The following is a 55,889-nucleotide window of genomic DNA, read 5'->3' on the forward strand; positions in this document are numbered from 1 at the left end:
CCTTTCGACACGTTGCCCGGGATGTCCCCCGACCATCGTTGGCGCACCGACTTGTTGTAATTGAGGTAAAGCCTGCCCTGATGCACCGTCCAGGCATCCTTGTCGCCATGCGCGGTGTAGCCCTGCGACACTGCCCAGGAGCAATAGCCGCCAAATTGCGGCGCGTATTTCTGCGGGTTCGCCTCGAACGCCGCCTGGTTCGCGGCAGACGAAAAGCGCCACTTCGCGCCGTTCCACTCGGTCACGAACTCATCCGATCCGGCCACCCCGTTCGCACCCGGTTCCAGCCCGAAATAGGCCACCACGTCTGCGCCGTCTGCAGCATAGGCCCGGTTCTGGTACCAGCGCGGCTCGTCGGCCATCCCCGGCCGTGCCAGCAGTGCCGCAGCGCCGCTTGCGATCAATACCCGTCGCGTCCAAAGCATTTCCATCCTCCTCGCATGCATCCGCAAGCAAGCTAGGCGGTACCCCCCGCACACGACAAATCAATCTCAGGTGAAACGGTTGTTACGCGGAAAGCCCCTCGGCGCCATGCGCCCCGCGCCCGCGCGGCGCGCCGTCCATTCCTCAAGCGCGGTCTCGGTCCGTGTCCGCCCCGCCGGATCCAGCCAGCTCAGCCCCTCGGTCAGCGTAAAGGTCGTCGCATCGGACAACCCGCCATCCTTGTATTTCTGCAACCGCACGCCCTTGCCGCGGCCCATCTCGGGCAACTCGTCCAGCGGGAAGATCAGCACCTTGCGGTTCTCGCCCACGCAGGCCACGTGATCGCCCGTGACCGCCCGGCACACCTGTGCCCGCACGCCATCACGCACGTTGAGCACCTGCTTGCCCGAACGCGTCTGCGCCACGACCTCGTCCTCGGGCACGATGAACCCGTCACCCGCCGAGGACGCCACCAGCAGTTTCCGCCCCGGTTTGTGGATGAAGATCGCCACGATGTCGGACTCGTTCGGCAGGTCCACCATCAGGCGCAATGGCTCGCCCATCCCGCGCCCCCCGGGCAGGTTGGCGGCACTCAGCGTGTAGAACCGCCCGTTCGTGCCAAAGACCAACAGTCGGTCGGTGGTCTCCGCATGAAAGATGAACCGCCCTTCGTCCCCGTCCTTGAATTTCAGCTCGCGGTCCAGATCGATATGCCCCGACATGGCCCGGATCCACCCCATCTTGGAACAGACCACCGTAATCGGCTCGCGGTCGATCATCGCCTCCAACGGCACGTCCTCAACCTCGCCCGCCTCGGCAAAGGTGGTCCGGCGCGCGCCGCCCTCATAATCCTTGCCGAATTTCTTCTTCACGTCCTTCAGCTGGTCCGAGATCGCGTCCCACTGCAGGCTTTCGCTGTCCAATAGGTCCTCCAGCCCGGCGCGCTCTTCCATCAGCGCGTCACGTTCCTTGACCAGCTCGATCTCTTCCAGCCGCCGCAAACTGCGCAGCCGCATGTTCAGGATCGCCTCGGCCTGCACTTCGGTCAGCCCGTCCTCGCCACCCTCGGCCGGCGGCACGTAATCCGCCTCGTCCCGGGCGCGGGTGAACTCCCGCCCCCAATCCTCGCGCATCAGCGCCGCCTTGGGGTCGTCGTCATAGCGAATGATGTCGATCACCCGGTCGAGGTTCAGGAAGGCCACGATCAGCCCTTCCAGCACCTCCAGCCGGTGATCGATCTTCTCCATCCGGTGCTCGCTGCGCCGGATCAGCACCTCGCGCCGGAAATCAAGGAAGGCGCGCAGTACTTCCTTCAGGCTGCAGACCTTGGGCGTCACCCCGTCCACCAGCACGTTCATGTTCAGGCTGAACCGCACCTCCAGGTCCGAGTTGCGATACAGCGACTGCATCAGCACCTCGGGCTCCACGTTCTTGGACCGCGGCTCCAGAATGACGCGGATGTCGTCGGCGCTCTCATCCCGCACGTCGGCCAGGATCGGCACCTTCTTGGTCTGGATGACCTCCGCCAGCTTCTCGATCAGCTTGGACTTCTGCACTTGATAGGGGATTTCCGTGACCACGATCTGCCACTGCCCGCGGCCAAGGTCCTCTACCTCGTAGCGGCACCGCAGCCGGAACCCGCCCTTGCCCGTGCGATAAGCCTGCGCGATCGCCTCGGGCGGCTCCACGATGATACCCCCCGTGGGAAAATCCGGCCCCGGCACGTAGTTCAACAGCGTGTCGTCCCGCGCGTCCGGCGTCTTGATCAGATGCAGGCAGGCATCCACCAGTTCCGCGATATTGTGCGGCGGAATGTTCGTGGCCATCCCCACCGCGATCCCGCTCGACCCGTTGGCCAGCAGGTTCGGAAACTGCGCCGGCAGCACCACAGGCTCGGTCAACGTGCCGTCGTAATTGTCCCGGTAATCGACCGCGTTCTCGTTCAGCCCTTCCAGCAGGGCCTCCGCCACGATGGTCAGCCGCGCCTCGGTGTAGCGGCTGGCGGCCGGGTTGTCCCCGTCGATATTGCCGAAGTTGCCCTGCCCGTCGACCAGCGGGTAGCGGACGTTGAAATCCTGCGCCAGACGCGCCATCGCGTCATAGATCGCGGCATCGCCATGGGGGTGATAGTTGCCCATCACGTCGCCGCTGATTTTCGCGGATTTCCGAAAGCCCCCGCTGGCGCTCAGCCGCAGCTCGCGCATGGCGAACAGGATCCGCCGGTGAACCGGCTTCAACCCGTCGCGTGCGTCCGGCAACGCCCGGTGCATGATCGTCGACAGCGCATAGGTCAGGTAGCGCTCGCCGATCGCCCGGCGCAGCGGCTCCGCCACGGCATCGCCCCCGCTCTCGGGGCCTATGTTGGGGTCATCGACCAAATCATTCATAGATGCTGTGATACCCCCCGCATTTGCACAGGTAAAGCACAGGTTGGGAAGATTCCGCACCTTTTCCCATGCCCGTGGGAACCGAATCGTGTAACTTGTGTTCTATAACAAGAAATTGACTTTGCTGCCCCGGGGGATTCGCGCAATGTGGCGCTTCATTTTGGTAACTTTTGCATTTCTTGGCTTCGCCTTCTGGGAGATGAGCGGCGGTGCCGATTACGCTCCGCGTGACAATTCCATCCAGGCCCAGGCGAACGCCGCGGAGCCCGAGACAACCGTCGCCGACGCGCAACCTGCCGAACCGGCCGAACCTGTCGAGCCGGAGGTCATCGACCTGCCCGAGCAAGACAAGCCCGAGCGTTTTCAGATCACCCTTGCCTCGCTCAGCGACATGTCCGAAGCCGGGTCGGCGCAGGAAACCGCCCGAACCGAGCGGGTGGAAGACAAGGCCCGTTTCCTGACGGAAAGCAGCGACGAGGACAACGCCGTGCTTGCCGCTCTTGACGAAGGCGGCGCTGCGGCGGACGAGGTCAAGAAACACTGGCCCGGCGCCATTGAACTGTTTGAGCATCAAGCCTCGCAAGCCGAGCTGCGCAAGCAGGCCGAAGCCGCGGCGCGCACGGCGCGCTCTGGCATGACCAGCGGCGACATCCGCTACGTGACCGCCACTTCCGCCAACATGCGCGGCGGTCCCGGCACGGATTTCGCCCGCGTCGGCAATCTTGCCGAAGGTGTCGAAGTGGCCGTGCTCGGCACGGCGGCCAACGGCTGGCTTGAACTCGAGGTTCTCGACACCGGCGAAACCGGCTGGATGGCCGACTGGCTCGTCAGCGCGCCGGCTCGGTGATTTCCACTCAAAGCGATTGCATATAGCGCCGGACCGCGCCAAGGTCCGGCCATGACGCGGAAATCCCTTCTTATTACCGGCTGTTCGTCGGGCATCGGCTACGACGCGGCGCACGGCATGCGGGCCCGGGGCTGGCGCGTTTTCGCCTCCTGCCGACAGGAAGAGGACTGCGCGCGGATGCGGGCCGAAGGCTTCGACAGCCCCCTCATAGACTACCAACAGCCCGACACGATCACCTCCGGGCTGACCGAGGTGCTCGAGGCCACCGGCGGCACGCTCGATGCGCTGTTCAACAACGGGGCCTTCGGCTGCCCCGGGATGGTCGAGGACCTGCCCACCGACGCCCTGCGCGATATATTCGAGGCCAACTTCTTCGGGTGGCACGACCTCACGCGGCAAGTGATCCCGGTGATGCGGGCCCAAGGGCATGGCCGCATCGTGCAGAACTCCTCGGTGCTGGGCTTCGCCACCCTGCGCATGCGCGGCGCCTACAATGCAACCAAGCACGCGCTCGAAGGACTGACCAGCACCATGCGGATCGAGATGCGCGACACGCCCATCCATATCGTCCTGATCGAACCCGGGCCCGTCACCTCCAAGATCCGCGTCAACTCGATCCCGCATTTCGAACGCTGGATCGACTGGGAAAACGCGCCCGCCCGGTCGCTCTACGAAAAACGCCTCATACCGCGCCTCTACACAAGCAGCGGCCCAGACACGTTCGAATTGCCCGCCCCCGCCGTCACGAAAAAGCTGATCCACGCGCTGGAGTCACCACGCCCCAGGCCACGCTACTTCGTCACCACGCCGACCTACCTTCTGGACATTCTGCGACGCATCCTGCCCACCAGCGCCCTCGACTGGATACAGGCAAAACTGTAGCAAGACGGCCCGGAACGGTGGCAAGCGCCCCCGCGTCACCATACCCCATTCGCCTTTTGACACAGACGGGCTACCTCCGCCCCTGACCGGAAAAACCAAGAGTCCCACATGCTCAACGACCCCCTTTTCATCCTTGTCGCACTCGCCTGCGGCGTCGTCGCCGTCGTCCTCATCCTGGGCATCTCGAACTTCGGCAAGGAAGGCATCGACAACGCCAAGCGCTCGAACAAGTTCATGCGCTGGCGCATCATCGCACAGTTCGTCGCGGTGGTCCTCATCCTGCTTTTCGTCTATATCCGCCGCCAAATGGGAGGTGAATAAACATGGTCGTTCTCAACAAGATCTACACCAAGACCGGCGATCACGGTGAAACCGCGCTCGGCAACGGCTCTCGCGTGGCCAAGCACTCCATGCGCGTCACCGCCTACGGCACCGTGGACGAGGTGAACGCCACCGTCGGCCTTGCCCGGTTGCACGCCGAGGGCGAAACCGACGCCGCCCTGTCGCGCATCCAGAACGACCTGTTTGATCTCGGCGCAGATCTCTGCCGCCCGGACATGGAAAACGACGACAAGGCCGAATTCACGCCCCTTCGCATGGTCGACAGCCAGGTCGCCCGCCTGGAGACCGAGATCGACACGATGAACAAGGTGCTCGAACCCCTGCGCAGCTTCATCCTGCCCGGCGGCTCGGCGCTCTCGGCGCATCTGCATCTCTGCCGCACCGTCTCGCGCCGCGCCGAGCGGCTTTCGGTGGAACTCGCAACGATGGAACACGTCAATCCCGCGGCGGTCAAATACCTCAACCGCCTCAGCGACTGGTTCTTCGTCGCCGCCCGCATGGCCAACGATTCGGGCCGCGACGACGTGCTCTGGACCCCCGGCGCCAACCGCTGAAATAACTGGCGCACACCGGGCAGTAGTGACATCCTGACGCGCAAATGCCGGGCGATCCAACGCCCGGCCCGAGCAGCAAGGAGAGGTCCATGTCCCTGCCCACCATCGCCATGTTCTGGGACGGCCCGCCGCTGGGCTTCATCGAACGGCTTTGCGTTACGTCCTTTGTCGATGCCGGGCACCCGGTTGTGATGTTCTCCTACCACGGCGTCGAGGATTGCCCGAAAGGCGTCGAACTGGCACCGGCCTCTGATATCCTGCCCGACCCCGACACGATCGTGCGACACGAACGCACCGGCAGCCCGGCCATTCACGCCGACAAGTTCCGCTATCACCTTTTGGCAAAGAACGACGGCATCATCTGGTCCGACACCGACGCCTACTGCCTCAAGCCCTTCATTCCCAAGGACGGCTTCTTCTTCGGGCGCGAGAACGAAAAGGTCGTCGCCAACGGCGTGATGGCCTTGCCCGCTTCCTCCCCCTCACTGCAAAGCCTGATCGAGTTTTGCGAAGACGAATACGCCATTCCGCCCTGGATGATGCCGCGCCACAAGGAAGAAATGCGCGCCCGTGCCGAGGCTGGCGACCCGATGCATGTTTCCGAAATGCCGTGGGGCGCGTGGGGCCCCAAGGCGCTGTCGCATTTCCTGCACAAGAACGACGAGTTCAAGCATGCGCTGGACCCGCACGTGCTCTATCCCGTGCTGTTCGAAGACCGGCGCATCTATTTCCGCGCGGCGTGGAAGGTCTGGAAAAAGGTGAAGGACGACACCGTTTCCATCCATTTCTACGGCCGCCGCGTGCGCGAACGGCTCCAGAACCGCTTCAACGGCACCCCGCCCGAGGAATCGGTGCTGCACGAACTGGCCCAGAAACACGGCATTACGCCCTGACGCCCCCGCTTTGCGCGCAGATTCCCCATACCGCACCGGAAACGCGACGTCGCAAGTCGGAAACGTGACGATTTTACCCTGTTTCCCCGGCTAACAGTTCTGTATCTAACGCCCCAGAGCAAGGGGCGGGGTCGTATCACAGCGGCTCTGCGCAATTTTTTAGGGAGACCATGCCGATGAAGGTGCTCGTGCCTGTCAAACGCGTGATCGACTACAACGTGAAGGTCCGCGTCAAGGCGGACGGATCGGGCGTCGATCTTGCCAATGTCAAAATGTCGATGAACCCCTTTGACGAGATCGCCGTCGAAGAGGCCATCCGCCTGAAAGAGGCCGGCAAAGCCGACGAGGTCGTCGCCGTCTCCATCGGCGTCAAGCAAGCGCAGGAAACCCTGCGCACCGCGCTGGCCATGGGCGCCGACCGCGCCATCCTGGTCGAGGCCGCCGATGACGTGCACACCGACATCGAGCCGCTCGCCGTCGCCAAGATCCTTGCCGCCGTCGTCAAGGAAGAAGAGCCCGGCCTCGTGATTGCCGGCAAACAGGCGATCGACAACGACATGAATGCCACCGGCCAGATGCTTTCTGCCCTCCTGGGCTGGAGCCAGGGCACCTTCGCCTCGTCGCTGGATGTCGCGGACGACCACGCCGTCATCACCCGCGAGGTCGATGGCGGTCTGCAGACGATCAAGGTCAAGATGCCCACGATCGTCACCGTCGACCTGCGCCTGAACGAGCCGCGCTATGCGTCGCTGCCCAACATCATGAAGGCCAAGAAAAAGCCGCTCGACGAGAAAACCGCCGCCGATTACGGCGTCGACGTCGCGCCGCGCCTCGAAATCGTCAAGACCGAAGAGCCCGAGGCCCGCAAGGCCGGCGAAATGGTCGGATCGGTCGATGAACTTGTCGCCAAACTCAAAGAAGCGGGGGCCGTGTAATGTCTGTACTTCTACTTGCCGAAGTGAACGACGGCGAACTGGCGCTCGACGCCACCGCCAAGGCCGTCACCGCCGCCTCCAAGCTGGGCGACGTGACCGTGCTCTGTGCCGGGGGCTCCGCCGCCGCCGCGGGTGACGCCGCCGCCAAGATCGACGGTGTTTCCAAGGTCCTCGTGGCCGAGGACGCCTCGCTGGGCCACCGCCTGGCGGAATCCACCGCCGCGCTGATCGTGTCGCTCGCGGGCGATTACGAACATATCGTGGCGCCTGCCACCACCGACGCCAAGAACGTGATGCCCCGCGTGGCCGCACTGCTGGACGTCATGGTGATCTCCGACGCCTCGGGCGTGGTCGACGCCAACACGTTCGAGCGTCCGATCTACGCCGGCAACGCGGTCCAGACGGTGAAATCCTCGGATGCCAAGAAGGTCGTCACCTTCCGCACCTCCACCTTCGACGCCGCCGGCGACGGCGGCTCGGCCTCGGTCGAGACCATCTCCGCCGCCGACAACCCCGGCCTGTCGGAATGGGTCGAGGACAAGGTTGCCGAATCCGACCGCCCCGAGCTGACCTCGGCGGGCGTCGTCGTCTCCGGCGGCCGTGGCATCGGATCGGAAGAGAACTTCGCCCTGATCGAGAACCTCGCCGACAAGCTGGGCGCCGCCGTTGGCGCGTCCCGTGCGGCCGTGGACTCGGGCTATGCCCCCAACGACTGGCAGGTCGGGCAGACCGGCAAGGTCGTGGCGCCGGATCTCTACATCGCCGTCGGCATTTCGGGCGCGATCCAGCACCTTGCCGGCATGAAGGACTCCAAGGTCATCGTCGCCATCAACAAGGACGAAGAAGCGCCGATCTTTCAGGTCGCCGATTACGGCCTCGTGGCCGATCTCTTCACCGCCGTGCCGGAACTGACCGAGAAACTCGGCTGAACCGTACCGCATATGACACCGAATTGACCCGCCCTCGTGGCGGGTCTTTTCGTTTTGGGCACGTGTAGGGTGGGTGAAAACCCACGCGCGACCGGCCCGTTCAAACTTTCACGGATCCAAGACCCCCGCCAACACGGGGATCAACGCCTCCGCCACCGCGTCATGCGCCGCCTGACCCGGCAGGGTCCGAGGCACGTCCTCTTTGCGCCCCGCCGCGTAGGGTGGGTGACACCCCGCGCCCTGACCGCCCCACGCCATGTCGCTGGCCTCCACAACCGCCACCACGTGGCTCTGCAAACCCGCCAGCATCTCGCGCCCCACCAGCACCGGCTCGCACCGTGTCTCGACCGTGTCATCATCCTGCTCCGGGGCGCGCTCGGAAAACCACAACAGGACCACCGGCGTCCGGATTTCCGCGATCGGCCGCCGCATTCCCGCGTCCCAGGCCTGCGCCAGTCCTTGCCGCAGCACCCCGAACCGTTCCGGCGACACCGTCCGCAGATGCATCAGCATATGCCGCGTAAAGCTGAACTCGGTGAAATCCACCTCTGCGAACAAGCCCTGCAAAGACGGCTCGGCCCGCAGAAAGCGATCGTTGCGTCGCGAATGCACCTTGTAGAACGGGTTCGACAGGTTCGCCGCACACGGCACCTGCAACACCACCGCCGACGCCCCCCACGCGATCCGTGCCAGCCCCGGGTCGCCCAGCATCACGTCGATCCCAGCGTTGGGCTGGCCGAGGTTGACACATGCCACGCCCGTCGCCGCCTCGACGGCTTGCGCGAAAGGCCGGCTGACGAACTTGCCATAGGTCTCCGTTCCGCCGATGAACGCCACGTACTCACTCTTCAGGCTCCGCTTCGGCCCCCGAAACGCCAGCTTCGACGCCCCGTAACGGCACGCCTCCGGCGCCGCATTCCAGCGGCCCTCGCCATGAAAGGACATTACGCCTACCTCATTCAGCTCACCTAATTGCCAGCTTTGGGCCGCAGGCCTTGCGATTCCGTTAAAGGCGCAAATCGACTACAATTTTAACGGCCGCTTTCCCTTGCAGCGCCCGCGGCACGGGGCATATGGTGTCGCAAAAGCGAAAGGGACCTGCATGGACATCCGCAAGGTGGGCGTCGTCGGCGCCGGACAGATGGGCAACGGAATCGCGCATGTGATGGCCGTCGCGGGCTATGATGTCCTGCTCAACGACATCAATCAGGAGGCGCTGGACAAGGGCGTCGGCGTGATCAAGTCCAACATGGACCGCATGGTCAGCCGCGACAAGATGACGGCCGAGGACCGCGACGCCGCGCTGTCGCGCATCACCACCACGCTCGACCTGCCGGAGCTTGGCGCCACCGACCTCGTCGTCGAATCCGCCACCGAGCGCGAGACCGTCAAACAGGCCATCTTCGAGGATCTCGTCCCGCATCTCGGCCCCGACACGATCCTGACGTCGAACACCTCGTCGATCTCGATCACACGGCTTGCCAGCCGCACCGACCGCCCCGAGAAATTCATGGGCTTTCACTTCATGAACCCGGTGCCGGTCATGCAACTGGTCGAATTGATCCGCGGCATCGCCACCGACAAACCCACCTACGACGCCTGCCTCGCCGTGGTCGAAAATCTCGGCAAGACCGCCGCCAGTTCCGAGGATTTCCCCGCCTTCATCGTCAACCGCATCCTCATGCCGATGATCAACGAGGCGGTCTACACGCTCTACGAGGGCGTCGGCTCGGTCATTTCCATCGACACCTCGATGAAACTCGGAACGAACCATCCGATGGGCCCGCTGGAACTGGCCGATTTCATCGGCCTGGACACCTGCCTTGCCATCATGAACGTGCTGCATGACGGGCTCGCGGACACCAAGTACCGCCCCTGCCCGCTGCTGACGAAATATGTCGAGGCCGGCTGGCTCGGCCGCAAGACCGGTCGCGGCTTCTACGATTATCGCGGCGAGGAACCGGTCCCGACCCGCTGACGAGGCTGAAAACCCAAGCGACTTCGGCACGCCGTCGTAGGGTGGGTGATAACCCACGCGCTGCTCCGTCGCGTAGGGTGGGTGAAACCCACCTTCCTGAACGTCACCCCTCGCCCAGGCTCAGGGTATGCTCGCGCAACCACGCCATGAACCCGCGCGGGTCCTTGTCCAAAAGCTCCATCTGCTCTTGCGTGATCGGCGGCCCCACCACCGGCTTTTGCGGGTGATTGCAGCCCCGCACCACCTCGTGCAGCAAAAGACTCTGGCGCAGGGTCGGCGAAATGCAATTGGCCATCTGGTAGGCGCGCGAATTGGCGCCCGGGAAATAGATCGGCACAACCGTCGCGCCCGACCGTCGTATCATCTGCGCGGTGAAGACGTTCCATTCACGCTCCCTCACGGGCCCGAACAGGCTGTCGGACGACGCCACCACACCCGACGGGAACACGCTGATCGCGCCGCCCTCCTTCAGATGTGCCATCGCCTTGGCCCGCATCTCCACCGACTTGCGCTGCGCGTCCGGCTCGTGCGGGAATGGCACCGAGATCATGTAGGACGCCGCCACCTCGTCGATCCCGGTCAACAGCGCCCGCGTCAGGATCTTGTAATCGGTGCGCCGCCGCCCGATCAGGTCGGCCAGGATCATTCCGTCCACCAGCCCGTGCGGGTGGTTCGCAACGATCACCACCGGGCCGGTCTCGGGGATATTGTCGATCTGCTCCTGCGGGGTCAGCAGCGGGATGCCCATCGTATCGAGCGCCGCGCGCCAGAAGGGCTGTCCCGTGGGGGCGCCCTTTTTCTCGAACTCCCGGATCATCTTGATGATCGTCAGCTTGCCGGTGAACCATTCGACCGCCCGTATGGTGAAGGCCGTGCCGGGACTGTCAAAAGAGTTGGCATAGGTCAGGCTGCGCCGGTCATATTTCGTGAAATTGACCGACCCGGGCGATCCGTCGCCGCTTTGATCCTGCGCCTTTTCCGCCACGTGGTCTGTTCCCGTCCCGCCGCGCATAGCGCGCCTACATGTCCTCGCCGAACCGGTCGGCCACCAACGCGCTCACGGCATCCGCCAGCGCCTCGGCGTCGGGCCCCCAGGCTCGCACGTCAATAGTCGTTCCACGCGACGCTGCCAACATCAAAAGACCCATGATGCTGTCCGCGCCCGTGGTCTGGCCATCATGGCTGACCTCGGCCTGCGCGTCGAATCCCTCGACCACCTCCACCAGCTTGGCCGCCGCACGCGCGTGCAGGCCCTTCTCGTTGACGATCTCGATCTCGCGCGTGACGGTGTCTGTCATTTCGGTCTTGGTCTTTCTTTGTCCGGCCCACTTTACGGGGAGTGACTGTCGATATACTTGCGCCCTGCATCCAGGGCGGCGCGGGCGGCCTCGGGCACCGACAGATCGCGGCTCTTGGCCAGCTTCAGCAGCATCGGCAGGTTCGCCCCGTACAGGATGCGGCGGTTCTCGGGCTGGCACGCCTTGAGCGACAGGTTCGCCGGCGACGCGCCGAAGATGTCCACCACGATCAGAACGCCGTCGCCGGTATCCACCTCGTCGGCGGCGCGGCAGATCTCATCCTGCTTTTCGGACCGGTCGAAATCACCCTCGATCGGGATGGCCTGAATACCCGAATGCCCACCGACGACATGCTCTATCGCCTTCAGATAGCCCTGGGCCAGCCCGCCATGCGCCACGATCACGATCCCGATCACGCCCCGATGTCTCCTTTCTGCTTCGCCTCGGTCTTTTCGCCGGGGCCGGACGGCGCAAGCAAGCCGCGCCGTTCCAGTTCGCGATGCCTTATAGACACCTGCCAGCCTGCCTCTGCAAGGGACTCGGACAAGGTTTCTGCCATCGTGACGCTGCGGTGCTGCCCGCCGGTACAGCCAAAGCCGATCGCCAGATAGGCCTTGCCCTCTGCCTTGTAGGCCGGCAGCAACTGCCGCACCAGGTCACCGACCCGCGCGGCGAAGCCTTCGAACATCGGGTCATCGCCCACATAGGCCCGCACCAGCGCGTCCTGCCCGGTCAATCCGCGCAGGCCGGCCTCCCAATAGGGGTTTCGCAGGAACCGGCAATCCAGCACCATGTCCAGGCCACGCGGCAGCCCGCGCTTGTAGGAAAACGACTGAACCGAGACCGACATCTGCCCGCCATCGCCCGGCGCGAACCAGCGCGACAATTCCGCGCGTAAATCGTGCGGCGACAATTCCGACGTGTCGATCAGGATATCCGCCCGCGCCCGGATCGGGCCCAGCAGGTCGAACTCCCGCGCGATCCCAGCATCCGGCGTCTCCGCCGGGGCCAACGGGTGCCGCCTGCGCGTCTCGGAAAATCGGCGCGTCAGCACCTCGGCGCTGCTGTCGAGATAAAGCACCTGCAAATGCACCGTCGCATCCGCGCTCAGCGTGTCGATCACCTCGATCAGCGCATTGGTCGAGAAATCCCGGTTGCGCGTGTCCACGCCCAGCACCAGCGGCTTGTCCGGCCCATTGCCCTCGATCAGTCGCGGCAAGAGGGACAGCGGCAGGTTGTCGATGGCCTCGAACCCCATGTCCTCCAAAGCACGGATCGCCGTGGTGCGCCCGGCACCCGACGGGCCGGTCACCAGAACCAGTCTGTTGCTTATCGGGCCTGCCGGCATCGCGGGCCACTCCTCATTCCAGCCTCATTCCAGGCGTTCGCCTCTTAGATATACTGCCACGGCGGCAGGAAAATGGGCGCTCTCGGATTTGTTAATAACAGGCAAGGGTATGCCCATGAGCCGCGTCTCTCGGGCCTCGGGAAGACGCTCGGTTTCAACCTCGTCCATGTCGACCACGAGCGCAACCGCGCAACGCCCCGCCGCAGCACTGCGCAGGATGCCCACGCCGCGCGCTTCGATCTTGCCGCGGATCGTGTCCGGCGCATCGGCCCAGAGCGTTTCGTCGTCGGCCCACACCACCGTGCGGTCGTCCGACACCAGTTCCGCACCCATTGCAAGAAGTTGCAGCGCCAGCCCCGACTTGCCACTCCCCGACGCGCCGCGGATCAGCACGGCACGGCCGTCGATGGCAACAGTGGTCGCGTGAAGGATCTGCGCGCCCGTCATTCCGGCGGTCCGGGAGCTGTCAAAGAAGGCGCCGCGCCCATCGCGTCAGACCGGCAGACCCACGACAAAGCGCGCGCCCAACGGGTCCGAGGTAATGTCGGCATCCGTGGGCCGAATGTTCTCGGCCCAGATCACGCCCTCATGCGCCTCGACGATCTGTTTCGAGATCGACAGGCCAAGGCCCGAGTTGTTGCCGAAATCATTGGCGTCGCGTTGTGAATAGAAGCGATTGAAGATCTTGGTCAGCGCCTGTTCGGGAATGCCCGGCCCAGTATCCTCGACCACGACAACGATACGGTTATCGCGTTTACGGGCCCACAGGCGAATGGCGTCGCCTTCCTCGCAGAACGAGATGGCATTGGTAATCAGGTTAACGAAAACCTGCGCCAGCCGTGCTTCCAGCCCCATGATGACAATCGGGTCTTTCGGGAAATCGGTGATGAACTCGACCCCCTTCTGCTGCGCCTGTTCGCCCAGGTAATGCGCCAGGTTGTCCAGCATCTGGATCAGGTCAAAGCTCTCCTGCTCCTCGCGCACCAGCTCGCTGTCCAGCCGCGATGCGTTCGAGATATCGCTGACCAGCCGGTCAAGGCGGCGCACGTCATGCTCGATCACGTTCAGCAGTTTCTCGCGCTGATCCTCGCGCTTGGCCACGCGCATCGTGCCCACTGCGCTGCGCAAGGACGCCAGCGGGTTCTTGATCTCGTGCGCCACGTCCGCAGCGAACTGCTCGTTGCCGTCGATCCGGTGATAAAGCGCGGTCACCATGCCCCGCAACGCGCCCGAAAGCCGCCCGATCTCGTCGGGCCGCGCAGTCAAATCGGGAATGCGGATGCGCCCGCCGCCATTGTTGCCGCCATGGCGGTTGCGCGCACCGCCCACTTCGGCGGCGGCGGCCAGTTCCGCCAGCGGGTTGGCGATGGTCGAGGCCAGGATCAGCGAAAGGCCCACAGACACCAGTATCGCCACCAGGAACATCTGCAAGACGCGCTCGCGCTCCATCCGGCTCAGCTTGTCGATCTCGCCCGAGGCACTGGACAACGCCACAACACCCACGGGCCTGTCGCCCTGCAGGATCGGCGTCGCCACCGCGAATATGGTCGAGCCGTCATTATCGCCGCGGCCGACCTGCGTGCCCTCTTCCAGCGCGTCCTCGACAAGGCCCTGTGCCAGTGTCTCGACGCTGATTTCCGTATCGTTGACCAGGATCGCCGAGAACGGGGCCGACACCCAGTTCCACACGTGGTTCAGCGCATCCGTGATCACCGTGGGCTTGTCCGGCACATCCGCGCCCGGGCGCGGCAGGTGGCCCTCGGTCCGCCCCACCAGCTGGGCCGCGCGGTCATAGACCAGCACCTCGACCCCCTGCTGCACGTCCAGCCCGTCCAGTGTGCCCGCAACGTCCAGCCCGTCCATCGCCACGAGGCTGACGGGCGCGCCTTCGGGCAGTTGCGCCTCGAACACGTCGGCAATCAGTTCCACGTCGCTTTGCAACCCGTAGGCGTGCTGTTGCGCCAACCCGTCACGCGAAGAATTGAGGTAGAGGATTCCCGCGACCAGCACGTTCAGCGCGATCAGGTTGAAGGTAATGATCTTGCGCGTCAGGGATCCGCCGCCGCCCGAGAAGTAGCCGCGCCGCGCGCGGCGCCTGCGGACCTCCTCCTCGACGACATTTTCAGGCGCCACGAAATCATCGCCAAGGACAACGCCGTCGTCGTCGTTCAGCGAGTGATCGCGCACCTGGAAGCCCTCCGCCAATGCCATGTTTCAGGCAATCATTCCTCGTTGTACCGATACCCGATCCCGTACAGCGTTTCGATGGCCGAAAACTCCGGGTCCACCATCCGCAGTTTCTTGCGCAGGCGCTTGATGTGGCTGTCGATGGTCCGATCGTCAACATAGACCTGGTCGTCATAGGCCACGTCCATCAGCTGATCGCGGCTTTTCACGAACCCGGGCCGTTGCGCCAGCGCCTGAAGCAGCAGGAATTCGGTCACGGTCAACGATACGTCCTGGCCCTTCCACGCCACCGCGTGGCGCAGCGGGTCCATGCGCAGCTCGCCGCGCTCGATCACCTTGGTGTCCTCGGTCTCGGCCACCACGTTGCCGTCAACCGCATCCTGCCGGCGCAGCAGCGCGCGGATACGCTCGACCAGCAAACGCTGGCTGAACGGCTTCTTGACGTAGTCGTCCGCACCCATGCGCAGGCCCAGCACCTCGTCGATCTCGTCGTCCTTGGAGGTCAGGAAAATGACCGGCATCGCCGATTTCTGGCGTAGCCGCTGCAACAGGTCCATCCCGTCCATCCGGGGCATCTTGATGTCCAGCACCGCCATGTCCGGCAGCTTCTTGGTGAAGGCCTCGTAAGCCTGTTGACCATCGTTATAAGTTTCGACCTCGAAGCCTTCCGCCTCAAGGGTCATGGATACCGATGTCAGAATATTTCTGTCATCGTCCACAAGGGCGATTTTTGACATTATGATTTCCTTGTACTGCTCGGTTGCCTGCTTTTTTCGATACTATGAGCCGTTTTCGCCTTTTTAATCAATCCCAAACTGCGAATCAGCAGGGCTTTCCGGATTATCTGACGCGAAAATGTCTTAGGAATGGCTAAATTGACTCACTTTTCCAGTCCGCGATTGCAGAACCATGGCGGCAGCGCGCCCATGATGGCGCTAACGTCCGATTTGGTTGCGCTAACTGTGCATTTGCGTCCTGTTCAATCATAAAACCGTCATGTTATGAGGCCCGCGAAACAGCCGGTACGGGCCGGTTTCTTACCGCCAATTTCGGCGGACCTGCATGGCCAGCCCCGCCAAAAGGGCGGACGGCCAGAACTCAAGGAGCGCAAGCATGTCAGCAGGACGGGTCAACCCCAACTTCACCCTCGAGGATCAAGGCATCACCGGACTGGGCGAAGTTCACTACAACCTGATCGAACCCGCCCTCATCGAAGAGGCCCTGCGCAAGGGCGAAGGCCGCCTGGGCAAGGGCGGCACCTTCCTCGTCTCCACCGGCCAGTTCACCGGCCGCTCGCCCAAGGACAAGCATGTCGTCAAGACCGACAGCGTGGCCGAGCATATCTGGTGGGACAACAATGCGCCCATGACACCCGAGGCATTCGATCAGCTTTATACCGACATGCTCGCCCACATGCAGGGTCGCGACTACTTCGTGCAGGATCTCGTCGGCGGCGCCGACCCCGCGCATTCGATCAACATGCGTATGGTCACCGAACTGGCATGGCACGGCCTCTTCATCCGCCACATGCTGCGCCGCCCCGAGCGCGAGGCGCTCGACAGTTTCACCGCCGATTTCACCGTCATCAACTGCCCCAGCTTCAAGGCCGACCCCGCCAAGCACGGCTGTGTCTCGGAAACCGTGATTGCCATCAACTTCGACCGCAAACTGATCCTCATCGGAAATTCCGAATACGCCGGCGAGAACAAGAAATCGGTCTTCTCGGTCCTGAACTACCTGCTGCCCGAAAAAGGCATCATGCCGATGCACTGCTCGGCCAACCACGCCAACGGCAACCCGGTCGACACCGCCATCTTCTTCGGCCTTTCGGGCACCGGCAAGACCACCCTTTCGGCCGATCCCAACCGCACGCTCATCGGCGATGACGAACACGGCTGGTCGGATCGCGGCACCTTCAACTTCGAGGGCGGCTGCTATGCCAAAACCATCAACCTCGACCCCGAGGCAGAGCCGGAAATCTACGCCACGACCGAGAAGTTCGGCACCGTGATCGAGAACATGGTCTATGACGAGGAAACGCTCGAACTGGACTTTGCCGACGATTCACTGACGGCCAACATGCGCTGCGCCTATCCGATGAGCTATATTTCCAACGCCTCGGAAACCGCGCTTGGCGGGCATCCCAAGAACATCATCATGCTGACCTGCGACGCGTTCGGCGTGCTGCCTCCCATCGCGCGGCTGTCGCCGGCACAGGCGATGTATCACTTCCTCAGCGGCTTCACCGCCAAGGTCGCCGGAACCGAGCGCGGCCTGACCGAGGCCGAGCCGACCTTTTCCACCTGCTTCGGCGCCCCCTTCATGCCGCGCCGCCCCGAGGTCTACGGCAACCTGCTGCGCGAAAAGATCGCCAAGCACGGCGCGACCTGCTGGCTGGTCAACACCGGCTGGACCGGCGGCGCCTACGGCACCGGCGAGCGGATGCCGATCAAGGCCACCCGTGCCCTGCTGACCGCCGCACTCGACGGCTCGCTGAACGAGGTCGAGTTCCGCAAGGACGCCAATTTCGGCTTCGAGGTTCCGGTCAGCGCCCCTGGCGTGCCCGAGGTCCTGCTGGACCCGCGCCGCACCTGGGACGACGGCGCGGCCTACGACGCGCAGGCCGAGAAGCTGGTCAAGATGTTCGCCGACAATTTCGAGCAGTACGTGCCCTATATCGACGAGGACGTGAAAGCCGCCGCCATCGGCTAAGGCTTAAACGCCCCGACCGAGCTGACACCGCCCCCGTGCTTCAGGCGCGGGGGCTTTTTCATACCCGCCCTTCGTCCAGGGCGTGCGCGCCCGGGACACCGTAGGATGGGTGACAACCCACGCGGCCCCCCTGCTACCGCGGCGTCGCCTTGTTCAACGGGCTCTCCACCGGCGGCGGGGCGACGTCCATCACGCCCAGCGCATTGAACCCCCCCAGCACCGCGTCCACCGCGATAGTCGCCAGAACGATCCCCATCACCCGGCTGATCACGCTGGCCCCTGTGCTGCCGATCATCCGGTGCACATAGGTCGCCGCCAGCAAAAGCCCGAGCGTCAACAGCAACACCAGCATCAACAGCCCCGCCGTGATCGCCTGGTCGGTCAGCGACTCGGTGTGGTTGTCGGTCAGGATCACGATGGCCAACATCGCCCCCGGCGACGCGATCGACGGCATCGCCAGCGGGAAGACCGCGCCCGCCAGGTGGTCGCGCTCGGCCTCCTCGATCTCGCGCGCGGGCTTCGACTCGCCGAAGATCATTGTCATCGCGAACAAGAACAGGATGATCCCGCCCGCGACTTGGAACGACCCCAGTCGCAGACCCAGCGATTCCAGCAAGAACTGCCCGCCCACCAGGAACGCCAGCAGCACCAGCGCCGCAATCGCCACCGCCCGCAGCGCGAACCGTCTGTGCAGTGCCCGTGGCACGCCCTGCACCGCGAACAGGAACACCGGGATGGACCCGACCGGGTCGATCACCACGATCAGCGTCACCAGTTCTCTTGCCAGGGCAGCCCAGTCCATTGGGGTAACTTTCCGATTGAAGCTGATCCGCGAACAGTCGGACCCACCGGTTCCGTTTATCTTATGCCGCGCCGGGTTTGAACCTCGAAGACCACGCAAAGCGCCGATCGACAGCCCGGCTGACACATTGTTGACCTACGCTTTCGCGGACACGGGGAGGTCGAAAGACGACACCCCCTCCATCGGATGTTTTGACAGGCCGTTCCTTATCCACATTATCCGGGACGTCTTCGTCATCTCTCCGATCGTCACTGTGCCGGAGTTCTCGCTGAAAGCCGCACTCGTCACTTACATGGACATCACCAATGGCGAGGACGAAGCGCAGGTGGTGGCCGAGAACCTGACCGATAATGCCCGATCGATCATGCGCAACTAAGGCGGCCTCGTCGCAGCCCGCACCATGTTTCCCATACCGGAGACCAAGTGGTCCGACCCAGGCCATGTCACCGCACCACGACACTCAGGTCACCACGCTGGTCCCACCGAAGGCCCGTCCCGGGCTTGACGCGGGGGGACCTCTCTTCGAGAGTCGAAACCACGTCGGCAACGCCCCTGCCGGTCGCGCATCCCGGCAGGCACCGTGGGGTGGGTGGAAACCCACGCCACCCCACGCCGCGTTTACTTCGGCAACGTCCCTTCCAGAACATACCGCAGGATCTCCACCACTTGCCCCGGCTCCCGCGTGACGGCGAGCGCCGCGGCATCCACCTCTTTCAGCGCGTGGTCATGCTCCGGCGGTTGCAGGATGATCAGCGACTTGCCCATCGCGCTGGCATAGCCCGCGTCAAAGGCCGCGTTCCATTGCTTGTACTTGTCGCCGAACCGCACAACGACCACGTCGGCCTCCTCGATCCCCTTGCGGGTGCGGATCGCGTTCACCATGGCGCCCTTGTGGTCGTGCCAGTACTTGTTCTCTTCCGCGCCCAGGATTTCCACGCCGCAATCGTCGCTGGCCCCGTGATCCGTCACCGGCGCGGAAAACTCCACGTCCAGGCCCTTGGCCCCCTCGATGATCTGCTCGCGCCAGTCGGTATGGATCTCGCCGGAAAGGTATACGCTCAGCATCTGATATTCTCCTTGTTCAGTATCGCCGCACAATCTGCATCCCACGGCCCGGATTACAAGCGGAACGCACCGCAACACGCGAATTGGTCCCAACCGTAGGGTGGGTGAAAACCCACGCGCCTGTGCCTTTAACGCACCGCGCCTTCCACGCACGCCCCGTCGATCAGGTACAGCCCGTCTTCCGCCAGCACGACGCCCTCGTCCCTGGCCGGCAGATCTGTCGCGTACTCTCTTACCGGCACGTTGCCGGTGTCAACCTGCGCGAAGGTCAGTCCATCCCGGCTGACCCAAAGCCCCTGTCCCTGCCGCCCTGCAAAGACGGCGCCGAATATCGCGCTCACTTCCAACTCCACATCCAGCGGCGATCGGTACGTCACCGGCAAATCGCCCGGTGTCAGCGTCAGGTCACGCCGCACCTCCCACCAGCCGCGCCGGTCCAGCAGGAACAGCCGCTCTCCCCACTGCGTCCAACGCGGATACGGTCCCGTTTCGTCGCGCCCCAGAGCAGTCGCCGCAACGAACCGCACGCCGTCAAATAACATCCACGTATCCCCGATACGAAAAAGCGGCGGTAGAACATATCCAGTAGCCGAAACGCCATTCCACGGGACGTCCAGTCTCTCGACCTGCTCGCTCACGACCGCATCGTCTGGCTGCACCAGCCTCGGCCCGTCCCGAATGCTGCGCAATGGAAACCCGGCGAAGATGGCGTATGGATAGCCGGGAATCTCGTGAAAATTGAATACCAGACGGGCAGCGGCCGCGCGATCTGTCGGACTACCCTCAATAGCCCGCAAACACCCGGTGTCCGCGAACGCAGCCCCGCCCAGCCAGATCAACAGGCAGCCAAGCAGCCGCCGCACCGCCTCAGCCGCGCAGCGTGCCACCCGTCGCCTTCGTGACCTTCTCGACGATCTTGGCCGAGACGGCCTCGATATCCGCGTCCTTCAGCGTCTTGTCGGTGGGTTGCAGCCGCACCGTCAGCGCAAGGCTCTTCTTGCCCTCGCCCAGGCTGCCGCCGATGAACTCGTCGAAGACCCGCACATCATCGATCAGCACCTTGTCCGCCCCGGCGGCCGCATTGACCAGCGTCAGCGCTTCCACGTCGGCATCCACCACGAAGGCGAAATCGCGTTCCACCGCCTGCAGGTCGCTGATTTTCATCGCGCCCCGATTGGCCCCGGCGTTCCGCGGTTGCGGAATGTCGGCGGGGTAAAGCGTAAAGCCCACGACCGGCCCCTTCACATCCATCTCGCGCAGGATCTTGGGATGCAGCTCGCCAAACACGCCCAGCACCTTCTTGGGCCCCAGGCAGATCATCCCGTGCCGCCCCGGGTGCCACCATTCGGACGCCCCACGCAGGATCTGCACTTTCGCCGGTGCGCCCAGCGCGCCCAGGATCGCCTCGGCATCCGCCTTGGCATCGTACAGGTCCACCGGACGGCTCGCCTTGTGCACATCCTTGGGCCCGGTCCGGCCCACCAGAATGCCGCTCACCTGCACATGCTGCTCCTCCGGCTCGCCGCCGTGAAACGCATGGCCCAGCTCGAAAAGGGCGAGATCCATCGCTCCCCGCGCCTGGTTCTTCGCCGCGGCCTGCAACAATCCCGGCAGCAGGTCGGGCCGCATATGGCTCATCTCGCTGCTGATCGGGTTCGCCAGCATCGTGGCATCATCACCGCCACCGAACAACGTGGCGCTCGCCTTGTCGATGAAACTGTAGGTCACGCATTCGTTGTACCCCAGCGCCGCCGCCGTCCGCCGCGCCGCCCGCTCGCGCTTTTGCGCGGCACTCAGGATCGGCTGCGGCACGCCGGCCTGCATCCGCGGCATCGGACGGCCCACCAGCTTGGTTAGCGACGCCACCCGCGCCACTTCCTCCACCAGGTCGGCCTCGCCCAGGATATCGGGCCGCCAGCTCGGCACATGCGCCGTGTTGCCCTCCAGCCGGAACCCCAATCGTGTCAGAGTCTGCCGCTGCTCGGCTTCGGGGATCTCCATGCCCACCAGCGACTGAACCTTCGCGGCATCGAGACGATAGGCGCGCGCCACATCCGGCGCCTCGCCCGCCACCACGATGTTGGAGGCCTCGCCGCCGCACAGATCCAGGATCATCTGCGTGGCCAGGTCATGCGCCTCCATGTTGAACGCCGGGTCGATCCCCCGCTCGTTGCGATACCGCGCGTCGGAGTTGATCTTCAGCGCCCGGCCCGTGTGCGCGATCTGGATATGGTCCCACACCGCCGCTTCCAGGAACACGTTCGTGGTCTCGGCGGTACAGCCCGTCGCCAGCCCGCCCATGATGCCGCCGACGCTTTCGATGCCGTTGTAGTCCGAGATCACCACCTGCCCTTTCGAGAAGGTGTATTCCTTCTCGTCCAGCCCGGTGAACGTCTCGCCCCCGCTGGCGCGATGCACCCGCAGGTTCCCCGCAACCTTGTCGGCATCGAAGACGTGAAGCGGCCGGTTCCGGTCATAGGTGAAGAAGTTGGTGATATCCACCAGCGCCGAAATCGGTCGCAAGCCAATGGCACGCAGCCTGTCCTGCAGCCACTCCGGGCTCGGACCGTTGGTCACACCCCGGATCAGCCGTCCGGCAAAGACGAAACACCCGTCCGTTTTGGTATCCTCGTCGATGCTGACGGTGATCGGGCACGGAAACTGCCCCTCAACATGTGCCTTAGGCGCATCCTTCATCGTGCCAAGCCCCCGCGCCGCAAGGTCCAGCGCGATCCCCCGCACCCCCAGCGCATCGGGCCGGTTCGGCGTGATCGCGATCTCGATCACCGGATCGACCTTGGCCGGATCGTTTTCGGCCAGCCAGTCCACGAAGCGCGCACCGACCTCACCCGAGGGCAGTTCGATGATCCCGTCGTGCTCGTCCGAAAGCTCCATCTCGCGCTCCGACGCCATCATGCCGAAACTCTCGATTCCCCGGATCTTGCCCACCCCGATCGTCGTGTCGATCCCCGGCACGTAGACGCCGGGCTTCGCCACAACCACGGTGATGCCTTCGCGGGCATTGGGCGCGCCACAGATGATCTGTTTCACCCCCTCGTCGGTCTCCACCTGGCACACCCGCAGCCGGTCGGCATCGGGATGCTTCTCGGCGCTCATCACCTTGCCGATGGTAAAATCCGCCAGTCGCTCGCCCGGGTTGGAAATCTCCTCCACCTCGAGGCCAAGATCGGTCAGCGCCTCGGCGATCTCCGCCACGCTGGCGGTGGTTTCAAGATGGTCTTTCAGCCAGGACAGGGTGAATTTCATCGTCTCTCATCCATCAGGGGGTCAAACTCGTCCCGGGCGCTTTACCGGATATGTCCCGCGCTTGAAAGAGGGCACCGCAGCGGGGGACCAGTCCCCCACGTCGAAACCTCGGTTTCGACGCCCCCTGGGATATTTCTGGCCAGAAGAAGAGCCAGACGCGTCGCCTCTTCTTCTGGCTCCAAATATCCCGCCGGAAGCGCCTGCCGGCCAAATGCACATCGCGGGAATGACGCGTCACGTTCCCCTCCCTCACCGAGGCGATGCCCAAAGGGCAACGACGAGATATCCTGCGCGGCGCAGCCGCACGATTTTCCTAGAGCGTTTCGCGATTATCCTGAACTACAGCTTACCCGTGAAACGCCGCAAAACACTCAATTGTCGCACGCCTTTCGCCTCTCGCTGCTGCCTCAGGTTAAAGGCGAAACGCTCTAGAAACTCAGTAGGCCGCGCCGCACCAGGTTCAGCCCCGCGATGACCAGCACCGCCATCGTCAGCCGCCGGAACAATCGCTGGTCGATCCGGTCCTGCAACCTGAACCCGATCCAGAGGCCAATCAGCGCCGGCATGATCAACGACAGCGACAACGGCAGCGTGCCGCGGTTGAGTACGCCAGAAGCCGTGTGCGCCCCGGTCAGCAGCACCGCCCCCATGCCGTAGATCACGCCCTGCACCCGCATCTGCTCGGTCTTCTCGGTGTCCAGCGCCATCAGCATCGCCACCGTCGGCGGCCCCCAGACGCCCGAGATGCCACCGAAGAACCCCGCCACGGCCCCGATCCCCGCTTCCAAGCGCCGCCCCAGGTTGGGCGGCAGGCGCAACGGGCGCCCCGCCAACGCAAAGCCCGCGTAGATGATGATCGGCACCCCGATCAGCAGCAGCATCACCGCCTCCGGGATCACCCGCACGAACTGCGCCGAGACAAGCATCACGACCATTCCCGCCAGCAGGAACACGCGGAACCGCGCCAAAGATCCCCAGGCCGCCCGGACGCCTTGGCGCAACGCCTGCCAGACATTGGAGGCCAATGTCGGCAGGATCAGCCCCGCCAGCGCCACTTCCGGCGGCATCATCGAACTGAGCCCCGAGATCACCACCATCGGCATGGCGAATCCCACCACGCCCTTGACGATCCCGCCCAGCACGGCCACGCCCCAGGCGAAGACCATCACCATCAACCAGTCCGGGCCTAGTAACGCGTCCATGCGCCTCTCGTACCACTTTTCTCGGGGTGCGCACGGCCTAAATTACCGTCACGAAAGGCTGAAATCCACGCGGGCCATCCGGCACCCGCAACACGACAGCGCAATATTCGACCAATTCTCACGCCGCACAAGCAAAATAGTTGCGCTGCACTTGCGAAATGGCTATGCCGGTGCGGCGAAAACCGAAGGAGCTACCTCATGGCGCATGACGGACAGGACGTTGACCTTTCGACCGAGATCCTCCTGGAGGACCTGCTGGACCTGACCGGCAAGGCCGTGCCTCCGGCCGAACAGATCCTCGACAAGGCCAGGGACGCCCTGCGCGACCTCGTCACCGTAGAGGGCCGCGTGTCGTCCCGCGCCGTGGAACAGCACCAGACAGCCAGCCACGGTCTTGCCTGGCTCGCCACCTACGTCGAATCCCTGCGCCAGATGCAGGACTGGGCCACGCGCCTGAAAGACGAGGGCAAATTCGGCGAGGTCGAGCAACTCATCCACCAGATCGCGTTCGGCGAATATCTCTGGCAGATCTACGGCGGCATCCCGATGAACCAGGGCGAGATCCTGCGCCTGCAGGACATCGGTCTATCCCAGGACGACATGCGCGTCCTCATGACCCCCGAGGTCCAGACGCTCACCCAATCCGGCAACACCCAGGCCGCCCGCATCCGCCTTGTGGCGCTGATGCAGGAACGCGCCGCCGAAATCACCGTCGGCACCACCGGCCTCGACGAAGAGCTTGAGATGATCCGCGAGCAGTTCCGCCGCTACGCCGTCGACAAGATCCTGCCCGAGGCGCATGAATGGCACCTCAAGGACGAGTTGATCCCGATGGAGATCATCGAGGAACTCGCGGAAATGGGCGTTTTCGGCCTCACCATCCCCGAGGAATTCGGCGGCCTCGGCCTCAGCAAGGCGTCCATGTGCGTCGTGTCCGAGGAACTCAGCCGCGGCTATATCGGCGTCGGCTCATTGGGCACCCGCTCGGAAATCGCCGCCGAGCTGATCATCGCCGGCGGCACCGACGCGCAGAAGGAAAAATGGCTGCCGGGCCTCGCCTCGGGCGAGATTCTGCCCACGGCGGTCTTCACCGAGCCCAACACCGGCTCCGACCTCGGCGCGCTCAAGACCCGCGCGAAACAGGATGACAACGGCGACTGGATCCTCAACGGCAACAAGACCTGGATCACCCACGCCGCGCGTACCCACGTGATGACCGTGCTGGCCCGCAGCGTGCAGGGCAGCGACGATTACAAGGGCCTCAGCATGTTCCTCGCCGAAAAGACTCCCGGCACCGACGCGGAGCCGTGGCAGGACCCCGGCATCTCGGGCGGCGAGATCGAGGTACTGGGCTATCGCGGCATGAAGGAATACACGCTCAATTTCGACGACTTCAAAGTGAAGGGCGAGAACCTTCTGGGCGGCGAAGAGGGCAAGGGCTTCAAGCAGCTCATGGAAACCTTCGAATCCGCCCGCATCCAGACCGCCGCGCGCGCCATCGGCGTGGCGCAGAACGCGCTCGATCTCGGGATGCAGTACGCGCAGGAGCGCAAGCAGTTCGGCAAGGAACTGATCGAATTCCCCCGCGTCGCCAACAAGCTGGCGATGATGGCCGTGGAAATCATGATCGCCCGCCAACTGACCTACTATTCCGCTTTCGAAAAGGACGAGGGCCGCCGCTGCGACGTCGAGGCCGGCATGGCCAAGCTTCTGGGCGCGCGCGTGGCCTGGGCCGCCGCCGACAATGCGCTGCAAATTCACGGCGGCAACGGCTTCGCGCTGGAATACCCGGTCAGCCGCGTGCTGTGCGACGCCCGCATCCTCAACATCTTCGAGGGTGCCGGCGAGATCCAGGCACAGGTGATTGCAAGAAGATTGCTCGGCTGATGTTTTCGCGGACCGTCCGGTGGACGGTCTGCCGCACCGGCACGCGAGATCCAGGCACAGGTTATGGCAAGACGACTGCTCGGCTAGACGTAGGGCGGGGTTTCACCCCGCCACACGTCAAAGATGTGGGACGTTCACGCATCACGCTGCTAGCCCGTCCCGGGCTTGACCCTGCCTGCCCCGGGCCGGATCCGGGGGGACCTCCGGTGTCACCACGCACCCGTGTAGGGTGGGTGAAGACCCACCATCCCCGCCTCACGCCACGCGGGTTCCCCGGCTCCACACCGCGCGCAGGGCCGGCGCCCCGCCGCGCAGGTCGAAGCGAATGAGGTCCGCCCGCTTGCCGGGCGCAATCTCGCCCCGGTCCTGCAATCCCACGGCCTTCGCCGGAGCCGCCGTCACCGTCGCCAGCCCCCGCGCCATGCAGCCCCAGTCCTGCCCCAGCTTCACCGCCGCCAGAAGCAGCGCCGAAGGCACGTAATCGGACGACAGGACATCCAACAGCCCGGCCTCGGCCAGGTCCCCCGCCGCCACGTTGCCTGAATGCGACCCGCCGCGAATAAGGTTCGGCGCGCCCATGATCACCGCGATGCCGCGCGCGTGGCTGGCCTCCGCCGCCTCCACCGTGGTCGGAAACTCCGCCATCGCCACGCCATAGCCCTTCGAGGTCTCGACCTGCGCCTCGGTCGTATCATCATGGCTCGCCAGCACCGCACCATAGCGCGCCGCCTCGCGCACCGCCGCCGCCTCGTGCCGGTCGCCATTGGCGTCACGCAGCCCCTTCAACTGCGCCACATGCGCCTCGAACTCCGCATCCGACAGCGCGTGCTTGCCCTTCATGTAATCGGCCAGCTTGGTGATATCCCGGAACTGTCGCTGCCCCGGCGTATGGTCCATCAAGCTGACGATCCCGACTCGGTCTTCCGGGCCGAACTCCGCCATCTCCTCCTCCAGCGTTTCCGAACACACCTCCGCCCGCAGGTGCAGGAAATGGCTGATCTTCAGCGCGTCCTCCTCGCGCAGCGCCCACAGCTCGCTTGCCAGGCCCCGCGCATAGGCCAGGTACCGCCCGCGCCCCGTCGGGATAGACCCCACCCGCATCGCGTCGAACACCGTCGTGATCCCGGTACTCGCCAGTTCCGCGTCATGTGCCAGGATCGCGGCGTTATGCGGCCAGTCCACCTTGGGCCGCGGCTGGATATGCCGCTCCAGGTTGTCGGTATGCAGCTCGATCAGCCCCGGCGCCACGAAGCCAGCCCCGCAGTCGATCGCCCCAGGGTCCACTTGGTCACCCTCCTCGATCCCGGCGATCACGCCCCCCTCCACGGTCACGCAGCCGGTCATGACCCGGTCCCGCAGGATCACTCTGGCATTGGCAAGGCAAAACGTCTCTTTCATGGAACCATCACTTGTCTTGAAGTTGAAACATCGGCAAACCCGCGCACATGGCTTTCCAACGCTACGCTGTCTACCACACGCCGCAGGGTGCCCTTGGCCGGTTCGGTGCCGACTGGCTCGGCTGGGACGTGGAAAGTGGCCAACCGACCACGCCGCCCGACATCGAGGGCCTTCCGGCCCCGTGGGATGACATCACCGGCACGCCCCGCAAATACGGCTTTCACGCGACGATCAAGCCACCCTTCCACCTGGCCGAGGGCTGGACGGAAAGCGACCTCCTGACCGCCTTCACCACACATTGCGATCTTGCCGCGCCGGTCACGCTCGACGGGCTGGAACTGGCGCAACTCGGCCGCTTCCTGGCCTTGGTGCCCACCGGCGACACCGGGCCGCTCAACCGCCTTGCCGCCGACACCGTCCGCACGCTCGACCCGTTCCGCGCAGCCCTCACCGACGCCGACCTCGCCCGCCGCCGCGCGTCCGGCCTCACGCCCGAACAGGACGCGCTGCTGCTGCACTGGGGCTACCCCTACGTGATGGACCAGTTCCGCTGCCACTACACCCTGTCGGGCAAACTGCCCAAGGCGCAGGCGCGCCGGCTCCACGCGACTCTCGAGCCAGTGGTCGCACCACTGATCCCGCGCCCCTTTACCCTCGACACGCTCAGCCTCTGCGGTGAAGATGCCCAGGGACGATTCCACTTTATTCATCGCGCCACCCTCTCCGGCTGAAGCTGCGTCCAGACGGCCTCCGCCGCCTCGGCCACGGTCCCGGTATTCTCCACCCGGATTACGCGGTCCAGCCCATCAGGCAAGGCAAACCCGGCCCGTTCCAGCCGCGCCGCGATCACCTCGGCGCTTTCCCGCCCGCGCGCCGCCAACCGCGCCGCCAGCACCGCAACCGGTGCGGTCAGATGCACCACCGCAAAGCCGGGAAACATCGCCTGCGCCTCGGCCAGAACCGACCGCGACAGGTTCACAAGGCACAGATGTCCGGCCGCCAGGTCCTCATTCACCGCCACCGGCACGCCATAGCGCAACCCGTGCGCCTGCCAATGCAGCGCAAACGCCTCCGCCAGGACCCGCGCCTCGAACCCGTCCGCGCTCACCGCCTCGAAATTCTCACCGCCCGCCCCCGCGTCCCGCGTGATCACCCGGCGCACCAGCCGCACGCCCGCGTGCCGCGCTGCCAGCGCCTGCATCACGCTGTCCTTGCCCACGCCCGACGGCCCGACAACGCCGATCAACCGCCCCCTATGCCCCAAGGCACACATCACGCCGCCTTCGGGGTAAAGACCGACACGTCGATCTCCCGGTCGCACACCCGCGCCCGCGCCGCCTCGTCATGGAAAATCCCGACAATCGCCGTGCCCCGCGCCTTGGCCTCCTCGATCAGGCTCAGCACCGTCTCGCGATTGGCCGCATCCAGGCTCGCCGTCGGCTCGTCCAGCAGCATCGCCGGATAGCCATGCGCGAAACCGCGCGCGATGTTCACCCGCTGCTGCTCGCCGCCCGAGAATGTCGTCGGGCTCAGCCCCCACAACCCCTCGGGAATATTCAACCGCCCCAACAACTCCTCGGCCCGCGCCATGGCCGCATCCCTGTCCACTCCAACCGATAACAGCGGCTCGGCCACCACCTCCCGCGTCGGCACCCGTGGCACCACCCGAAGGAACTGGCTCACGTACCCCAACGTCTCGCGCCTCAACGCCAGTATCTCGCGCGGCTCGGCCCGGGCCACGTCCACGCCCCCCACCACGATCCGCCCCGACGCGGCCAGGTAGTTGCCATAGATCATCCGCATCAGCGTCGACTTGCCCGCGCCCGACGCCCCCGTCAGCGCCACACATTCGCCTGCCGCGACGCACAGCGACGCCCCCGCCATCACCGGAATGACCGCGCCGCCCTGATTGTGCAGCACGAAGTTCTTCGACACGTTCTCGATCTCGATCATGACCCGGCCTTTTTCTTGCCAAAAATACTCAAATCCCGACGGCTCACACCTGCAACACGCTGGAAACCAGCAACTGCGTGTACCCATGCTGAGGATCGTCAAGCACCTGGTCGGTCAGACCCGTCTCGACGACATGCCCGTCCTTCATCACCATCAGCCGGTCCGCCAGCAGGCGCACCACCGCCAGGTCATGCGTCACGATGATGGCGCTCAGCCCCATTTCGCGCACCAGCCCGCGCAACAGGTCCAACAGCCGCGCCTGCACGCTGACATCAAGGCCCCCCGTGGGCTCGTCCATGAACACCAGCCTTGGCCCCGTCACCAGGTTCCGCGCGATCTGCAACCGCTGCTGCATCCCGCCGGAAAACGCCGTGGGCCGGTCATCCACCCGGTCCTCGGCGATCTCCACCCGGCCCAGCCAGTCGATCGCACTGCTGCGGATGTCCCCGTAATGTCGCGCACCCACGGCCATCAGCCGCTCGCCCACATTGCCCCCCGCACTCACACCCATGCGCAGACCATCCCGCGCGTGCTGATGCACGAAGGCCCAGTCCGTCCGCCCCAGCATCCGCCGCTCGGGCTCGGACATTCTCAGCGTATCGCGTGGCCCCTCCACCGCGGTGTCGAATATCACCTCGCCGGCATCAGGAGCCAGATGACCGGCGAGGCAGCCCAGAAGCGTGGATTTACCCGATCCACTCTCCCCGACGATCCCCATCACTTCGCCCGGATAAAGGTCGAAGGACACGTCCCGGCATCCAACCCGGGGACCATAGAACTTCGCCACATCGCGCACCTGCAAAAGCGGAGTCATCACGCCAGCCCTCCCGCACACGGATTTTTCGAAAAATCCGCTCCAAAATTTTTCCAAAAATTTTGCGCCCCGTGTCTCATGCCGCACCCTTCTCATAGGGCACGCCCTGCGCCCCCACATGGCCTGCGGCCCGGCGCCCCCGGCAGTAATCCGTGTCCGAACAGACGAACATCCGCCCGCCCGCATCATCCACGATCACCTCGTCGAGGTAGCTGTCCCCGGCCCCGCACAGGTCACATGCATGCTCCGCCTTGCTCGGCTCGAACGGATGGTCCTCGAAATCGAGGCTCACCACCTCGCACCACGGCGGCAGCGCATAGATCCGCTGCTCCCGCCCCGCACCGAACAGCTGAATGGCCGCCATCTCCATCTTCGGGTTGTCGAATTTCGGTATGGGCGACGGGTCCATCACGTAACGCCCCTCCACCTTCACAGGATAGGCATAGGCGGTGGCGATCGCCCCGTGCTGGCTGATATCCTCGTAGAGCTTCACATGCATCAGCCCGTATTCCTCCAGCGCATGCATCTTCCGCGTCTCGGTCTCGCGCGGCTCCAGGAACCGCAGCGGCTCGGGAATGGGCACCTGGTAGACCAGGATCTGGTCCTCGGTCAGTGTCTCCTCGGGGATCCGGTGCCGGGTCTGGATCAGCGTCGCGCGGCCCGTCTCCTCGGTCGTCTCCACGCCCGCCGTCCGCTCGAAAAACTTGCGGATCGACACCGCGTTCGTCGTATCGTCGGCCCCCTGGTCGATCACCTTCATCCGGTCCTCGGGCACCAGCGTCGCCGCGCTCACCTGCACGCCGCCCGTGCCCCAGCCATAGGGCATCGGCATTTCACGCGACGCGAACGGAACCTGGTAGCCGGGAATGGCCAGCCCCTTCAGAATGGCCCGCCGGATCATGCGCTTGGTCTGCTCGTCCAGATAGGCGAAATTGTACTCGTTCACAGCAACCCCCGCTCTGTCAGGTCCCGGCGCAGCGCGTCGGGAGAGGTGAAATGATGCGCCTGCCAGCCCGCCTTGCGCGTGCCTGCCGCATTCGCGGCACTGTCGTCGATGAACAGGCAGTCGCTCGGACTCAGCTTGTTGCGCCGGCACAGCAGGTCATAGATCTCGCGGTCGGGCTTGATCCGCCCCTCATGCCCCGACACGACCACGTCCTCGAACGCATCGCCCAGCTGCGGATGCACCTCCAGCGCGACGGGCCAGGTATCGGCGGCAAAATTCGTCAGGCCGTAAATCGCATGCCCTTTGCTGCGCAGCCGCTCCATCAGCGACCACGTCTCACGGATCTTGTCCCGGATCGTCAGGTGAAACCGGTCGAAATACCCATCCAGCAAAGCAGCATGGCCCGCGGGCACCGCAGCCACCGCCTCTTGCCGGGTGCGCCCGCGATCCTGTTCGAGGTTCCAGGCATAGAAATCCGCGTCTATCAGGAAGGCGTCGATCTCTGCTTCGCTGTCGAACGCATGCCGGAACGCCGCATGCGGATCCCAGGCGATCAATACGTTGCCGATATCGAACACGATATTCACGCCACGCCCTCCCGTCCGCGCGCATACCGCGCCAACCGTTCCTCCAGCGTGCCGGTGTGCAACTCCAGCAAATGCCCATCCGGCGCATGGAAATACACCGACCGCCCCTCGCCCTCGACCCTTGCCCGCGGCGGACGCATCTCCAGCCCCAGCGCCTCGATCCGCGCCACGCGCGCCTCGAAATCGGCCTCGTCCACCTTGAACGCGACGTGGTTATAAGTCCGCTCTGCCAGCGGCGCGCCCTTCATGATCGCGACCCACACGTCGCCCACCATGAAAAACCGCTCCTCGGACAGCGAGAATTGCTCGGGCCCGCTGGCATAGACACAGCGCGCCTCCAGAACCTCCTCCAGCACCCGCTGCATCCGGTCCAGATTGGCACAGACAAAGGTGATATGCGACAGCCCCGCACTCATTCCGCCGCCTCCCGCGCCTCTTGGCCTTCCGCCTCGCGCCGTAATTTCCGCACCAGCTCCAGCTCGCTCTGGAAATCCACGTAATGCGGTAGCTTGATGTGCTCCAGGAACCCCGTCGCCTGGATGTTGTCGGCATGCATCAGGACGAACTCCTCGTCCTGCGCCGGCGCGCCCACGTCATCCTCGCCCAATTCCTTCCAGCGCAGCGCCCGGTCCACCAGCGCCATGGAAATCGCCTTGCGCTCGGTCTGCCCAAAGACCAGCCCATAGCCCCGCGTGAACTGCGGCGGCTCTGTCTTGGACCCCTTGAACTGGTTCACCGTCTCGCATTCGGTCAGGGTGATCTCGCCGATCCCGATGGCGAACCCCAGCTCGGGCACCTCCATCTCGACCTCCACCGTGCCGATGCGCAGCTCCCCCACGAAGGCGTGGTTGCGCGCGTATCCCCGCTGGGTCGAGTACGCCATGCCCAGCACGAACCCCTCGTCGCCCCGCGTCAGCGATTGCAGCCGCAGCGCCCGGCTCGCCGGCAACTCCATCGGCTCGCGCGTCAGGTCCGGCGGCGTGGCGTCACTTTCGTCCTCGGTCTGGATCAGCCCCTCGCGGTTCAGAAACCCGGTGATATGCGGCACCGCCGCCTCCGATGCCGCCGCCTCCGGCGCGTCCGGGAGGTCCCCTTCGGCCGCCAGTTTGAAATCCAGCAGACGGTGCGTGTAGTCGAAGGTCGGCCCCAGAACCTGCCCGCCCGGCGCATCCTTGAACGTGGCCGAGATCCGGCGGTCGCAATCCATCTCGCCCGTCTCCACCGGCTCGGACGCACCGAACCGCGGCAGCGTCGTGCGATAGGCCCGGATCAGGAAAATCGCCTCGATCAGATCCCCCCGCGCCTGCTTGATCGCCAGCGCGGCCAGGTCAGGATCGTATAGCGAGCCTTCCGCCATCACCCGATTGACGGCAAGGCTCAATTGCTCCCGGATCTGCGCCACCGACAGTTCCGCAATGCCGGTATCGCCCCGCCGTTCCTCGGCCAGCCACGCATGGGCGTTTTCAATGGCCCGCTCGCCGCCCTTCACCGCAACATACATGGCTCAGCCCTCCACTTTCGTGGTTCGTGGCAACGCCGCCACGCGGTCGCCACAGGTGAAAAAGAAATCCAGGCCCAGCGGAAACGCCGACGCATTGCGCTGGAACGCCGCCACCTCGGGCAGGCTCAATCGCGCCGTCTCCCTGATGCCCGGCCCGCGCAGCACCGCGCCTTCCGCCACCAGTTCCGACATTTCGACGATCAATGTCGTCGACCGGTCGGGGTATTCCGGCGTCCCCACCGGATACGCCTCCAGCGGGCCCAGTGCCTCCCACGTCCCCAGCGCGAACATCGCCCCCTCCGGCCCCGCGAAAGGCGCGCCTGTGTGAAACGTGATCCACTCCCGCACGGCGGGCGCATCAAAGTCTCCGGCCAGGTACACAGGCGTCTCCGCATCGCACAGCGTCAGCACCAGCACCCCGGCGGCCACCGACAACGGCGCAGGCGGCACGGCCCCTGCCAGGTCCTCGATCCGCCCGGGCCGCGCCATCGCGTTCATCGCCCCGCGAAACGCCCGTGCCGCATCCACCGGCGCATCGCCGAACCCGCCTGTCAGTGCCTCGGTGTGCATCAATCCTCTCCCCGCTGCATGGTAAAGAACTCCACCTTGGTCGCCGCCGCCTTGGCCCGGCGCTTCGCCTTTGCCGCCACCAACGCCTCGGTCAGCGGCCCCACGATCCCCTCGCGCACCCGGCCCGCATCCTCGGTCTGCATCAGCGCATCCACCAACGCGGCGTTCGTCGCATGACCCTTGTTGCGCCCCTGCACGTAGCCATGCCCAACCGCGCCACAGCCCAACCGCAGCGAACAGCGCGTCACCGTCATTTCGCCCAAGTTGAACGGCGCTCCCGTCGCCCCGGTCCGGCCGCGCACCATCACCGCCCCAACCTCCGGCGCACGCAGCATCTCGTGCTCCGGTTTCAGGCCAAGCCCCTCCCACAGCCGCGCCAGGTCGGCGGCGGGGGCCTTGGCCAGCTTGCTCATCCACGCCTGTCTCTCGGAATTTTCGGTCATCTAGACACCTTGCGAAGTTGTCTAACTTACTATACAACTAGACAAATCTATAGCGCATCGCCCCCGAGTCGCCAAGCCCCCACCCCGTGAAAGTTTCATGACATGCCGCCCAATACCGCCCCACGCACCGCCCCAAGAACGCCTGTCTGGAAATCCATTCTCGCCACGCTCACCGACGACATCGCGGCGGGCCGCTACGCCCCCGGCGACAAGCTTCCTACCGAGGCCGAACTGGCCCGCCGCTTCGGCGTCAACCGCCACACCGTTCGCCGGGCGCTCGCGGACATGGCCGAGGCCGGCACCGTCTTTCCCCGCCGCGGCGCGGGAGTTTTCGTCGCTCAAAAGCCAACCGATTACCCTTTGGGCGAGCGCGTGCGGTTCCAGACCAACCTGCGCGCCGCCGGTCGCCTGCCCTCGCGCCGCGCCCACTTGATCGAAACCCGCGCCGCCGACGCCACCGAGGCCGAAGCGCTGGCCCTCGCCCCCGGCGACCTCGTGCATTCCTACGATGGCCTCTCGCTCGCCGATGACCAGCCGCTTGCCCTTTTCCGCTCCGCCTTTCCGGCTGCCCGCCTGCCTGACCTGCCGGATGCCCTGCGCCGGCACAATTCCATCACCGAAAGCCTCCGCGCCGTCGGCATCCCCGACTATACCCGCGCCTGGACGCGCGTCGCCGCGCGGTTGGCCTCCCCCACCCAGGCGGGCCACCTTCAGATCCGCGAAGGCGCGCCTCTCCTGCGCACCGTCTCGCTCAATCTCGACCCGAACGGCCAGCCGCTGGAATACGGCCGCACGTGGTTTTCCGGCGATAAGGTCACGCTGACCCTCGGCGACGCCCTGCCCGAAAATGCACCAGAAAAAGACACGCAGAATTAACCATTTGTCACTCCCACGATACAAACCCACGCTACCTTGACACGAAACGAGCGAGAGCAGTGCGATGGCCCCGAAACCCTGCGACATGCGCCTGACAGGCGCGCGCGTCCTGCGCGACGGCGAGTTGCAACGCCGCTCCGTCGTTGTCCGGCAGGGCGTCATCGGCAAGGGCCCGCTGCCCGAGGTCGATCTTTCGGGCTATCTCGTCCTGCCCGGTATCATCGACCTGCATGGCGACGCGTTCGAGCGCCACATCGCGCCGCGCCCCTCCGCGCCGTTTCCGCTTCTCGACGGTCTGGCCGCCACCGACCGCGACGCCGCCTCGAACGGCATCACCACCGCCTGGCTGGCGCAAAGCTGGTCCTGGGAAGGTGGCCACCGCGCGCCCGACCAGGCCGAGGCGCTGGCCCAGGCGCTCGCCGCCTACCGCCCCCGGATGCAGACCGACCTGCGCCTTCAGGTCCGCTGCGAAACGCATCTCACCGACAGCGCCGAGCGCCTGCTGACTCTGATCGACACGCATGACATCGACTACGTCGTCTTCAACAACCACCTCGATGACGCGCTCGACGCCGCCCAGACCCGGCCCGCCACGCTGGCCCGCTGGGCCGAAGAGGCCCGCCGCTCGCCGCAGCAACACCTCGCCGCGCTGCGCGCCGCCAAGAAGAACGCCACCTACGTGCCCCGTTTCCTGTGTCGCCTTGCCGAGGGCTTCGACCGCCGCGGCGTCCTTTACGGCAGCCATGACGACCCCGACGCCGAAACGCGCGAGACCTATTCGATGATCGGCGCCAAGATCTGCGAATTCCCGGTGACGCGGGCCGCCGCCCGGCTGGCCACGGCGGTGGGCGACCCGGTCCTGATGGGCGCCCCCAACGTGGTGCGCGGCGGCTCGCAGGCCGGCAACGCCGCCGCCGAGGACCTGATCGAGGCCGGCCATTGCGACGCGCTGGTGTCCGACTACCACTACCCGTCGCTGGCCCGCGCCGCCTTCGCGCTCGTGGACAAGGGCCTGCGCACGCTTCCCTCCGCCTGGGCGCTCATCAGCAGCACCCCCGCGCACATCATGCGCCTGCCCGACCGGGGCGAGATCGACTATGGCCGCCGCGCCGACCTCGTGGTGGTGAACGAAGCCACCCGCCAGATCGAGGCCACCCTCTGCGCCGGCCGCATCACGCATCTCGCAGGCGAGGCCGCCACCCGCTTCTTCGGCGCGGGCACCGAACTTGCCATGGCCGCAGAGTAAGGCGTTTCTCGATGAACTGTGTCACAGCTTATCGTGATACGCCGCGCAACACTCGATCGTTGCACGCGTTTCGCCTTCAGCTGATGGCTCAGGTTAAAGGTGAAACGCTTCGGCCTGTCACCCAGCTTTCACCGAGCCGACACATCCCTGTTGCACGACTCGGCCATACAGACCTCGTTCACTTGTCCCCGAACACCAAGCATTTTTCATGACCAAACCGGGCGGCCTTCGGGCCGTCCTTTTAATATGGAAAGGGCACTGCATCACGCCAATCCGTAGGGTGGGTTTCAAACCCACCGCGCGCCTCACCCTTCGTATTTCTCCAAAAACGCCTCCGCCGGCAGCTCCCGGAAATCCTCCAGCGCCGCACGCAGCCGGTCATGCGACCAATCCCACCAGCCAAGGCCCATAACCCGCTCCGCCACCTCCGGCGCAAGCCTTGCCCTGACCGGCACCGCCGGAACTCCGGCGACAATCGTGTAAGGCGCCACGTCCCGCGTCACCACCGCGCCCGACGCCACCACGGCCCCGTGCCCCACCGTGACCTCCGGCTTCACCTGCGCATTGTGCCCCAGCCAGGTGTCATGTCCGATCACTGCGCGCCGCGCCTTGCGCCGCCCAAACCACTCCGCGTCATCCTCCGCGTCACCCCAGTAACTGGCCGACCGGTACATGAAATGATGCAGGCTCGCCCGGTCCAGCGGATGATCCGTGGCGCCCACCCGCACGAAGCTCGCGATATTGGAAAACTTGCCCACCTGCGCGTTGGCGATATCGCACATCCGGTCGCAATAGGAATAATCTCCGAAAACCGACTGCGCCACGCGGCTCCCCCGGCCCACCTCGCAAAAGGCACCAAAGGAACTGTCGGAAATCTCGCACTCCGAATGGATCAGCGGCGCGTCGGCACTCAGCTTCGGCATCCTGCCCTAGTGCCCCGCGTCATCCGACTGGATCAGCCGCCGCCGCAGCATCCCCGACACCCAGTCCATGAAGATCACCATCAGCACGACCAGGACGATGTAATAGGTCACCTCTTCCCAATCCTTCTGGGTGATGATCGCCTGCGTCAGCAACAGGCCAATCCCACCCCCGGTGATCGCGCCGATGATGGTGGCCGACCGCGTGTTGCTCTCCAGGTAATACAGCACCTGGCTCAGCAGGACCGGCGTCACCTGCGGAATGACACCGAACCGATACCGCTGCACCGGCTTGGCGCCCGTCGACTGCACACCCTCGATCTGCTTCTCGTCCACGTTCTCCAGCGCCTCGGAAAACAGCTTCCCGAACGAGCCTGTGTCCGTCAGCAATATCGCCAGCGCGCCCGTCAACGGCCCCAGCCCGAACGCCCGCGTCAGCACGATGGTCCAGATCAGCGCATCGACCCCGCGCAGGAAGTCGAACAGACGCCGGAACGCGAAGCGTACCGTCTTCAGCGGGGCAAAGTTCTTGGCCGCTATGAACGCGACGGGCAGCGCCACTATGGCCGCCCCCATCGTGCCCAGGAACGCCATCAGGATGGTCTCGAAAATGGCCCACATCACGTCCGAATGCCGCCACATCTCGTTATACCAGAAATCGTCCCAGATCTCGCCCGCCTCGCCACTGAACGCGCGGCCAATCACCTGTCCGAAACTCATCCCGTGATAGGGGCTGTCCAGCGTGAAGAAAAACAGCTCCCAGCCGGTGAAGTACCGAAACACCTCCGCCCGGTTGCGCGTGACCGTCAGGCGCCCCGCCTCGGTCGTGATCGCCAGCCGGTTCTTGGAACTGTTGATCCACTCCGGCAGATCGCCGTCCGGAAACTCCTGCACCACGCCCTGGCTGCGGCTGGGCGTCGCCCGGATCACTCCGTATCCCGGCACGTCATAGCTGATCGTCTCGGGGCCAAAGACCACCATGTGACCGTCCCCAAGGTCGATCACCGTGTCACGTCCCAGTTCCACCCACTCAGGCGCCTCGCCCTCGGGATATTCGCCTTTCCGCTCACCCTCGATGGCCACCTCGACGCTGGCATCGCGGTTGTCCCGCGTCACGTGCACCTTGTAGCTATAGGTATCCGCCACCAGCGCCCGCGCGTTCTCGGCGCTCGCCCTCTGCATCAGCCCCGGCACGTCGAAGGCGAAAAACACATAGACGAAATAGGCCAGGATCAGCGCCGGCACGCCAAAGGCCACCATCCGCTTGCGCTGAAACAGCGTGGCCGTCTGCGCCATCAGCGCATCGGTATCGGTCACCTTGGTGTTCATCGACGTCGCGCTCATCGGTGCATCTCCACCTTGCGTCCGTGAACCAGCCGGTCCCGGAAATGGCTCGACAGCTGGTCGAACAGGATGATCGTGGCGAACAGCATCAGGAACATCGCCGCCGCCTCGTCATAGCGCCCCTGCCCCCAGCTGATCGCGTTCTTCAGCTCGTAGCCAAGGCCCCCTGCGCCCACGAAGCCAAGGATCGCCGAGGCACGGATATTGATCTCGAACCGCATCAGCGCATAGCTCAGCCAGTTCGGCGCCACCTGCGGCACCACCCCCAGCATCATCCGCTGGCTCCACGTCGCGCCCACCGATTCCAGCCCGTCCAGCGGCTTCAGCGACGCGTTCTCGTTCACTTCCGAGAACAGCTTGCCCAGCGCCCCCGACGTGTGGAACGCAATCGCGATCATCGCCGGCACCGGCCCGCCGCCCAGCACGAAAATCAGGATCAGCGCGATCACGATCTCGGGCACCGCGCGGGTGATGTCCATGATCCGCCGGAACACCGGCACCAGCCTCGGGAACCGCGCCAGCCCGCGGGTGGACAAGAGCGAAAGCACGACCGCCGCCAATGCACCCACCAGCGTACTGACCGCGGCGATGTTCACCGTCTCCAGCAGCGCTGGGAAAAACGTCACGAAATGCGCCGGAAGCTGCCCGATCTTCTCGACCGCCTCGGCCACCACCTCGCCGGGATAATCAAAGAAATTGTCCAGCCCCCCGATGAAGGACCCGCCATTGCGCTCTTCGGCGAGGCGAAACCCCGACACCATCAACAGGATGAAGACCAGCAACGTGATCCCCGAATAAAGCCGCCGCCTCGACACCTGCGCCATGTAGGTCGCCTGCATGTCGCTCAGCGGCCGCGCGCCGCCGGATTGGGTCACATCTGCCATGAAGCCTCTCGGGAAATATGCAAATGGCGGGCCCACTCGCGGGGCCCGCCATCTATGATGTGTCGCGCTTATTGCGACTTGGACTTGCGCGCCTCGATGATCGACAGGTACGCGTCGTGGTCGATCGGATCGAAGCCCAGGCTTTCGCCGGCCGAGATCGAGTAGGTGCAGTCCTTGTCGGTCTCGTACATGCCGTCGACCAGGGCGACCATCGTCTGCTTCACGTCCGCGGGCAGCGACTTGCGCAGAACAATCGGGCCTTCCGGGATCGCCTTGGACTTCCAGATTTCAACCAGGTCGTTCATGTCGACAAGACCCGCATCCACGGCCTTGCGCAGCGCGCCGGAGTTATAGCCGTCTTCCCAGTTGCCCTGGCCGTCGGCCCAGGTCACGCCGGCGTCGATGTCGCCGTTGTTGACCGCAACGATGGTCTGCTCGTGACCGCCGGTGAACTTCACTTCACCGAAATAGTCGCCGGATTCCATCGTGATCTCGTCCGAGCTTTGCGGGATCTCGATCGACGGGATCAAATAGCCCGAGGTCGAGTTCGGGTCACCGAAGCCGAAAACCTTGCCCTGCATATCTTCCAGCGAGGTGATGCCGCTGTCCTTGCGGGCAAAACCGATCGAATGATAACCGTAAGAGCCGTCGAGGTTGATCTTGACCAGCACCGGCTCGACCGCCTCGGGGTCCTGCAGATAGGTCGCGGCATAGCCCGACGCGCCGAGCCAGGCCATGTCCAGCGTGCCGCCGACAAGGCCCTGGATCACACCGGCATAGTCGGCCGGGGCAAACAGCTTCGTTTCCACGCCCAGCGCTTCCTCGGTGTAGTTCTTCAGGCACTCGTGCGAGCTCAGCCGGTCCTGGGCGTTCTCGCCGCCAAGAATACCGATGCGGAACTCTTCGATTTCCTGGGCCATGACAGGCGCGGTCATGGCAGTGGTGGCCGCAAGGGCAGCAATCAGTTTCTTCATCTTGGTCCTCCAGTCGGGTTGTTGCCACCGGCCCCCGTGACCGGCGTGCAGATGAATTTCAGGGTCGTAGGGTCAGGCAATCTCGCGCTCCGGCGTTTCGATCGCGGTCGAGGTCGCGGCCTCGGAAAAGCCTGCGTCGGCGCCATAGATGTCGCGCGTCACGCCGGTGGTCAGCTGTTCGGGCGTGCCGTCGAACACCATCCGCCCGTCGCGCATGCCGATCACCCGGTCACAGTACTTGCGGGCCGTATCCAGCGTGTGCAGGTTCGCCACCACGGTACGGCCGTCTTCCTCGTGGATGCGCCGCAGGTCGTCCATGACCAGCTGCGCGTTCATCGGGTCGAGGCTGGCAATCGGCTCGTCGGCCAGCACGATCTTGGGCTCCTGCATAAGCGCCCGCGCGATGGCGACGCGCTGCTGCTGGCCGCCGGAAAGGGCCTCCGCCCGCTTCGGCGCGTGCTCGGCAATGCCCAGCCGGTCGAGGATGGCGATGGCACGGTACATATCGGCCTGCGGGTAAAGGTTGAACATCGTCGCAAAGGTGGACCGGCGATTGAGCGTGCCGTGCAGCACGTTGCTCACCACGTCCATGCGCGGCACCAGGTTGAATTGCTGGAAGATCATCGCGCAATCCGACTGCCACGCACGCTTCTCGGCACCTCGCAGGGCGGTCACGTTCCGGCCCTCGAACACGATGCTGCCATTGCTGGCATCGGTCAGCCGGTTCAGCATCCGCAGCAAGGTCGACTTGCCTGCCCCCGACCGGCCGATAATGCCGATCATGGCGGGTCTCTCCACGCTGAACGTGATGTTGTCCACGGCCTTGTGCTGGCCAAAAACCTTCGTCAGCTTGGTAATCTCAAGCACGCTCATGTCCCCCGGTCGTTCGGCGCACACCTACGCAGGGTTTCAGAAGCTTCTGTGACGCTGCGGTAAAACTTTTGTAACGCGCGCCGGTCCGCGACACTTTGCGCGCCCATGCTGCATCGCGGCGGAACGCTTGCATTGCGCCCTGCGCGGGCGTATCCCGAAATCATGGCACGCGCATCCACACGTCTGAAGTCCAGCGACTGGCTCTCCGCCGGGCTCGATGCGCTATCCGAACTCGGCCCGACCGCGCTCAAGGCCGAACCGCTGGCGGTGCGCCTGGGCGTCTCGAAGGGCTCGTTCTACTGGCATTTCCGCGACGTGCCAGCCTATCACGACGCCCTGCTGGCCGCGTGGCGCGACGACAGCATCGCCCGCCTGCCCGACCTGATGAATGACGGCGGCACCGAGGTGGCCCGCCTGCGCAACCTCGCCCAGGCGTTTGCGGCCCCCGACGCCACCGAACCCGCCCTGCGCGCCTGGGCCAATTCCGACGACATCGCCCGGGCCGCGGTCAACGATGTCGACGACGCCCGCCTCGCCGCGCTGCAGAACCTGCTCTCCGAGGTCGGCATCGACAACCCAGAGATGGCCCGCATCCTCTATGCCTCGGCCATCGGCATGACGTCGCTGGGCAATGCCAGCCCGGCGGATCATATCAGCGCCATAGGCTCGCTCGTCGACCTGGTGCTGGCCCTGCGGTGATGCGCGGCCTGCTGACGGTGCCCTTGGTGGTGTCCCTGGTGAATTGCAGCGGCGATGAAACCCTCTCGGGCCACGGCGCGGCGGACAAGACGTGGCAGCTCACGGAAATCGACAGCACCGCCTTCGACGCGACTGCCACCATCACCTTCCCCGAGGAAGGCAAGATCGTCGGTGAGGCCCCCTGCAACCGCTACTTCGCCGCGCAGCTGCAACCCTACCCGTGGTTCGAGGCCGCCGAGATTGGCACCACCCGCCGCGCTTGTCCCGAACTTGACCGCGAGACCGCGTTTCTGGACGCGCTCGGTGCCATGAGCCTCGCGGAAGTCACCGAATCCACGCTGATCCTCAGCACCCCAGAGGGCCGCGAGATGATCTTCCGCGCCGTCGATTGAGGCTTGCCGGATAAAAAACGCCCGCGCCCGAACAGGAGCGCGGGCGATCATTCTACATGGTTACTGCATGCTTTCTGCGGTCACCTTATAGATCGTGCCCTCATCCGTGGCGACATAGAGCGCGTTATCGGGCCCCATGGCAAGACCACGGAATCTCTCTGAAAAGCCAAGCGGCATCCGTGTGATGGTGTTGATGCCCATGCCATCATCCGTGAGGCTGATCATGTCGATCCTGGACCCGATCGGCGTGTCACCGAACCCGATTCCCATGATGCCGACGGCCAGGCGACCCTCGTAGATGCCCCAGTTTTCCCCTGTGAGAAACGCGGCCGACCCGGTGCCCTGAGAAAACCCGTTGTTGTTCCACGACGGCGGCATCAGGTCATCAAACCGCGTGTCGCTCATCGGGGTGTAGGCCGCGCGGATCGCCGGGTCCATGCCTTCCGTCTGGTTCGGCTCATAGCCACAGTACTCATCCGGGCACTCGCCCCGGCCACCCGTGTTCTGGGCAGGATCCCATCCGGCATTGCCACCGTTCACAAGCGCCGTGATCTCGTCGTTATGCCAAGGCCCGTGCTCTGCGGTGAAAGCTCGGCCGTCGCTCGGGCGGAAATCGATGCCTTGCACGTTCCTGTGCCCGTAGGTGTAGATGCGCGGGTCATAACCTTCGGGGGGATTGTTGTCGGGATGGGCATTGCCGTCCCCGTCGATCCTCAGGACCTTACCGCAAAGCAGTTCGCCATCCTGCGGACAGATCCCCCTGTGACGATCACCACCCGTGACCCAAAGAAATCCATCCGGTCCAATGCGGAGCCTGCCGCCGTTATGCGCGCCCGGCCCGCCAAAGGGCTGATCGGAATCGAACGGCTTGTACTGGATATCCGTAACGATGTCGGTTCTGTCGGACACGCTTGTCAGGTCATCACTGACCGTGAACTTCATCACGATGTTGCCGTCGCACCGCTCGAAGTTGGTCTTGCAGCCATCGCCGTGATACTTGTCCGATGTCGAGTAGAGGTAAAGCGTGCGGTTTTCCGCGAAATCGCTATCCGGTGCCACGCCAAGCATACCGGCCTGCCCTTCGCAGAAAAGGTCACTGCCGGTATCCGCGTAGCCTTCGGTATCCTTCATGCCGTAGAGCGCATTCACGGTTCCATCCGGCGTTCTGACCGAAAGGCCATCGCATTTTTCGGTGAAGAACATCGTGCCGTCCGGCAGAAAAGCCATGTCCCAAGGGGCGTCCAACTCCTCCAGGACAGCCGATGGCGTAGTTTTCGGTACGTTCATCGCTCCGTCGTTTCCCTGCGCAAATGCAGCGGGTGCCGCGGTCGTCACAACGAGTGCCGCGACGGCTGATAAAAGCCGTTGTTCCATGGTAGTCCTCCCATTCGTCTATTTTTTTCGTTTAGAGTGTATGATGCTCGGACGAACACAACTTAAGCGTCAAGAAAAATCTCGGTTATGGCGGAAACTGTACCGCATGAAAGTCGGTGGGCATGGATCGTAGAAAACGGCGGCATGACCGGCACGGCACACCCGCGTCAGGCCAGCGCGTCGACCAGAACGGCGTTCAGTTCCGAGCCTGACCGGCGTAGCACTGCCAGTTCCTGAAACGCGTCCGACTGCCAGAATGCCCGCGCATGAGCTCGATCGGGAAATTCCAGGATAAAGGCCGCGTCGGGCAACGCACCCTCGCCCTCCAACCGCTCCGGGTTACCGCCCCGCACCAGGAACCGGCCCTCATGCGCCGCCACGACGTCCGGAATCCTGGCGAAATACGCCTCTATCCAGTCCCGGCTATGAATCTCCATCTGCCCGATCACGTATGCCGCCATGGCCCTGCCCTCCGTCCGATCCGCCAATCCTAGGCCGCACGCGGCAGCACGCGCAATGCCACCGGCGCGCCGCACGGTTGTTCTCGGGCCCCTCAACCCCCAAATGACATCCAACAGATGAAAGGCCCCGCCATGCGCTATTCCGTCCTCGATCTCGCCCCCGTGCCCGAAGGCCACGACACCGCGACCGCGATTTCCAACAGCCGCGATCTGGCCATCGCGGCTGAAAAGATGGGCTATCACCGCTTCTGGCTGGCCGAGCATCACAACATGCCCGGCATCGCCAGCGCCGCCACGTCTGTCCTGATCGGCCATATCGCCGAAGCGACAACCACCATGCGCGTCGGCGCGGGCGGCGTCATGCTGCCCAACCACGCGCCGCTCACCATCGCCGAGCAGTTCGGCACGCTCGCCACCATCCATCCCGGCCGCATCGACCTTGGCCTCGGGCGCGCGCCCGGCGGCGACATGTCCGTCGCCCGCGCCCTGCGCCGCGGGCTCGAGGCCGACCGCTTTCCCGATGACGTGGTCGAACTCATGGGCTACTTCGCCGATGCCGATCCCGCCGCGCCGGTCGCCGCCCATCCCGGCCAGGGCACCCATGTGCCGGTCTGGATCCTCGGCTCCAGCCTCTACGGCGCGCAACTGGCCGCGCATCTGGGCCTGCCTTATGCCTTCGCCTCGCATTTCGCGCCCGACGCGCTCGATCAGGCGCTCGAGATCTACCGCACCCGCTTCCAGCCCTCGGCCCAGCTCGACCGGCCCTACTTCATGCTCGCCGCCAACGTCTTTGCCGCAGACAGCGACGCTGAGGGCGCCTACCTGCGCACCTCCATGCAACAGGCCTTCGCCCGCCTGCGCACCGGCCAGCCCGGCAAACTGCCCGCCCCGGTCGAGGATATCGAGGCGGCCATCGGCCCCCAGATGACCGACGGCGTGAACCACGCCTTGCGCGTCTCCGCGACCGGGTCGCCTGCGACCGTCCGCGCCCAGCTTGCCGCCCTAAAGGACCGCTACCAGCCCGACGAGATGATCCTGACCGGCCAGATCCACGACCACGTCGCACGGGTCAACTCGTTCCGCATCGCCGCCGAGATCCTGCAGGACATGACCACCGCCGACGCCGCCTGAGAGCGCGCCAGAGTTTTAAGCCGCGCGATTGCCAGACCGCGGGCTGGTGACCGACAGACGTTGGGCACACTTTATGGCCGCCAAATCCGCAAAATCTTAGATCAAAGCGCCAACGTCAGCCAATCGCCAGCCCGTCCGGGCGGCCCCCCTTTCGGCGATTGCAGGCAATCGCCTTTCGGTCAGCGGCCGATCGCGCGGCGGCCTACGGCCTTGAGTCCGCGCGGTGCACGATCGGCCACTTGCCGAATAACCGCCCTTTCACCGCTCCGCCACCTGCTCCAGCCGCCGGATCAGCCGCGCCCGCGCCTCTGGCAGCGGCTTGTGCCCCATCTCCGGCGCCAGGTGGTTCATCAGGAAATACCCGGTCACCCCCAGCCCCTCCAATATCTCGCCATCGCCGCACACCCCCTCGCCCAACAGCGGCGCGGGCAGCGGCAACAGCTTGTCGGCCCACTCACCGGCCCCGGCCCGTGACACCGCCCGACCCGTGCGCGGCGAAATGAAACTCAGGTCATTCGCCTGCCGCCCCAGCACCGCGCATTCCGACAGGTCCAGCCCGAACCCCATCTCGTCCAGCAGCGCCATCTCCCACTTCAGGTAGGCCAGCGGCCACACATCCCCCTGCCCCAGCAGGTCCAGCAGCGCCTCGGTCTGTCCGTAAAGCCGCCCATGCGCTTCGCGTTCCGGCAAGCAGAACAGTAGCAAGGACGTGACCGCGTTCAGCCCCGCCAGCGCCACCCGGTCCCCCAGCGATGCTGCGGCGCGCGACCGCACCGGCTCCACCGTGAACGCGCCCAGGTGATCTTCCAGCCGCGCTTTCCACGTCACGTCGACCTGCCCCCCGGGCTGCAAAACCGGCGCCATCTTGCGCGACGCCCCGCCGCGCACCACGCCCGCATGCCGGCCCTTCAGGGGGGTGAACACCTCCAGGATCGCCGCCGCCTCACCATGCGGGCGGCTGGCCAGCACTATGCCTTCGTCACGCCATTCCATGACACTGCTCCGCCTTCCGAACGGCCATAGGACATCAAAAGATGAACCCTGCCAAGGCCCACCCCGACCCACGGTCTGGAAATCCGGACATGACCGGGGGCCAAAGGTATGCTTATCTGCCCCCGAATTGATTTTACGAAAAGGGGGTTCTCGATGCCATTTTCCACCACCCGCGCCCTGGCGCTGACCACCACGCTTCTGGCCGCCCCGGCGGCGCTGGCCAATGACAACGTCATGGTCGTGTTCGACGGCTCCAATTCCATGTGGGGCCAGATCGACGGCACCGCCAAGATCGAGATCGCCCGCGATGTCATCGACAACCTCCTGGGCGACTGGGCCGACGACCGCAGCGTCGGCCTCATGGCCTACGGCCACCGCAGCCGCGGCGACTGCACCGATATCGAGGTCATCGTCGAGCCCGGCGCGGCCCAGCGCAGCGAAATCCTGGATCGCATCAAGTCCATCACCCCCACGGGCAAGACCCCCCTGACCGACGCCGTGGAACAGGCGGCGACACAGCTTTCGTACACCGACCGCCCCGCCACCGTGGTCCTCATCTCCGACGGTCTGGAAAGCTGCGAGCGGGACCCGTGCGAGCTGGCCCGCGCGCTGGAAAAAGGCGGCGTCGGCTTTACCGCCCACGTGGTGGGCTTCGGCCTCGGCGCGGACGAAGACACCGCGTCCCTCTCTTGCATCGCCGAGGAAACCGGCGGGCAATACATCCAGGCCTCCAACGCCGACGAACTGGGCGCGGCCCTCTCCGCCGTCGCCACCGCCGTCGCCGAACCGGAGCCCGAGCCCGAACCGCAGGCGCCCGAGGTGACCGTCGACGCGCCCGACACCGCCGTCGCCGGCAGCCCCACCACCATCACCTGGGACCCCACGGTGAGCGAGGCCGATTACATCGCCGTCGCCCCCGCTGGCTCCCCCGAAACGGAACTTGGCCAATACACCCGCATCGGCAAGAACACCGAAGTCACCATCGCCATGCCCGGCGAGCCGGGCGCCTACGAGGCCCGCTATTACAGTACCGAGACCAAAACCGTCCTCGGCACCGACCCGGTCGAGATCACGCCAGCCCAGGTCACCCTGCAAGCCGCCGACACCGTCCAGACCGGCAGCCCGGTCACCGTCAGCTGGTCGCCCACCATAAACCCGCGCGACTATATCGCCATCGTCCCTGTCGGCGCCGATGCCGGCACGCTGGCCAATTACCGCGCCATCAACAAGCACGAGAGCTTCGACCTCACCTCCCCCGCCGACCCCGGAATGTACGAGATCCGCTACATCCTCAACGTCGACAGCCGCACCGTCGCCAGCCGGCCTATCGAGGTGGCCGACCCGCAGGTCACGCTCCATACCCCCGAAACCGCCCTCACCGGCGCCGAAATCCCGGTCAGCTGGTCCGGCACGGTCAACGCCAAGGACTATATCACCATCGTCCCCATGGGCGCGGACGAAGGCACCTACACCAACTACTTCCCCGTCCGCGACGACAGCTCCGGTCGCCTTCTGGCCACTGCCGACCCCGGCATGCACGAGATCCGCTACATCCAGCGCGAAGGCACCAAGACGCTCGCCAGCGCCACCATCGAACTGCTGACGCCCGAGGTCACGCTCAGCGGCCCGGCCACCGCCGTCACCGGCGCGCAAGTCCCGGTCAGCTGGACCGGCACCGTGAACGCCAAGGACTACATCACCATCGCGCCGGTGGGCGCCGATGCCGGAACTTATGGCAGCTATCAGCCGGTGCGCGACGACGACACCGTGACGCTCACCATGCCCTCCGACACCGGCATGTACGAACTGCGCTACGTCCTGCGCGAAGGCCCGCGCGTGCTGGCATCCGCCCCGATCGAGGTGACCAACCCCGAGGTCACTGTCTCCGGCCCTGAAACCGTCGCCACCGGCGCACAGTTCACCGTCTCCTGGACCGGCACGGTCAACCCCAAGGATTACGTCACCATCGTCCCCGTGGGGGCCGACCCCGACACCTTCGGCAGCTACCAGCCCGTCCGCGACGACAGCGAGACGCGCCTGGTCGCCCCGTCGGATACCGGCATGTACGAATTGCGCTATCTCCTGCGCGAAGGCCCCAAGGTCATGGCCACCGCCATGATCGAGGTCACCGAGCCGCAGGTTACCGTCTCCGGTCCCGAAACCGTCAGCACGGGCGCGCAGTTCACCGCCCGCTGGACAGGCGCGGTCAACCCAAAGGACTATGTCACCATCGTCCCCGTCGGCGCCGCGGAGAACGAGTTCGGCAACTACCAGGTCGTCCGCGACAACACCGAGACCACGCTGACCGCGCCCTCGGACACCGGCATGTACGAACTGCGCTACCTTCTGCGCGAAGGCCCCAAGGTCATGGCCACCGCCATGATCGAGGTCACCGAACCGCAGGTCACAATCTCCGGCCCTGACAGCGCCGCCACGGGCGCGTCGGTCACCGTGGAATGGACCGGCACCGTGAACCCGCAGGACTACGTCGTCGTCGTCCCCGCCGGTGCGCCGGAAAACGAATTCGGCAACTACCAGGTGGTACGCGACGCCTCAAAGGTGGCGCTCACCATGCCCGCCGATCCGGGCATGTACGAGTTGCGCTACCTGATGCGCGAAGGCCCCAAGGTCATGGCCACCGCCATGATCGAACTGACCCCGCCCGAGGTCACGGTCACCGGCCCCGAACAGATCCGCGCAGGCGACGATATCACCGTGGACTGGACCGGCACGGTCGCCACCAACGACTACATCAACCTCGTCCCGATGGGCGCGGCGGACGACAAATTCGGCACGTACATCTCGGTGCGCGAAGCCACGTCCGCCACCATCAAAGCTCCGGCCGAGACCGGCCTCTACGAGGTGCGTTACGTCCTGCGCGAAGGCACCCGCGTCCTGGACCGCCACACGGTCGAGGTGCTGGCCGAGGACGCCGCCCTCAACACCGGCGCCGCCCTCACCGCCCCCGACAGCGCGGCCCCCGGCAGCACCATCGACGTCGGCTGGCAGGTGGACAGCAACAGCGCCGACCAGCGCATCACGCTGGCACGCGGCAACCAGGCGATCTTCACCTGGCTCCAGGCGGTCAAGATCACCGACGGCGCCACCACAGCGCAGATCGACCTGCCATCCGAGCCCGGCGTCTACGAACTGCGCTTCCTCGACGTCGCGGGGCAAGAGGTTCTGGCCCGCAAGGTCATAACAGTAGAGTAACCACGCCGCGTGAGAGCCAGACCGTCCGAGCGGTCCGGCTCTCACGCGCCAATATCCGCACCCGTCCCGGGCTTGACCCAGGACCTCCCTGCTTCGGGGCGATCCGCTGCGCACGTCGCATTAACTGCCGCTTTACCGCGCGCGCCCCGTTAACCCGCCAAAACCGTGAAAAACGCACCGTCGCCATACCACCCGGATACCGACGCGATACCGACGCTCCGTTTCCGCCCAAACCGATCCCACTAACCTTTGTAGGGTGGGTGACAACCCACGCGCCCCGGGGGCGCTAATCCTTCAATCCCGGTTCGTCCAACAGGTGCCGCCCCTGCCGGTCCTCCACCTCGATCACCCACAAATCAGGATCGAACGACCGCTGTTTCGCCACGGCCTGATCGACGTCCCGCTCGTCCCCCTCGGCCAGCGTGACCCAAGTCCGCGCGCCACTCAAAAGGTCAAAAGAGCGTTGAAAAACAGACGCTTGCCCGTCCAGCGTGTTCAGCTTCACCAGCACCGCACCGCCGGTGTCATCGCCATGCGCCACCACGAAGGCCGGGATATCCAACAACCGCAGCCGTGCCAGATAGGCCTGCACCCAGAACTCCGCCGTCAGTCGGCTCATGGCACATCCCGCCCCGGACCCCGATCCGGGGCCTCTACGCCAAGGCCGATCACCCGTTCCCGTCCTTGAAATCAAGGCCCATCTCTGAATAGCGTTCCGCCTCGTCCAGCCAGTTGGGCCGCACTTTGACTTGCGTGAACAGGTGCACCCGCCGCCCCAGGAACTCTTCCAGCTCGGTGCGCGCCGCCTGGCTAACCGCCTTGATTGTCTCGCCTTTTTTGCCCAGCACGATCCCCTTGTGACCGTCGCGCATGACATAGATCACCTGGTCGATCCGCGCCGACCCGTCCTCGCGCTCTTCCCAGTTCTCGGTCTCCACCGTCAACTGATAGGGCAGTTCCTGGTGCAGCCGCAGGGTCAGCTTTTCGCGCGTCATCTCGGCAGCGATCATCCGCATCGGCAGGTCCGCAATCTGGTCCTCCGGATAAAGCCACGGCCCCTCCGGCATCTCGTCCGCCAGCCACTTGCGCAGGTCCTCGACACCATGCCCCTTCTCGGCAGAAATCATGAAAGTCTCCACGAAATCATGCCGTTCATTCAGTTCCTTGGTCAGCCCCAACAGCACCTCGGACTGCACCCGGTCGATCTTGTTGATCGCCAGCGCCACGCGCCGCCCCTTGGGCAATTCATCCAGCCCGTCCAGGATCTTCTCGACCCCTTCGGTCACGCCCCGATGCGCCTCGACCAGCAGGACGACCACGTCCGCATCCACCGCGCCGCTCCAGGCCGCGGCGACCATCGCCCGATCCAGCCTGCGGCGCGGCGCGAACAGCCCCGGCGTATCGACGAAAACAAGCTGCGCGTCGCCTTCGATCGCAACCCCCTTTATACGCGCGCGGGTGGTCTGCACCTTGTGCGTCACGATGCTGACCTTCGCGCCCACCATGCGGTTGAGCAGCGTGGACTTGCCCGCATTGGGCTCCCCGATGAGGGCGATAAAACCGGCGCGTTGGGTCATGATGCGAAGCCTTTTGTCATAAGGGCTTCCCCTACCCGATCCGCATGCGCTTGACCAGTTCAGAACACCGCATGGTCGCCCCGCTCCAGCACGACCTCACCCGCCGCGAGCCTTGCATAGAAGTCCCCCAAACGGTCCTGCCCGAATTCCGGCGTGGCGTCAGCATCATAGCATTGCCGGGTGTCATCCCAGACCAGCATCGACTCGGTCGCGTAGTACCGCCCGATCCGCGCCAGCTCCGTCTTGGCCCGGGCACGCCTGTTTAACCTTCCGGTAACACTCAACGTGGCAATGATAGCGTCAAGCAAGCCAACCGGCATCCGCTTCATCCGGAACGGCACGCCCAGCGAATCGGCCAGCAACCGGCCCTGTTCTTCGGGCGTCAGCGCCGGACCGGGCCCGCCCACCGGCAGGATGCGGTTGTCACAGGCCGGATTCGTCAGCGCGTTCACCAGGAATCGCGCCAAATCGGCGTCGCTTATCGGTTTGCAGGCAGTCAACCGGCCGTCACCGAAGGCAAGGTAGGGCTTGCCCGCCCGCATCCTGTCCATCTGCCCGGACAGAGATTTGAAAAACGCCGCGGGCCGCACGATCACGTGGCACAGGCTTGAGGCCTGCAATTCCGCCTCGAAGGCCAGCTTGGCCTTCTGGAACGCCAGCACCGGCTTTTGCACGCAGATCGCCGACAACAACACGAAACGGCGCACCTCCCGTGCCTTCGCCGCTCGCAAGGCCGCCGCGTTCAGCCCATGATCCACTGTCCACGCATCGCCGGGCGCGCCCGACCGCGACGCCAGGCAACTGATCACCACATCGGCCCCGTGCATCGCCTCGGCCAAAAGATCCGGCGCCGACACGTCCCCGACGACGCACCGAACGCGTTCGGATACCGCCGGGTCCGCGCGACGCAGCGGGCAGATCACGTCATGCCCATCCGCCAGCAACGCCTCAAGAACCGCCCGCCCGATCGTGCCGCTCGCGCCCAAAAGCACAACACGCACCGACGCGCCCGAGGGCTTTGAAAAGTAGGCTGGATCGTCTTGCATCAATGAAACCCGGTCATGGCTTGCCAAGACTACACCAAGCCACGGTTGCAAACCAAACGAGGAGCACTCACGGTCGGCGCACCGCTGAAATCCTTTCAAAAAGGATTTGCCAAAAGCTTTCACAAAGCTTTTGGCTCCGCCTTACGCCGCCGCCCCGTCCGTGAACTGCAACCGCGCCAGCCGGGCATACAGCCCGTCCTCGGCCACTAGGCTGTCATGCGTGCCTTCCGCCACGATGCGCCCCTGCTCCATCACGATGATCCGGTCGGCCTTCTTCACCGTGGCCAGCCGGTGCGCCACGATCACCGTCGTACGATCCTTGGCCAGCCCGTCGACCGCCTGCTGCACCGCCCGTTCGCTCTCGGCATCCAGCGCCGAGGTCGCCTCATCCAGCAGCAGCACGGGTGCATCCCGCAGGATCGCGCGGGCAATCGCCACCCTTTGTTTCTGCCCGCCCGACAGCATCACACCGCGCTCGCCCAGGTACGTGTCATACCCTTCCGGCAACGCCATGATGAACTCGTGTGCCGCGGCAGCCCTTGCCGCGGCCTCGACTTGGGAATCCTCTGCGTCGATCCGCCCGAACCGGATGTTGTCACGCGCCGAGGCGGCAAAGATCACCGGTTCCTGCGGCACCAGCGACAGTTCCGCCCGGAAGTCCGGTCGCGCCATCTGATCGAGCGATACACCGTCGAGCGTCACCTGCCCCGATTGCGGGTCATAAAAACGCTGGATCATCTGGATGATCGTGGTCTTGCCCGCCCCGGACGGCCCCACAAGCGCCACCGTCTCCCCGGGTTCGATTACCAGGTTCAATTCATGCAGCGCCGGGGCATCCGGCCTCGTGGGATAGGTGAAGCTGACATTCTCGAAGGCGACGCGCCCCTTGACCGGACGCGGCAGCGTCTCGGGCCGGACCGGATCCTGTACCTCGTCCTCGGCCTGCAACAGCTCCACCAGCCGTTCCGTCGCCCCGGCCGCCCGCTGCAACTCCCCCCAGATCTCCGACAGGGCCGCCACGCCACCGGCCACCATGACCGAGTAGATGACGAACTGCACAAGTGTGCCCGCCGTCATCTCGCCGGCGCGAACGTCCCGTGCCCCGATCCAGAGCACGCAGACAATGCCCGTAAACACAAGGAAAATAACGATAACCGTCATCAGCGCCCGCACCCAGATACGCCGCCGGGCCACGTCAAAGCTCCGCTCCGTCACGTCCGAGAACGCCGCCCGGCTGGCCCCTTCGTGGGTGAAAGCCTGCACCGTCTGCACGTTCAAGAGCGCCTCGGAGGCATTGCCTGAACTGGCCGCGATCCAGTCCTGGTTCTCTCGGCTCAATTTGCGCAGCCTCCGCCCCAGCGTCAGGATCGGCACGATGATCAGCGGCACCAAGAGCAGCACCATCCCGGTCAGCTTGGCCGAGGTGAACAGCATCAGCGCCAGCCCGCCCGCAAAGATCAGCAAGTTCCGAAGCGCGATCGAAATCGACGATCCGATCACCGAAAGGATCAGCGTCGTATCCGTGGTCACGCGGCTCAGGATCTCGCCCGTCATGGTACGCTCGTAAAAGGCCGGGCTCAGCCCGATCACCTTGTCGAACACCGCCTTGCGCATGTCCGCCACCACCCGTTCGCCGAGCCGCGTCACCAACGCATAGCGCAGCCCCGTTCCGATGGCGAGCAGCCCCGCAATACCGACCGCGGCCAGAAAATATCTGTCCAGGATTGCCCCGTCCTCGACCGAGAAATTATCGACCACGCGCCGCACTGCCAAGGGCAGCACCAGCGAAACACAGGCCGTCATCACAAGTGCCAGTACCGCCAATGCCAGCAATCGTCGGTAAGGTTGCAAAAACGGCCAGAGTTCCGACAGCACCCCCATGCGCTTCGACCCCTCCCGCTCGATCATGTCTGCGCCGTTTTCGGCCCGTCTTACCATGGATCCCCGCGCGTATTTTTCGTCCGGCCCTTGTCATGGCCGGGCACGTCGCCGGGGTCAAGGGTGTAACCCCCACGCGGACAATCGGGCACAGCTATCGAAAGGCAGTAAGGCGTCGGAAAACTGGAGCGGGCGACGGGAATCGAACCCGTATCATCAGCTTGGAAGACAGATGCGCAGAAGAGATTTTATATCATTATTTCAAATACTAAAACGTATGCACTTAAGGATTTTGTCGGCAAACTGTCGGAAATGAATTTTTGGAGCGGGCGACGGGAATCGAACCCGTATCATCAGCTTGGAAGGCTGAGGTCTTACCATTACACAACGCCCGCTCAACAATTCAGAGGAGTATTTCATGCACTAGGCGGGGTCAAGTGCAACGTGAGCAAACGGCCCATTGCGGTCATTCGCGCCAAAAGCTGGCGCCGCAGCGCGGCTTTCCGAAAGCGGTCGTGGGCCGCAGAGCGCAGCATCGTTCAGCGCGTGAAGGTCAGATATGCGGAAAAACGGGCGTTGGGGCCCACATGGCAACTCTGGCTTCCTGGGCCGTGTGGCGGTCGCTCTCCGAGGCCGAAGGGGGTGTCATCGACTGTCAGTCAGTGAGGCGTCGGCTTTTCACCGACATCCCAGAACAGGCCTGCCATTACTCGCAGAGCATCCCGGCAGACAGGCTTTAGCACGTGCTCATTCGGCGCATGCTGCGAGCAGCCGCGATAGGAATGCGGCACCCAGATCGTCGGCAACTCAAGAATGTCGGTGAAGCTATCGTTGGGCAGGGATCCGGCAAGGTTGGGCAGCACATGCAAATCCCCTGCCGTTTCGCGGATCGAGGCGCCGACGAACTGCGCCCAAGGGTGCGTGGGATCCAGCCGGGTTGCGGCGAAGAAGCCGCGATCGTGGAGGCGGATCCGGACCCGCTCAAAGCCGTGCGCGTCGAGGTGGCGGCGCAGGGCGGGGACCACATCCTCGGGATCGGTGCCGACGACGAAGCGCAGCTGGCAGGTGGCCCGCGCCCAGCCCGATATCGCGTTGACCGGCGCGTCGGGCACGCCCGAGACCATTGCGAGCACGGCAAAGCTGTTCCAGCCGAACACGCGTTCGGCGGGGGTCAGGCCTTCCTCGCCCCAGTTAGGGTCGACATCGGGGCCTTCGCCGCCTTGGACGGGCAGATCACGCAGGGCGTCGCGGACCGTGTCGGTCAGGCTGTCTGGGCGCCATTCGGGCACCTTGATCTGTCCGCGCGCATCGGTGATGCAGGCCAGCGCATGGGCAAGGATCATTGCCGGGTCCGCCAGCAGGCCGCCCCAGTTGCCGGAATGGTGCGCTCCTTCGTGGGTTTCGACCACGAGATCGAAGGTGGTGCCGCCCCGCGAGCCCATGAACATGGTGGGCACCCCGGGTTGCAGACGCGGCCCGTCCGAGGCGATCAGCACATCCGCCGTCAGGCGGTCCTTGTAGGTGCGGAAGATCTCGGGCAGGCCGACAGAGCCGACCTCCTCGCTCATCTCGATGACGATGCGGGTGTTGAAGCCGAGGCTGCCACGTGCCGCGAGGACGGATTCGAGCGCGGCGATGTTGATCAGGTGCTGGCTCTTGTTGTCGGCGGTGCCGCGCCCGTAGAGGCGGTCGCCTTCTTCGGTGATCTCCCAGGGTTGCAATCCGTCGCGCCACATACCCTCCTGTCCCAGCACGGTGTCGCCGTGGCCATAGGTCAGGACCGTGGGCAGGTCGTCACCCTCGACCCGTTCACCCAAGAGCAGCGGCCCGCCCTTGGGGTTGGGGTTGTCGACGATCT

At 65.0% G+C, this 55,889-nt stretch carries 56 protein-coding genes and 1 tRNA gene (2 of these 57 cut by a window edge); 18 read left to right on the forward strand and 39 right to left on the reverse strand.

Annotation, left to right across the window (positions count from 1 at the left end):
* On the reverse strand, positions 1-425 hold the 5' portion of the coding sequence (locus PVV74_RS06460) for a YHS domain-containing (seleno)protein (protein WP_274592630.1). 34 nt of this gene lie to the left of the window's left edge; 425 of the gene's 459 nt are visible here — the first part of the coding sequence; it begins with the start codon at positions 423-425; the stop codon falls past the left edge of the window.
* A gap of 66 nt (positions 426-491) precedes the next feature.
* The gene (parC, locus tag PVV74_RS06465; protein ID WP_274592631.1) at positions 492-2,810 is read right to left on the reverse strand and encodes a DNA topoisomerase IV subunit A; all 2,319 of its coding nucleotides are present in this window, start codon (positions 2,808-2,810) and stop codon (positions 492-494) included.
* A gap of 145 nt (positions 2,811-2,955) precedes the next feature.
* Here parC and PVV74_RS06470 point away from each other — a divergent pair, with 145 nt between their 5' ends.
* The 7 genes from PVV74_RS06470 to PVV74_RS06500 all read left to right on the forward strand — a co-directional run bounded on the left by PVV74_RS06470 (position 2,956) and on the right by PVV74_RS06500 (position 8,192).
* Positions 2,956-3,657 carry an SH3 domain-containing protein gene (locus PVV74_RS06470; RefSeq protein ID WP_274592632.1) on the forward strand — a complete coding sequence of 234 codons (702 nt, stop codon included), beginning with the start codon at positions 2,956-2,958 and terminating at the stop codon, positions 3,655-3,657.
* 51 nt (positions 3,658-3,708) lie between these two features.
* Positions 3,709-4,539, forward strand: coding sequence for an SDR family NAD(P)-dependent oxidoreductase (locus PVV74_RS06475; RefSeq protein ID WP_274592633.1), 831 nt, complete (start codon positions 3,709-3,711; stop codon positions 4,537-4,539).
* Between the two features lie 108 nt (positions 4,540-4,647).
* Entirely contained in the window at positions 4,648-4,860 is a 213-nt protein-coding gene (locus PVV74_RS06480) for a twin transmembrane helix small protein (RefSeq protein ID WP_103762089.1), read from the forward strand.
* A 2-nt stretch (positions 4,861-4,862) separates the two neighbouring features.
* Entirely contained in the window at positions 4,863-5,435 is a 573-nt protein-coding gene (locus PVV74_RS06485; protein WP_274592634.1) for a cob(I)yrinic acid a,c-diamide adenosyltransferase, read from the forward strand.
* A gap of 89 nt (positions 5,436-5,524) precedes the next feature.
* Positions 5,525-6,328 (forward strand): hypothetical protein, encoded by an 804-nt coding sequence (locus tag PVV74_RS06490; protein WP_103762088.1) that lies wholly within the window; start codon positions 5,525-5,527, stop codon positions 6,326-6,328.
* Positions 6,329-6,504: 176 nt separating this feature from the next.
* Positions 6,505-7,263: an electron transfer flavoprotein subunit beta/FixA family protein gene (locus tag PVV74_RS06495; protein ID WP_103762486.1), complete on the forward strand. Its 759-nt coding sequence runs from the start codon at positions 6,505-6,507 to the stop codon at positions 7,261-7,263.
* Positions 7,263-8,192, forward strand: a complete 930-nt coding sequence (locus PVV74_RS06500; RefSeq protein ID WP_103762087.1) for an electron transfer flavoprotein subunit alpha/FixB family protein — start codon at positions 7,263-7,265, stop codon at positions 8,190-8,192. The genes PVV74_RS06495 and PVV74_RS06500 overlap by 1 nt, the downstream gene beginning before the upstream one ends.
* 108 nt (positions 8,193-8,300) lie before the next feature.
* On the opposite strand, the gene PVV74_RS06505 is transcribed toward PVV74_RS06500, so the two are convergent.
* Positions 8,301-9,137: a DUF6473 family protein gene (locus tag PVV74_RS06505; protein WP_274592635.1), complete on the reverse strand. Its 837-nt coding sequence runs from the start codon at positions 9,135-9,137 to the stop codon at positions 8,301-8,303.
* 157 nt (positions 9,138-9,294) lie between these two features.
* On the opposite strand from PVV74_RS06505, the gene PVV74_RS06510 reads away from it, so the two are divergent.
* Positions 9,295-10,170 carry a 3-hydroxybutyryl-CoA dehydrogenase gene (locus tag PVV74_RS06510; protein ID WP_103762085.1) on the forward strand — a complete coding sequence of 292 codons (876 nt, stop codon included), beginning with the start codon at positions 9,295-9,297 and terminating at the stop codon, positions 10,168-10,170.
* Between the two features lie 103 nt (positions 10,171-10,273).
* Here the strand turns inward: PVV74_RS06510 and PVV74_RS06515 are convergent, their stop codons facing one another.
* From PVV74_RS06515 to PVV74_RS06545, 7 genes are read right to left on the reverse strand one after another with little or no spacing between them, the layout of a single operon-like run.
* A complete protein-coding gene (locus PVV74_RS06515; RefSeq protein ID WP_274592636.1) occupies positions 10,274-11,182 on the reverse strand; it encodes a lysophospholipid acyltransferase family protein in 909 nt (302 codons plus the stop codon).
* Between the two features lie 7 nt (positions 11,183-11,189).
* Complete coding sequence (locus tag PVV74_RS06520) at positions 11,190-11,468, reverse strand: HPr family phosphocarrier protein (protein ID WP_103762485.1); 279 nt, start codon at positions 11,466-11,468, stop codon at positions 11,190-11,192.
* A gap of 32 nt (positions 11,469-11,500) precedes the next feature.
* Positions 11,501-11,884 (reverse strand): PTS sugar transporter subunit IIA, encoded by a 384-nt coding sequence (locus tag PVV74_RS06525; protein ID WP_274592637.1) that lies wholly within the window; start codon positions 11,882-11,884, stop codon positions 11,501-11,503.
* Positions 11,881-12,816 (reverse strand): RNase adapter RapZ, encoded by a 936-nt coding sequence (gene rapZ, locus PVV74_RS06530; RefSeq protein WP_274592638.1) that lies wholly within the window; start codon positions 12,814-12,816, stop codon positions 11,881-11,883. The genes PVV74_RS06525 and rapZ overlap by 4 nt, the downstream gene beginning before the upstream one ends.
* A gap of 24 nt (positions 12,817-12,840) precedes the next feature.
* Complete coding sequence (locus PVV74_RS06535) at positions 12,841-13,263, reverse strand: HPr kinase/phosphorylase (RefSeq protein WP_103762081.1); 423 nt, start codon at positions 13,261-13,263, stop codon at positions 12,841-12,843.
* Positions 13,264-13,308: 45 nt separating this feature from the next.
* Positions 13,309-15,027, reverse strand: coding sequence for a sensor histidine kinase (locus PVV74_RS06540; RefSeq protein ID WP_274592639.1), 1,719 nt, complete (start codon positions 15,025-15,027; stop codon positions 13,309-13,311).
* An 11-nt stretch (positions 15,028-15,038) separates the two neighbouring features.
* Positions 15,039-15,740 carry a response regulator transcription factor gene (locus PVV74_RS06545; RefSeq protein ID WP_103762079.1) on the reverse strand — a complete coding sequence of 234 codons (702 nt, stop codon included), beginning with the start codon at positions 15,738-15,740 and terminating at the stop codon, positions 15,039-15,041.
* A 376-nt stretch (positions 15,741-16,116) separates the two neighbouring features.
* Here PVV74_RS06545 and PVV74_RS06550 point away from each other — a divergent pair, with 376 nt between their 5' ends.
* Positions 16,117-17,715: a phosphoenolpyruvate carboxykinase gene (locus PVV74_RS06550; RefSeq protein WP_274592640.1), complete on the forward strand. Its 1,599-nt coding sequence runs from the start codon at positions 16,117-16,119 to the stop codon at positions 17,713-17,715.
* A gap of 133 nt (positions 17,716-17,848) precedes the next feature.
* Here PVV74_RS06550 and PVV74_RS06555 read toward each other — a convergent pair whose 3' ends face one another.
* Positions 17,849-18,517: a MarC family protein gene (locus PVV74_RS06555; RefSeq protein WP_274592641.1), complete on the reverse strand. Its 669-nt coding sequence runs from the start codon at positions 18,515-18,517 to the stop codon at positions 17,849-17,851.
* A gap of 130 nt (positions 18,518-18,647) precedes the next feature.
* Here PVV74_RS06555 and PVV74_RS06560 point away from each other — a divergent pair, with 130 nt between their 5' ends.
* Positions 18,648-18,893: a hypothetical protein gene (locus tag PVV74_RS06560; protein WP_274592642.1), complete on the forward strand. Its 246-nt coding sequence runs from the start codon at positions 18,648-18,650 to the stop codon at positions 18,891-18,893.
* 242 nt (positions 18,894-19,135) lie between these two features.
* On the opposite strand, the gene PVV74_RS06565 is transcribed toward PVV74_RS06560, so the two are convergent.
* From PVV74_RS06565 to PVV74_RS06580, 4 genes are all read right to left on the reverse strand, one after another.
* Positions 19,136-19,582, reverse strand: coding sequence for a YtoQ family protein (locus PVV74_RS06565; protein WP_103762076.1), 447 nt, complete (start codon positions 19,580-19,582; stop codon positions 19,136-19,138).
* A 128-nt stretch (positions 19,583-19,710) separates the two neighbouring features.
* Complete coding sequence (locus tag PVV74_RS06570; protein ID WP_274592643.1) at positions 19,711-20,469, reverse strand: hypothetical protein; 759 nt, start codon at positions 20,467-20,469, stop codon at positions 19,711-19,713.
* Entirely contained in the window at positions 20,450-22,849 is a 2,400-nt protein-coding gene (gene pheT / locus PVV74_RS06575; protein ID WP_274592644.1) for a phenylalanine--tRNA ligase subunit beta, read from the reverse strand. Before pheT ends, PVV74_RS06570 begins: the two co-directional genes overlap by 20 nt.
* A gap of 428 nt (positions 22,850-23,277) precedes the next feature.
* Positions 23,278-24,051, reverse strand: coding sequence for a sulfite exporter TauE/SafE family protein (locus PVV74_RS06580; protein WP_274592645.1), 774 nt, complete (start codon positions 24,049-24,051; stop codon positions 23,278-23,280).
* Positions 24,052-24,249: 198 nt separating this feature from the next.
* On the opposite strand from PVV74_RS06580, the gene PVV74_RS06585 reads away from it, so the two are divergent.
* Positions 24,250-25,938: an acyl-CoA dehydrogenase family protein gene (locus tag PVV74_RS06585; RefSeq protein WP_103762072.1), complete on the forward strand. Its 1,689-nt coding sequence runs from the start codon at positions 24,250-24,252 to the stop codon at positions 25,936-25,938.
* A 255-nt stretch (positions 25,939-26,193) separates the two neighbouring features.
* Here the strand turns inward: PVV74_RS06585 and PVV74_RS06590 are convergent, their stop codons facing one another.
* The gene (locus tag PVV74_RS06590; protein ID WP_274592646.1) at positions 26,194-27,336 is read right to left on the reverse strand and encodes an alpha-D-ribose 1-methylphosphonate 5-triphosphate diphosphatase; all 1,143 of its coding nucleotides are present in this window, start codon (positions 27,334-27,336) and stop codon (positions 26,194-26,196) included.
* A gap of 47 nt (positions 27,337-27,383) precedes the next feature.
* On the opposite strand from PVV74_RS06590, the gene PVV74_RS06595 reads away from it, so the two are divergent.
* Positions 27,384-28,067 (forward strand): DUF1045 domain-containing protein, encoded by a 684-nt coding sequence (locus PVV74_RS06595; RefSeq protein WP_103762070.1) that lies wholly within the window; start codon positions 27,384-27,386, stop codon positions 28,065-28,067.
* Here PVV74_RS06595 and phnN read toward each other — a convergent pair.
* The 9 genes from phnN to phnG all read right to left on the reverse strand — a co-directional run bounded on the left by phnN (position 28,043) and on the right by phnG (position 34,150).
* Positions 28,043-28,609: a phosphonate metabolism protein/1,5-bisphosphokinase (PRPP-forming) PhnN gene (gene phnN, locus PVV74_RS06600; RefSeq protein ID WP_274592647.1), complete on the reverse strand. Its 567-nt coding sequence runs from the start codon at positions 28,607-28,609 to the stop codon at positions 28,043-28,045. The two genes, PVV74_RS06595 and phnN, sit on opposite strands and share 25 nt — an antisense overlap.
* Positions 28,609-29,289 carry a phosphonate C-P lyase system protein PhnL gene (gene phnL / locus PVV74_RS06605; RefSeq protein ID WP_103762068.1) on the reverse strand — a complete coding sequence of 227 codons (681 nt, stop codon included), beginning with the start codon at positions 29,287-29,289 and terminating at the stop codon, positions 28,609-28,611. Before phnL ends, phnN begins: the two co-directional genes overlap by 1 nt.
* A gap of 43 nt (positions 29,290-29,332) precedes the next feature.
* The gene (phnK, locus tag PVV74_RS06610; protein WP_103762067.1) at positions 29,333-30,103 is read right to left on the reverse strand and encodes a phosphonate C-P lyase system protein PhnK; all 771 of its coding nucleotides are present in this window, start codon (positions 30,101-30,103) and stop codon (positions 29,333-29,335) included.
* A gap of 76 nt (positions 30,104-30,179) precedes the next feature.
* Positions 30,180-31,049 carry an alpha-D-ribose 1-methylphosphonate 5-phosphate C-P-lyase PhnJ gene (locus PVV74_RS06615; protein WP_274592648.1) on the reverse strand — a complete coding sequence of 290 codons (870 nt, stop codon included), beginning with the start codon at positions 31,047-31,049 and terminating at the stop codon, positions 30,180-30,182.
* Complete coding sequence (locus tag PVV74_RS06620) at positions 31,046-31,636, reverse strand: HAD family hydrolase (protein WP_274592649.1); 591 nt, start codon at positions 31,634-31,636, stop codon at positions 31,046-31,048. The genes PVV74_RS06615 and PVV74_RS06620 overlap by 4 nt, the downstream gene beginning before the upstream one ends.
* The gene (fosX, locus tag PVV74_RS06625) at positions 31,633-32,052 is read right to left on the reverse strand and encodes a FosX/FosE/FosI family fosfomycin resistance hydrolase (protein WP_274592650.1); all 420 of its coding nucleotides are present in this window, start codon (positions 32,050-32,052) and stop codon (positions 31,633-31,635) included. The genes PVV74_RS06620 and fosX overlap by 4 nt, the downstream gene beginning before the upstream one ends.
* Complete coding sequence (locus tag PVV74_RS06630) at positions 32,049-33,137, reverse strand: carbon-phosphorus lyase complex subunit PhnI (RefSeq protein WP_274592651.1); 1,089 nt, start codon at positions 33,135-33,137, stop codon at positions 32,049-32,051. The genes fosX and PVV74_RS06630 overlap by 4 nt, the downstream gene beginning before the upstream one ends.
* Before the next feature lie 3 nt (positions 33,138-33,140).
* Positions 33,141-33,707, reverse strand: coding sequence for a phosphonate C-P lyase system protein PhnH (gene phnH, locus PVV74_RS06635; RefSeq protein WP_274592652.1), 567 nt, complete (start codon positions 33,705-33,707; stop codon positions 33,141-33,143).
* A complete protein-coding gene (gene phnG, locus PVV74_RS06640) occupies positions 33,707-34,150 on the reverse strand; it encodes a phosphonate C-P lyase system protein PhnG (RefSeq protein WP_274592653.1) in 444 nt (147 codons plus the stop codon). The genes phnH and phnG overlap by 1 nt, the downstream gene beginning before the upstream one ends.
* A gap of 102 nt (positions 34,151-34,252) precedes the next feature.
* Between phnG and phnF the strand changes: the two genes are divergently transcribed.
* Positions 34,253-35,026 (forward strand): phosphonate metabolism transcriptional regulator PhnF, encoded by a 774-nt coding sequence (gene phnF / locus PVV74_RS06645; RefSeq protein ID WP_274592654.1) that lies wholly within the window; start codon positions 34,253-34,255, stop codon positions 35,024-35,026.
* Positions 35,027-35,090: 64 nt separating this feature from the next.
* Positions 35,091-36,272 (forward strand): alpha-D-ribose 1-methylphosphonate 5-triphosphate diphosphatase, encoded by a 1,182-nt coding sequence (locus PVV74_RS06650; protein WP_274592655.1) that lies wholly within the window; start codon positions 35,091-35,093, stop codon positions 36,270-36,272.
* Positions 36,273-36,577: 305 nt separating this feature from the next.
* Here the strand turns inward: PVV74_RS06650 and PVV74_RS06655 are convergent, their stop codons facing one another.
* From PVV74_RS06655 to phnC, 5 genes are all read right to left on the reverse strand, one after another.
* The gene (locus PVV74_RS06655) at positions 36,578-37,195 is read right to left on the reverse strand and encodes a chloramphenicol acetyltransferase (RefSeq protein WP_274592656.1); all 618 of its coding nucleotides are present in this window, start codon (positions 37,193-37,195) and stop codon (positions 36,578-36,580) included.
* A 6-nt stretch (positions 37,196-37,201) separates the two neighbouring features.
* Positions 37,202-38,521, reverse strand: a complete 1,320-nt coding sequence (gene phnE, locus PVV74_RS06660; RefSeq protein WP_274592715.1) for a phosphonate ABC transporter, permease protein PhnE — start codon at positions 38,519-38,521, stop codon at positions 37,202-37,204.
* An 11-nt stretch (positions 38,522-38,532) separates the two neighbouring features.
* Positions 38,533-39,420, reverse strand: a complete 888-nt coding sequence (gene phnE / locus PVV74_RS06665) for a phosphonate ABC transporter, permease protein PhnE (RefSeq protein ID WP_103762057.1) — start codon at positions 39,418-39,420, stop codon at positions 38,533-38,535.
* A 68-nt stretch (positions 39,421-39,488) separates the two neighbouring features.
* Positions 39,489-40,394, reverse strand: coding sequence for a phosphonate ABC transporter substrate-binding protein (gene phnD / locus PVV74_RS06670; RefSeq protein WP_274592657.1), 906 nt, complete (start codon positions 40,392-40,394; stop codon positions 39,489-39,491).
* A 72-nt stretch (positions 40,395-40,466) separates the two neighbouring features.
* Complete coding sequence (phnC, locus tag PVV74_RS06675; RefSeq protein ID WP_274592716.1) at positions 40,467-41,261, reverse strand: phosphonate ABC transporter ATP-binding protein; 795 nt, start codon at positions 41,259-41,261, stop codon at positions 40,467-40,469.
* A gap of 168 nt (positions 41,262-41,429) precedes the next feature.
* Here phnC and PVV74_RS06680 point away from each other — a divergent pair, with 168 nt between their 5' ends.
* Complete coding sequence (locus PVV74_RS06680) at positions 41,430-41,966, forward strand: TetR/AcrR family transcriptional regulator (RefSeq protein WP_103762481.1); 537 nt, start codon at positions 41,430-41,432, stop codon at positions 41,964-41,966.
* Positions 41,966-42,358 carry an META domain-containing protein gene (locus PVV74_RS06685; protein WP_274592658.1) on the forward strand — a complete coding sequence of 131 codons (393 nt, stop codon included), beginning with the start codon at positions 41,966-41,968 and terminating at the stop codon, positions 42,356-42,358. Before PVV74_RS06680 ends, PVV74_RS06685 begins: the two co-directional genes overlap by 1 nt.
* Positions 42,359-42,418: 60 nt before the next feature.
* Here the strand turns inward: PVV74_RS06685 and PVV74_RS06690 are convergent, their stop codons facing one another.
* Both PVV74_RS06690 and PVV74_RS06695 read right to left on the reverse strand, forming a co-directional pair.
* On the reverse strand, positions 42,419-43,645 hold the full coding sequence (locus PVV74_RS06690) for a PQQ-dependent sugar dehydrogenase (protein WP_274592659.1): 1,227 nt from the start codon (positions 43,643-43,645) through the stop codon (positions 42,419-42,421).
* Between the two features lie 254 nt (positions 43,646-43,899).
* Complete coding sequence (locus PVV74_RS06695) at positions 43,900-44,193, reverse strand: DUF1330 domain-containing protein (RefSeq protein WP_274592660.1); 294 nt, start codon at positions 44,191-44,193, stop codon at positions 43,900-43,902.
* Between the two features lie 132 nt (positions 44,194-44,325).
* Here PVV74_RS06695 and PVV74_RS06700 point away from each other — a divergent pair, with 132 nt between their 5' ends.
* A complete protein-coding gene (locus PVV74_RS06700; protein WP_274592661.1) occupies positions 44,326-45,324 on the forward strand; it encodes an LLM class flavin-dependent oxidoreductase in 999 nt (332 codons plus the stop codon).
* Positions 45,325-45,582: 258 nt separating this feature from the next.
* Here PVV74_RS06700 and recO read toward each other — a convergent pair whose 3' ends face one another.
* A complete protein-coding gene (gene recO / locus PVV74_RS06705; protein ID WP_103762052.1) occupies positions 45,583-46,317 on the reverse strand; it encodes a DNA repair protein RecO in 735 nt (244 codons plus the stop codon).
* 153 nt (positions 46,318-46,470) lie between these two features.
* Here recO and PVV74_RS06710 point away from each other — a divergent pair, with 153 nt between their 5' ends.
* Positions 46,471-49,530 carry a VWA domain-containing protein gene (locus PVV74_RS06710; protein ID WP_274592662.1) on the forward strand — a complete coding sequence of 1,020 codons (3,060 nt, stop codon included), beginning with the start codon at positions 46,471-46,473 and terminating at the stop codon, positions 49,528-49,530.
* A gap of 286 nt (positions 49,531-49,816) precedes the next feature.
* Here the strand turns inward: PVV74_RS06710 and PVV74_RS06715 are convergent, their stop codons facing one another.
* From PVV74_RS06715 to PVV74_RS06740, 6 genes are all read right to left on the reverse strand, one after another.
* Positions 49,817-50,149 carry a DUF1491 family protein gene (locus PVV74_RS06715; protein WP_274592663.1) on the reverse strand — a complete coding sequence of 111 codons (333 nt, stop codon included), beginning with the start codon at positions 50,147-50,149 and terminating at the stop codon, positions 49,817-49,819.
* A gap of 49 nt (positions 50,150-50,198) precedes the next feature.
* Positions 50,199-51,107 (reverse strand): GTPase Era, encoded by a 909-nt coding sequence (gene era / locus PVV74_RS06720; RefSeq protein ID WP_274592664.1) that lies wholly within the window; start codon positions 51,105-51,107, stop codon positions 50,199-50,201.
* 59 nt (positions 51,108-51,166) lie between these two features.
* Positions 51,167-52,153, reverse strand: coding sequence for an NAD(P)H-binding protein (locus tag PVV74_RS06725; RefSeq protein ID WP_274592665.1), 987 nt, complete (start codon positions 52,151-52,153; stop codon positions 51,167-51,169).
* Between the two features lie 141 nt (positions 52,154-52,294).
* Entirely contained in the window at positions 52,295-54,061 is a 1,767-nt protein-coding gene (locus tag PVV74_RS06730; protein WP_425061814.1) for an ABC transporter transmembrane domain-containing protein, read from the reverse strand.
* A 291-nt stretch (positions 54,062-54,352) separates the two neighbouring features.
* A tRNA-Gly gene (locus PVV74_RS06735) sits at positions 54,353-54,426 on the reverse strand.
* 264 nt (positions 54,427-54,690) lie between these two features.
* Positions 54,691-55,889, reverse strand: the 3' portion of a protein-coding gene (locus tag PVV74_RS06740; RefSeq protein WP_274592667.1) for a M20 family metallopeptidase. Its footprint extends 190 nt past the window's final position; only the last 1,199 of its 1,389 coding nucleotides appear in the window; its start codon lies off the right edge, out of view — the gene reads right to left on this strand; the stop codon is at positions 54,691-54,693.

It is taken from the genome of Roseovarius sp. SK2 (genome assembly GCF_028807495.1).
GTDB classification, from domain to species: domain Bacteria; phylum Pseudomonadota; class Alphaproteobacteria; order Rhodobacterales; family Rhodobacteraceae; genus Roseovarius; species Roseovarius confluentis.

What these genes read in the sequence shown, in the direction of transcription:
- parC (WP_274592631.1), bottom strand. Translation starts at nt 2,810, where the DNA reads ATGAATGATTTGGTCGATGACCCCAACATAGGCCCCGAGAGCGGGGGC.
- PVV74_RS06470 (WP_274592632.1), top strand. Translation starts at nt 2,956, where the DNA reads ATGTGGCGCTTCATTTTGGTAACTTTTGCATTTCTTGGCTTCGCCTTC.
- PVV74_RS06475 (WP_274592633.1), top strand. Translation starts at nt 3,709, where the DNA reads ATGACGCGGAAATCCCTTCTTATTACCGGCTGTTCGTCGGGCATCGGC.
- PVV74_RS06480 (WP_103762089.1), top strand. Translation starts at nt 4,648, where the DNA reads ATGCTCAACGACCCCCTTTTCATCCTTGTCGCACTCGCCTGCGGCGTC.
- PVV74_RS06485 (WP_274592634.1), top strand. Translation starts at nt 4,863, where the DNA reads ATGGTCGTTCTCAACAAGATCTACACCAAGACCGGCGATCACGGTGAA.
- PVV74_RS06490 (WP_103762088.1), top strand. Translation starts at nt 5,525, where the DNA reads ATGTCCCTGCCCACCATCGCCATGTTCTGGGACGGCCCGCCGCTGGGC.
- PVV74_RS06495 (WP_103762486.1), top strand. Translation starts at nt 6,505, where the DNA reads ATGAAGGTGCTCGTGCCTGTCAAACGCGTGATCGACTACAACGTGAAG.
- PVV74_RS06500 (WP_103762087.1), top strand. Translation starts at nt 7,263, where the DNA reads ATGTCTGTACTTCTACTTGCCGAAGTGAACGACGGCGAACTGGCGCTC.
- PVV74_RS06505 (WP_274592635.1), bottom strand. Translation starts at nt 9,137, where the DNA reads ATGTCCTTTCATGGCGAGGGCCGCTGGAATGCGGCGCCGGAGGCGTGC.
- PVV74_RS06510 (WP_103762085.1), top strand. Translation starts at nt 9,295, where the DNA reads ATGGACATCCGCAAGGTGGGCGTCGTCGGCGCCGGACAGATGGGCAAC.
- PVV74_RS06515 (WP_274592636.1), bottom strand. Translation starts at nt 11,182, where the DNA reads ATGCGCGGCGGGACGGGAACAGACCACGTGGCGGAAAAGGCGCAGGAT.
- PVV74_RS06520 (WP_103762485.1), bottom strand. Translation starts at nt 11,468, where the DNA reads ATGACAGACACCGTCACGCGCGAGATCGAGATCGTCAACGAGAAGGGC.
- rapZ (WP_274592638.1), bottom strand. Translation starts at nt 12,816, where the DNA reads ATGCCGGCAGGCCCGATAAGCAACAGACTGGTTCTGGTGACCGGCCCG.
- PVV74_RS06535 (WP_103762081.1), bottom strand. Translation starts at nt 13,263, where the DNA reads ATGACGGGCGCGCAGATCCTTCACGCGACCACTGTTGCCATCGACGGC.
- PVV74_RS06540 (WP_274592639.1), bottom strand. Translation starts at nt 15,027, where the DNA reads ATGGCATTGGCGGAGGGCTTCCAGGTGCGCGATCACTCGCTGAACGAC.
- PVV74_RS06545 (WP_103762079.1), bottom strand. Translation starts at nt 15,740, where the DNA reads ATGTCAAAAATCGCCCTTGTGGACGATGACAGAAATATTCTGACATCG.
- PVV74_RS06550 (WP_274592640.1), top strand. Translation starts at nt 16,117, where the DNA reads ATGTCAGCAGGACGGGTCAACCCCAACTTCACCCTCGAGGATCAAGGC.
- PVV74_RS06555 (WP_274592641.1), bottom strand. Translation starts at nt 18,517, where the DNA reads ATGGACTGGGCTGCCCTGGCAAGAGAACTGGTGACGCTGATCGTGGTG.
- PVV74_RS06565 (WP_103762076.1), bottom strand. Translation starts at nt 19,582, where the DNA reads ATGCTGAGCGTATACCTTTCCGGCGAGATCCATACCGACTGGCGCGAG.
- pheT (WP_274592644.1), bottom strand. Translation starts at nt 22,849, where the DNA reads ATGAAATTCACCCTGTCCTGGCTGAAAGACCATCTTGAAACCACCGCC.
- PVV74_RS06580 (WP_274592645.1), bottom strand. Translation starts at nt 24,051, where the DNA reads ATGGACGCGTTACTAGGCCCGGACTGGTTGATGGTGATGGTCTTCGCC.
- PVV74_RS06585 (WP_103762072.1), top strand. Translation starts at nt 24,250, where the DNA reads ATGGCGCATGACGGACAGGACGTTGACCTTTCGACCGAGATCCTCCTG.
- PVV74_RS06590 (WP_274592646.1), bottom strand. Translation starts at nt 27,336, where the DNA reads ATGAAAGAGACGTTTTGCCTTGCCAATGCCAGAGTGATCCTGCGGGAC.
- PVV74_RS06595 (WP_103762070.1), top strand. Translation starts at nt 27,384, where the DNA reads ATGGCTTTCCAACGCTACGCTGTCTACCACACGCCGCAGGGTGCCCTT.
- phnN (WP_274592647.1), bottom strand. Translation starts at nt 28,609, where the DNA reads ATGTGTGCCTTGGGGCATAGGGGGCGGTTGATCGGCGTTGTCGGGCCG.
- phnL (WP_103762068.1), bottom strand. Translation starts at nt 29,289, where the DNA reads ATGATCGAGATCGAGAACGTGTCGAAGAACTTCGTGCTGCACAATCAG.
- phnK (WP_103762067.1), bottom strand. Translation starts at nt 30,103, where the DNA reads ATGACTCCGCTTTTGCAGGTGCGCGATGTGGCGAAGTTCTATGGTCCC.
- fosX (WP_274592650.1), bottom strand. Translation starts at nt 32,052, where the DNA reads ATGAGTGCGGGGCTGTCGCATATCACCTTTGTCTGTGCCAATCTGGAC.
- PVV74_RS06630 (WP_274592651.1), bottom strand. Translation starts at nt 33,137, where the DNA reads ATGTATGTTGCGGTGAAGGGCGGCGAGCGGGCCATTGAAAACGCCCAT.
- phnH (WP_274592652.1), bottom strand. Translation starts at nt 33,707, where the DNA reads ATGCACACCGAGGCACTGACAGGCGGGTTCGGCGATGCGCCGGTGGAT.
- phnG (WP_274592653.1), bottom strand. Translation starts at nt 34,150, where the DNA reads ATGACCGAAAATTCCGAGAGACAGGCGTGGATGAGCAAGCTGGCCAAG.
- phnF (WP_274592654.1), top strand. Translation starts at nt 34,253, where the DNA reads ATGCCGCCCAATACCGCCCCACGCACCGCCCCAAGAACGCCTGTCTGG.
- PVV74_RS06650 (WP_274592655.1), top strand. Translation starts at nt 35,091, where the DNA reads ATGGCCCCGAAACCCTGCGACATGCGCCTGACAGGCGCGCGCGTCCTG.
- PVV74_RS06655 (WP_274592656.1), bottom strand. Translation starts at nt 37,195, where the DNA reads ATGCCGAAGCTGAGTGCCGACGCGCCGCTGATCCATTCGGAGTGCGAG.
- phnE (WP_274592715.1), bottom strand. Translation starts at nt 38,521, where the DNA reads ATGAACACCAAGGTGACCGATACCGATGCGCTGATGGCGCAGACGGCC.
- phnE (WP_103762057.1), bottom strand. Translation starts at nt 39,420, where the DNA reads ATGGCAGATGTGACCCAATCCGGCGGCGCGCGGCCGCTGAGCGACATG.
- phnD (WP_274592657.1), bottom strand. Translation starts at nt 40,394, where the DNA reads ATGAAGAAACTGATTGCTGCCCTTGCGGCCACCACTGCCATGACCGCG.
- PVV74_RS06680 (WP_103762481.1), top strand. Translation starts at nt 41,430, where the DNA reads ATGGCACGCGCATCCACACGTCTGAAGTCCAGCGACTGGCTCTCCGCC.
- PVV74_RS06685 (WP_274592658.1), top strand. Translation starts at nt 41,966, where the DNA reads ATGCGCGGCCTGCTGACGGTGCCCTTGGTGGTGTCCCTGGTGAATTGC.
- PVV74_RS06690 (WP_274592659.1), bottom strand. Translation starts at nt 43,645, where the DNA reads ATGAACGTACCGAAAACTACGCCATCGGCTGTCCTGGAGGAGTTGGAC.
- PVV74_RS06695 (WP_274592660.1), bottom strand. Translation starts at nt 44,193, where the DNA reads ATGGCGGCATACGTGATCGGGCAGATGGAGATTCATAGCCGGGACTGG.
- PVV74_RS06700 (WP_274592661.1), top strand. Translation starts at nt 44,326, where the DNA reads ATGCGCTATTCCGTCCTCGATCTCGCCCCCGTGCCCGAAGGCCACGAC.
- recO (WP_103762052.1), bottom strand. Translation starts at nt 46,317, where the DNA reads ATGGAATGGCGTGACGAAGGCATAGTGCTGGCCAGCCGCCCGCATGGT.
- PVV74_RS06710 (WP_274592662.1), top strand. Translation starts at nt 46,471, where the DNA reads ATGCCATTTTCCACCACCCGCGCCCTGGCGCTGACCACCACGCTTCTG.
- PVV74_RS06715 (WP_274592663.1), bottom strand. Translation starts at nt 50,149, where the DNA reads ATGAGCCGACTGACGGCGGAGTTCTGGGTGCAGGCCTATCTGGCACGG.
- era (WP_274592664.1), bottom strand. Translation starts at nt 51,107, where the DNA reads ATGACCCAACGCGCCGGTTTTATCGCCCTCATCGGGGAGCCCAATGCG.
- PVV74_RS06725 (WP_274592665.1), bottom strand. Translation starts at nt 52,153, where the DNA reads ATGCAAGACGATCCAGCCTACTTTTCAAAGCCCTCGGGCGCGTCGGTG.
- PVV74_RS06730 (WP_425061814.1), bottom strand. Translation starts at nt 54,061, where the DNA reads ATGATCGAGCGGGAGGGGTCGAAGCGCATGGGGGTGCTGTCGGAACTC.